Annotated in this window: 52 protein-coding genes and 1 tRNA gene (2 of these 53 cut by a window edge); 26 read left to right on the top strand and 27 right to left on the bottom strand. The window is 65.4% G+C overall.

Annotation, left to right across the window (positions count from 1 at the left end; all coding sequences use genetic code 11):
* A protein-coding gene (locus BMI85_RS05850; protein ID WP_078541984.1) for a transcriptional regulator FnrL crosses the window boundary here: on the top strand, positions 1-710 show its 3' portion. Its footprint begins 37 nt before the window's first position; the window shows 710 of its 747 coding nt (coding positions 38-747); the start codon falls outside the window, past its left edge; it ends in the stop codon at positions 708-710.
* A 12-nt stretch (positions 711-722) separates the two neighbouring features.
* Here BMI85_RS05850 and BMI85_RS05845 read toward each other — a convergent pair whose 3' ends face one another.
* The gene (locus tag BMI85_RS05845) at positions 723-1,133 is read right to left on the bottom strand and encodes a hypothetical protein (RefSeq protein ID WP_078600125.1); all 411 of its coding nucleotides are present in this window, start codon (positions 1,131-1,133) and stop codon (positions 723-725) included.
* A gap of 236 nt (positions 1,134-1,369) precedes the next feature.
* Here BMI85_RS05845 and BMI85_RS05840 point away from each other — a divergent pair, with 236 nt between their 5' ends.
* Positions 1,370-1,663 (top strand): hypothetical protein, encoded by a 294-nt coding sequence (locus BMI85_RS05840; protein ID WP_210402314.1) that lies wholly within the window; start codon positions 1,370-1,372, stop codon positions 1,661-1,663.
* A 48-nt stretch (positions 1,664-1,711) separates the two neighbouring features.
* Here the strand turns inward: BMI85_RS05840 and BMI85_RS05835 are convergent, their stop codons facing one another.
* Positions 1,712-2,551 carry a universal stress protein gene (locus BMI85_RS05835; protein ID WP_078520407.1) on the bottom strand — a complete coding sequence of 280 codons (840 nt, stop codon included), beginning with the start codon at positions 2,549-2,551 and terminating at the stop codon, positions 1,712-1,714.
* Between the two features lie 263 nt (positions 2,552-2,814).
* Here BMI85_RS05835 and ccoN point away from each other — a divergent pair, with 263 nt between their 5' ends.
* The 4 genes from ccoN to ccoP are packed head-to-tail and all read left to right on the top strand — an operon-like array spanning position 2,815 to position 6,290.
* Positions 2,815-4,419 (top strand): cytochrome-c oxidase, cbb3-type subunit I, encoded by a 1,605-nt coding sequence (ccoN, locus tag BMI85_RS05830; RefSeq protein ID WP_078520406.1) that lies wholly within the window; start codon positions 2,815-2,817, stop codon positions 4,417-4,419.
* A 12-nt stretch (positions 4,420-4,431) separates the two neighbouring features.
* Positions 4,432-5,160: a cytochrome-c oxidase, cbb3-type subunit II gene (gene ccoO / locus BMI85_RS05825; protein WP_078548271.1), complete on the top strand. Its 729-nt coding sequence runs from the start codon at positions 4,432-4,434 to the stop codon at positions 5,158-5,160.
* A gap of 13 nt (positions 5,161-5,173) precedes the next feature.
* The gene (locus BMI85_RS05820) at positions 5,174-5,374 is read left to right on the top strand and encodes a cbb3-type cytochrome c oxidase subunit 3 (RefSeq protein WP_078520404.1); all 201 of its coding nucleotides are present in this window, start codon (positions 5,174-5,176) and stop codon (positions 5,372-5,374) included.
* Positions 5,375-5,405: 31 nt separating this feature from the next.
* The gene (ccoP, locus tag BMI85_RS05815; RefSeq protein WP_078520403.1) at positions 5,406-6,290 is read left to right on the top strand and encodes a cytochrome-c oxidase, cbb3-type subunit III; all 885 of its coding nucleotides are present in this window, start codon (positions 5,406-5,408) and stop codon (positions 6,288-6,290) included.
* Positions 6,291-6,429: 139 nt separating this feature from the next.
* Here ccoP and BMI85_RS21355 read toward each other — a convergent pair whose 3' ends face one another.
* Positions 6,430-6,588, bottom strand: coding sequence for a hypothetical protein (locus BMI85_RS21355; RefSeq protein WP_168174742.1), 159 nt, complete (start codon positions 6,586-6,588; stop codon positions 6,430-6,432).
* Positions 6,585-6,749 carry a hypothetical protein gene (locus BMI85_RS21350; RefSeq protein WP_168173860.1) on the bottom strand — a complete coding sequence of 55 codons (165 nt, stop codon included), beginning with the start codon at positions 6,747-6,749 and terminating at the stop codon, positions 6,585-6,587. The genes BMI85_RS21355 and BMI85_RS21350 overlap by 4 nt, the downstream gene beginning before the upstream one ends.
* 100 nt (positions 6,750-6,849) lie before the next feature.
* Between BMI85_RS21350 and BMI85_RS05810 the strand changes: the two genes are divergently transcribed.
* From BMI85_RS05810 to ccoS, 5 genes are all read left to right on the top strand, one after another.
* Positions 6,850-7,734, top strand: a complete 885-nt coding sequence (locus BMI85_RS05810; RefSeq protein ID WP_078600121.1) for a LysR family transcriptional regulator — start codon at positions 6,850-6,852, stop codon at positions 7,732-7,734.
* A 124-nt stretch (positions 7,735-7,858) separates the two neighbouring features.
* The gene (gene ccoG, locus BMI85_RS05805) at positions 7,859-9,307 is read left to right on the top strand and encodes a cytochrome c oxidase accessory protein CcoG (protein WP_078520401.1); all 1,449 of its coding nucleotides are present in this window, start codon (positions 7,859-7,861) and stop codon (positions 9,305-9,307) included.
* The gene (locus tag BMI85_RS05800; protein ID WP_306461387.1) at positions 9,304-9,768 is read left to right on the top strand and encodes a FixH family protein; all 465 of its coding nucleotides are present in this window, start codon (positions 9,304-9,306) and stop codon (positions 9,766-9,768) included. The genes ccoG and BMI85_RS05800 overlap by 4 nt, the downstream gene beginning before the upstream one ends.
* A gap of 4 nt (positions 9,769-9,772) precedes the next feature.
* Positions 9,773-11,998 carry a cation-translocating P-type ATPase gene (locus BMI85_RS05795; RefSeq protein ID WP_078600119.1) on the top strand — a complete coding sequence of 742 codons (2,226 nt, stop codon included), beginning with the start codon at positions 9,773-9,775 and terminating at the stop codon, positions 11,996-11,998.
* 12 nt (positions 11,999-12,010) lie between these two features.
* Positions 12,011-12,172, top strand: a complete 162-nt coding sequence (ccoS, locus tag BMI85_RS05790) for a cbb3-type cytochrome oxidase assembly protein CcoS (RefSeq protein ID WP_078600117.1) — start codon at positions 12,011-12,013, stop codon at positions 12,170-12,172.
* 191 nt (positions 12,173-12,363) lie between these two features.
* Here the strand turns inward: ccoS and BMI85_RS05785 are convergent, their stop codons facing one another.
* Positions 12,364-14,181: a D-alanyl-D-alanine carboxypeptidase family protein gene (locus BMI85_RS05785; RefSeq protein WP_348638970.1), complete on the bottom strand. Its 1,818-nt coding sequence runs from the start codon at positions 14,179-14,181 to the stop codon at positions 12,364-12,366.
* A gap of 256 nt (positions 14,182-14,437) precedes the next feature.
* On the bottom strand, positions 14,438-15,136 hold the full coding sequence (locus tag BMI85_RS05780; protein WP_078600115.1) for an HAD family hydrolase: 699 nt from the start codon (positions 15,134-15,136) through the stop codon (positions 14,438-14,440).
* A 120-nt stretch (positions 15,137-15,256) separates the two neighbouring features.
* On the opposite strand from BMI85_RS05780, the gene clpS reads away from it, so the two are divergent.
* The 3 genes from clpS (at position 15,257) to BMI85_RS05765 (ending at position 17,592) form a co-directional block, all read left to right on the top strand.
* Complete coding sequence (gene clpS, locus BMI85_RS05775; protein WP_143595035.1) at positions 15,257-15,583, top strand: ATP-dependent Clp protease adapter ClpS; 327 nt, start codon at positions 15,257-15,259, stop codon at positions 15,581-15,583.
* A 79-nt stretch (positions 15,584-15,662) separates the two neighbouring features.
* Entirely contained in the window at positions 15,663-16,742 is a 1,080-nt protein-coding gene (locus BMI85_RS05770; RefSeq protein ID WP_078600113.1) for a class I SAM-dependent methyltransferase, read from the top strand.
* Positions 16,743-16,782: 40 nt separating this feature from the next.
* Positions 16,783-17,592, top strand: coding sequence for an SDR family oxidoreductase (locus BMI85_RS05765; protein WP_078600111.1), 810 nt, complete (start codon positions 16,783-16,785; stop codon positions 17,590-17,592).
* A gap of 3 nt (positions 17,593-17,595) precedes the next feature.
* Here the strand turns inward: BMI85_RS05765 and BMI85_RS05760 are convergent, their stop codons facing one another.
* Positions 17,596-18,801 (bottom strand): hypothetical protein, encoded by a 1,206-nt coding sequence (locus BMI85_RS05760; protein ID WP_078600109.1) that lies wholly within the window; start codon positions 18,799-18,801, stop codon positions 17,596-17,598.
* Between the two features lie 180 nt (positions 18,802-18,981).
* On the opposite strand from BMI85_RS05760, the gene BMI85_RS05755 reads away from it, so the two are divergent.
* Positions 18,982-19,542, top strand: coding sequence for a hypothetical protein (locus BMI85_RS05755; RefSeq protein ID WP_078600107.1), 561 nt, complete (start codon positions 18,982-18,984; stop codon positions 19,540-19,542).
* 4 nt (positions 19,543-19,546) lie between these two features.
* Here BMI85_RS05755 and hemC read toward each other — a convergent pair whose 3' ends face one another.
* The gene (hemC, locus tag BMI85_RS05750; protein WP_078600105.1) at positions 19,547-20,500 is read right to left on the bottom strand and encodes a hydroxymethylbilane synthase; all 954 of its coding nucleotides are present in this window, start codon (positions 20,498-20,500) and stop codon (positions 19,547-19,549) included.
* Positions 20,501-20,599: 99 nt separating this feature from the next.
* Here hemC and hemE point away from each other — a divergent pair, with 99 nt between their 5' ends.
* A complete protein-coding gene (gene hemE / locus BMI85_RS05745; RefSeq protein WP_078600103.1) occupies positions 20,600-21,631 on the top strand; it encodes a uroporphyrinogen decarboxylase in 1,032 nt (343 codons plus the stop codon).
* Positions 21,632-21,776: 145 nt separating this feature from the next.
* Here hemE and hemF read toward each other — a convergent pair whose 3' ends face one another.
* Positions 21,777-22,676 (bottom strand): oxygen-dependent coproporphyrinogen oxidase, encoded by a 900-nt coding sequence (gene hemF, locus BMI85_RS05740; RefSeq protein ID WP_078600101.1) that lies wholly within the window; start codon positions 22,674-22,676, stop codon positions 21,777-21,779.
* Between the two features lie 117 nt (positions 22,677-22,793).
* Between hemF and BMI85_RS05735 the strand changes: the two genes are divergently transcribed.
* Complete coding sequence (locus BMI85_RS05735) at positions 22,794-23,201, top strand: hypothetical protein (RefSeq protein ID WP_078600099.1); 408 nt, start codon at positions 22,794-22,796, stop codon at positions 23,199-23,201.
* A gap of 4 nt (positions 23,202-23,205) precedes the next feature.
* On the opposite strand, the gene BMI85_RS05730 is transcribed toward BMI85_RS05735, so the two are convergent.
* The gene (locus BMI85_RS05730; RefSeq protein ID WP_246832495.1) at positions 23,206-23,868 is read right to left on the bottom strand and encodes an arylesterase; all 663 of its coding nucleotides are present in this window, start codon (positions 23,866-23,868) and stop codon (positions 23,206-23,208) included.
* A 40-nt stretch (positions 23,869-23,908) separates the two neighbouring features.
* Between BMI85_RS05730 and BMI85_RS05725 the strand changes: the two genes are divergently transcribed.
* Positions 23,909-24,607 carry an ABC transporter ATP-binding protein gene (locus BMI85_RS05725; RefSeq protein ID WP_078600095.1) on the top strand — a complete coding sequence of 233 codons (699 nt, stop codon included), beginning with the start codon at positions 23,909-23,911 and terminating at the stop codon, positions 24,605-24,607.
* A complete protein-coding gene (locus BMI85_RS05720; protein ID WP_078600093.1) occupies positions 24,604-27,111 on the top strand; it encodes an FtsX-like permease family protein in 2,508 nt (835 codons plus the stop codon). Before BMI85_RS05725 ends, BMI85_RS05720 begins: the two co-directional genes overlap by 4 nt.
* A gap of 136 nt (positions 27,112-27,247) precedes the next feature.
* On the opposite strand, the gene BMI85_RS05715 is transcribed toward BMI85_RS05720, so the two are convergent.
* A complete protein-coding gene (locus BMI85_RS05715; RefSeq protein WP_078600091.1) occupies positions 27,248-27,709 on the bottom strand; it encodes a lytic transglycosylase domain-containing protein in 462 nt (153 codons plus the stop codon).
* 102 nt (positions 27,710-27,811) lie between these two features.
* On the bottom strand, positions 27,812-30,040 hold the full coding sequence (locus BMI85_RS05710; protein ID WP_078600089.1) for a heavy metal translocating P-type ATPase: 2,229 nt from the start codon (positions 30,038-30,040) through the stop codon (positions 27,812-27,814).
* A 126-nt stretch (positions 30,041-30,166) separates the two neighbouring features.
* Between BMI85_RS05710 and BMI85_RS05705 the strand changes: the two genes are divergently transcribed.
* The 3 genes from BMI85_RS05705 (at position 30,167) to mnmH (ending at position 32,153) form a co-directional block, all read left to right on the top strand.
* The gene (locus BMI85_RS05705) at positions 30,167-30,373 is read left to right on the top strand and encodes a DUF2892 domain-containing protein (protein WP_078520385.1); all 207 of its coding nucleotides are present in this window, start codon (positions 30,167-30,169) and stop codon (positions 30,371-30,373) included.
* Between the two features lie 146 nt (positions 30,374-30,519).
* The gene (locus BMI85_RS05700; RefSeq protein ID WP_078600087.1) at positions 30,520-31,104 is read left to right on the top strand and encodes a L,D-transpeptidase; all 585 of its coding nucleotides are present in this window, start codon (positions 30,520-30,522) and stop codon (positions 31,102-31,104) included.
* Positions 31,104-32,153 (top strand): tRNA 2-selenouridine(34) synthase MnmH, encoded by a 1,050-nt coding sequence (gene mnmH, locus BMI85_RS05695; protein ID WP_078600085.1) that lies wholly within the window; start codon positions 31,104-31,106, stop codon positions 32,151-32,153. Before BMI85_RS05700 ends, mnmH begins: the two co-directional genes overlap by 1 nt.
* A 174-nt stretch (positions 32,154-32,327) precedes the next feature.
* On the opposite strand, the gene selD is transcribed toward mnmH, so the two are convergent.
* Positions 32,328-34,493 carry a selenide, water dikinase SelD gene (gene selD / locus BMI85_RS05690; protein ID WP_078600083.1) on the bottom strand — a complete coding sequence of 722 codons (2,166 nt, stop codon included), beginning with the start codon at positions 34,491-34,493 and terminating at the stop codon, positions 32,328-32,330.
* A gap of 138 nt (positions 34,494-34,631) precedes the next feature.
* Between selD and BMI85_RS05685 the strand changes: the two genes are divergently transcribed.
* Positions 34,632-34,708: transfer RNA gene (locus BMI85_RS05685), tRNA-Met, on the top strand.
* 77 nt (positions 34,709-34,785) lie between these two features.
* On the opposite strand, the gene BMI85_RS05680 is transcribed toward BMI85_RS05685, so the two are convergent.
* The 12 genes from BMI85_RS05680 to BMI85_RS05625 form a co-directional block, all read right to left on the bottom strand.
* Positions 34,786-36,966 carry an OmpA family protein gene (locus BMI85_RS05680; protein WP_078600081.1) on the bottom strand — a complete coding sequence of 727 codons (2,181 nt, stop codon included), beginning with the start codon at positions 36,964-36,966 and terminating at the stop codon, positions 34,786-34,788.
* Positions 36,967-37,127: 161 nt separating this feature from the next.
* Complete coding sequence (locus BMI85_RS05675) at positions 37,128-38,414, bottom strand: FAD/NAD(P)-binding oxidoreductase (RefSeq protein ID WP_078600079.1); 1,287 nt, start codon at positions 38,412-38,414, stop codon at positions 37,128-37,130.
* 216 nt (positions 38,415-38,630) lie between these two features.
* Entirely contained in the window at positions 38,631-39,716 is a 1,086-nt protein-coding gene (locus tag BMI85_RS05670; protein WP_078600077.1) for a BMP family ABC transporter substrate-binding protein, read from the bottom strand.
* Between the two features lie 55 nt (positions 39,717-39,771).
* Positions 39,772-40,704: an ABC transporter permease gene (locus BMI85_RS05665; protein ID WP_078520378.1), complete on the bottom strand. Its 933-nt coding sequence runs from the start codon at positions 40,702-40,704 to the stop codon at positions 39,772-39,774.
* The gene (locus BMI85_RS05660) at positions 40,701-41,036 is read right to left on the bottom strand and encodes a hypothetical protein (protein ID WP_078600075.1); all 336 of its coding nucleotides are present in this window, start codon (positions 41,034-41,036) and stop codon (positions 40,701-40,703) included. Before BMI85_RS05660 ends, BMI85_RS05665 begins: the two co-directional genes overlap by 4 nt.
* Complete coding sequence (locus BMI85_RS05655; RefSeq protein WP_078520376.1) at positions 41,033-42,112, bottom strand: ABC transporter permease; 1,080 nt, start codon at positions 42,110-42,112, stop codon at positions 41,033-41,035. The genes BMI85_RS05660 and BMI85_RS05655 overlap by 4 nt, the downstream gene beginning before the upstream one ends.
* A complete protein-coding gene (locus BMI85_RS05650) occupies positions 42,109-43,623 on the bottom strand; it encodes an ABC transporter ATP-binding protein (protein ID WP_078541953.1) in 1,515 nt (504 codons plus the stop codon). Before BMI85_RS05650 ends, BMI85_RS05655 begins: the two co-directional genes overlap by 4 nt.
* The gene (gene xdhC, locus BMI85_RS05645; RefSeq protein ID WP_078600073.1) at positions 43,620-44,555 is read right to left on the bottom strand and encodes a xanthine dehydrogenase accessory protein XdhC; all 936 of its coding nucleotides are present in this window, start codon (positions 44,553-44,555) and stop codon (positions 43,620-43,622) included. Before xdhC ends, BMI85_RS05650 begins: the two co-directional genes overlap by 4 nt.
* Positions 44,552-46,831: a xanthine dehydrogenase molybdopterin binding subunit gene (gene xdhB / locus BMI85_RS05640; protein WP_078600071.1), complete on the bottom strand. Its 2,280-nt coding sequence runs from the start codon at positions 46,829-46,831 to the stop codon at positions 44,552-44,554. Before xdhB ends, xdhC begins: the two co-directional genes overlap by 4 nt.
* Entirely contained in the window at positions 46,828-48,198 is a 1,371-nt protein-coding gene (xdhA, locus tag BMI85_RS05635) for a xanthine dehydrogenase small subunit (RefSeq protein WP_078600069.1), read from the bottom strand. The genes xdhB and xdhA overlap by 4 nt, the downstream gene beginning before the upstream one ends.
* A 156-nt stretch (positions 48,199-48,354) precedes the next feature.
* The gene (locus BMI85_RS05630; protein ID WP_078600067.1) at positions 48,355-48,822 is read right to left on the bottom strand and encodes an SRPBCC family protein; all 468 of its coding nucleotides are present in this window, start codon (positions 48,820-48,822) and stop codon (positions 48,355-48,357) included.
* The gene (locus BMI85_RS05625; protein WP_078600065.1) at positions 48,819-49,175 is read right to left on the bottom strand and encodes a metalloregulator ArsR/SmtB family transcription factor; all 357 of its coding nucleotides are present in this window, start codon (positions 49,173-49,175) and stop codon (positions 48,819-48,821) included. The genes BMI85_RS05630 and BMI85_RS05625 overlap by 4 nt, the downstream gene beginning before the upstream one ends.
* A 102-nt stretch (positions 49,176-49,277) precedes the next feature.
* Here BMI85_RS05625 and dnaE point away from each other — a divergent pair, with 102 nt between their 5' ends.
* Positions 49,278-52,778, top strand: coding sequence for a DNA polymerase III subunit alpha (gene dnaE, locus BMI85_RS05620; protein ID WP_078600063.1), 3,501 nt, complete (start codon positions 49,278-49,280; stop codon positions 52,776-52,778).
* 3 nt (positions 52,779-52,781) lie between these two features.
* Here the strand turns inward: dnaE and BMI85_RS05615 are convergent, their stop codons facing one another.
* Both BMI85_RS05615 and BMI85_RS05610 read right to left on the bottom strand, forming a co-directional pair.
* Entirely contained in the window at positions 52,782-53,207 is a 426-nt protein-coding gene (locus BMI85_RS05615; protein ID WP_078600061.1) for a hypothetical protein, read from the bottom strand.
* Complete coding sequence (locus tag BMI85_RS05610; RefSeq protein WP_078548211.1) at positions 53,207-53,413, bottom strand: SlyX family protein; 207 nt, start codon at positions 53,411-53,413, stop codon at positions 53,207-53,209. The genes BMI85_RS05615 and BMI85_RS05610 overlap by 1 nt, the downstream gene beginning before the upstream one ends.
* Before the next feature lie 75 nt (positions 53,414-53,488).
* Here BMI85_RS05610 and hisS point away from each other — a divergent pair, with 75 nt between their 5' ends.
* The gene (gene hisS / locus BMI85_RS05605; RefSeq protein WP_078600059.1) at positions 53,489-54,991 is read left to right on the top strand and encodes a histidine--tRNA ligase; all 1,503 of its coding nucleotides are present in this window, start codon (positions 53,489-53,491) and stop codon (positions 54,989-54,991) included.
* Positions 54,991-55,321, top strand: the 5' portion of a protein-coding gene (locus BMI85_RS05600; protein WP_078600057.1) for an ATP phosphoribosyltransferase regulatory subunit. It continues 740 nt past the right edge of the window; the window shows 331 of its 1,071 coding nt (coding positions 1-331); its start codon is at positions 54,991-54,993; the stop codon falls past the right edge of the window. The genes hisS and BMI85_RS05600 overlap by 1 nt, the downstream gene beginning before the upstream one ends.

Here is a 55,321-nt window from a genome sequence, read left to right as displayed (position 1 = left end):
GCGGAGACTGCCCGATCCAACATCGCGCCGTGTGCGCACGATGCGATGCGGACGAGCTCGAACAGCTTGAGAAGATCAAATATTACCGGAGTTTCGAGGCAGGCCAGACGATTATCTGGGCCGGCGACCAGATGGATTTCGTGGCTTCGGTCGTCTCGGGCATCGCTACCCTGACGCAGACGCTCGAGGACGGGCGCACCCAGATGGTTGGCCTTTTGCTGCCTTCGGATTTCGTGGGCCGTCCAGGGCGCAACCGCGCCGCCTATAACGTGACCGCGACCACCGACATTCTGATGTGCTGTTTCCGCCGCAAGCCCTTCGAGGAGATGATGGAGCGCACGCCCCATATCGCGCAGCGCCTGTTGCAGATGACGCTCGACGAACTGGACGCGGCGCGCGAATGGATGCTGCTTCTGGGCCGCAAGACCGCGCGCGAGAAGATCGCCTCGCTGCTGTCGATCGTGGCGCGGCGCGATGCGTCGATCAACATGAGCCCCAGCGCCCGGCAGATGGTGTTCGATCTGCCGCTGACGCGCGAGGCGATGGCCGATTACCTCGGGCTGACGCTCGAGACGGTGAGCCGCCAGATGTCCGCGCTGAAACGCGACGGGGTGATCGAGCTTCAGGGCAAGCGCCATGTCACCGTGCCGGATATGGACCGGCTGCTGCTGGAAGCTGGCGATGACAGCGACGGCGGTTTCCTCATCTGAGCATTCGTCCGGTCAGGGGGACACGCACTGCCGATAGGTGAGGGGTTTCATCGAGTCCCGCGTGATATCCTGACGCGAGAGGTAGATGCCCGTGCTCGACAGGGTCAGCACGATGTCGCGCTGCCATTTTTGTCCTTCGCCAGTGAAATTCCACCGCGCCCGCACCACGCGATCGGTCGCGCTGTCGATCTCAGTGAGCTTGGCTTGCGACTCGTAGAATTGCAGGCTGTCCGGCTTCACCACCATCAGCCCCTTGTTGTCATCGCGTGAGCTGTCGCAATCGGCCTTCGTCAGCCCCCAGCGCCCGACCATGCCCTCCGGCAGCGTCTTGGGCATCGCCCCGTCTTGTTTCGGCGTCATCTCCTGACAGGCGGCGAGTAGGGCGAGGCTGGCGAGAAGGGCGGGCAGGATATGGCGGGTCATTGGGGGCTCCGGTCTTTATTTTACCAGCCAACCCGTTAGCGCGACCGGAGTTCCGCGCAGGGCTGGGATGTCGCGACAAGGTCGCGAATTCGTGCGGGTTCTGCCCCGGTTTCGGCACTGTCGTTAGGTAAACAAGGGGTGGCAGCATCGAGGAAGGTCTTATGCGTATCCTGTTTACTTGTTTCTTCCTCGTTGCCGCTCCAGGCCTGAGTGTGGCGCAGCCATTGTCGCAGAGTATGGCGCAATGCTCGGGCCTGTTTCACGGCGTCGGCACGATGATGTCCGACCCCGCGCGGGCGGAAAAGCTCGACCGGGCGGGGATGATCTGGCGAGGCGCAGCGATCAAGCAGGCCGAGGCTGAAGGGCGCACGGATGCCGCCAGCTGGGTCGCGGTTCATCAGCGTGAAAGCTTTGACGACTGGCGTGGGCGCGGCAAGATGGCGGCCTTCTCGCAGGACTTCCGCGACTGGGCCAGCTATTGCCGCAAGCTCGGTAAGGCGAAGGGCATAAAGACCGACCTCGGATCATGAAAACGGCGCCCCGAGAGGCGCCGTCATCCGTTCAGAAAGGTGGCGCGCTCAGTGCGCCATGATCACCGGAACCTCTGCCATCTCGAGCATGTGGCGCGTCGCCCCGCCCAGGATCGCTTCGCGGAAGCGCGAATGGCCGTAAGCCCCCATCACGATCGCATCGGCCTCGCTGTCGCTGACATGACGGTTGAGCACGTCCGACACGCGCGGCATGGTCTTGGCCAGCACCGACACCTCGGCATGGACGCCGTGACGCGCCAGCATCTGGCTGAGTTGGCCGCCGGGGTCGGAGCGCTCGGGCCCATGCGCGGGCGGGTCGATCACGGTGATATCGACCAGATCGGCCGATTTCAGGACGGGCAGGGCGGCGCGGACGGCGCGCATCGCCTCATGCGATTGATTCCACGCGATAACGACGCGCTTGGCGGGCATGTCGCCGTTATACCCGTCGGGCACGATCGCGACCGGAACCTGACCCTCGAAGAGCGCGGCTTCGACCGCGGCCTCGATTTCCGGCCCGCGGCCCTCGCCATAGGGGCGGCCCATCACGACCAGATCGGCGAAGCGGGCGCGCTGCCCGACAACGGTCGGCATCGCGCCGATTTGCGAGACGACCGCATCGACGCCCCAGCGGATATCTTCGGCTTCGAGCCGCGCGCGCACAGCGGTCTCGGCATTGCGCGCATCGTCCTGCGCGCGGTCCATCGTTTCCTGCTGCACGAAGGCGGTCGCGCCCGCGTAGTAATATCCAGTCTGCGTGCGGTCCACGCCGAGGCAGAGCACGTCGAGATGGGCGTCGCGCCGCCGGGCGACGGCCACGGCGGTATCGATTTGCGTCGCGGCCGCCTTGGGATCCGTGACGATCGTGAGAAGTGTCTTGTAAGCCATGGGTCCTGTCCTTGCGCCAAAAGCGAATAAGCATGTGAGACCAGAGCCTAACCCGAAGAGATCGGCCGCACTTTGACGCGGATCAAGGGAGGTGCCCGTCATATCACATAACTGCGACCGAATGGCGCACTGTGATCGCGAGCATTTGATGCAGATCAAGGCATCGTGCATACCCTCGGACCACAAGGACTCCAGTCAAGCCCAGGAGGATTCTCGGTTTACGAGGGTGCCGCAGGGGCAGACCAGACGAAGGGACGCACAAAATGTGGGATTATATCAAGCTGATCGCGCTTGGCCTTGTGGCGGTTCTGGCCGCCATTGCGGCCGGCTACGCGCGCGATCTTGCCTATCAGGTGAATGCAGTCGAGGTCATGCTGGCCGCGGCCATCGCATTCATCTGGGTGCTTCGCACCATGGGGAGCCGCCAGCCGGTGGCTCAGAACGAGTATTTCGACGGCGTGGTTCGCGCCGGGGTGATCGCGACGACCTTCTGGGGTGTCGTGGGCTTCCTGGTCGCCGTCATTATCGCCTTCCAGCTGGCCTATCCGGCGCTCAATTTCGAATGGGCTCAGGGCTATCTGAACTTTGGCAAACTGCGCCCGCTGCATACGTCGGCGGTGATTTTCGCTTTCGGTGGCAACGCGCTGATCGCATCGTCGTTCTACGTGGTGCAGCGCACCTCGGCAGCGCGGCTGTTCGGTGGCAACGGCCTCGGCTGGTTCGTGTTCTGGGGCTATAACCTGTTCATCGTGCTCGCTGCGACCGGCTACATCCTCGGCGCAACGCAGTCGAAGGAATATGCCGAGCCGGAATGGTATGTCGACATCTGGCTGACGATCGTCTGGGTCGCTTATCTGCTGGCCTTCCTCGGCACGATCTTCAAGCGCAAGGAACCCCATATCTACGTCGCCAACTGGTTCTACCTGTCCTTCATCGTGACCATCGCGATGCTGCACATCGTGAACAACCTGTCGATCCCGGTCTCGTTCTTCGGTTCGAAGTCGGTTCAGGTCTTCTCGGGCGTGCAGGACGCAATGACGCAGTGGTGGTACGGCCACAACGCGGTGGGCTTCTTCCTGACCGCAGGCTTCCTGGGCATGATGTATTACTTCGTGCCGAAGCAGGCTGAACGTCCGGTCTACTCCTACAAGCTGTCGATCGTGCACTTCTGGGCGCTGATCTTCCTGTATATCTGGGCCGGTCCGCACCACCTGCACTACACGGCGCTGCCCGACTGGGCCTCGACGCTGGGCATGACCTTCTCGGTGATCCTGTGGATGCCCTCCTGGGGTGGCATGATCAACGGTCTGATGACGCTCTCGGGCGCATGGGACAAGCTGCGCACCGATCCGATCATCCGCATGATGGTGGTGTCGGTCGGCTTCTACGGCATGTCGACCTTCGAAGGCCCGATGATGTCGATCAAGGCGGTGAACTCGCTCTCGCACTACACCGACTGGACGATCGGTCACGTGCACTCGGGTGCGCTCGGCTGGAACGGCATGATCACCTTCGGCATGCTCTACTTCCTCGTGCCGCGTCTGTGGGCGCGTGAAGGGCTCTACTCGCTGAAACTGGTCAGCTGGCACTTCTGGCTCTCCACCATCGGGATCGTGCTCTATGCCGCTTCGATGTGGGTCGCCGGGATCATGCAGGGCCTGATGTGGCGCGAAGTGGACAGCCAAGGCTTCCTCGTGAACGCCTTTGCCGACACCGTGGCCGCCATGCATCCGATGTTCGTGGTCCGTGGTCTGGGCGGTGTGCTCTACCTCACGGGTGGCATCATCATGGCCTACAATCTGTGGATGACCGTCGCTCGTCAGCCGCGCGTGGAATCGCGTTCGGTTGCCGCCGTGCCGGCTGAATAAGGAGAGGAACAGATGGGACTTCTCGACAAGCACAGTGTTCTTGAAAAGAACGCCACGCTCCTGCTGATCTTCGCCTTCCTGGTCGTCACGATCGGCGGCATCGTGGAGATCGCACCGCTCTTCTACCTCGAAAACACCATCGAGGACGTCGAAGGGGTGCGGCCCTACACGCCGCTGGAGCTCACCGGGCGCGATATCTACATCCGCGAGGGCTGCTATGTCTGCCACTCGCAGATGATCCGCCCGATGCGCGACGAAGTGGAGCGTTACGGCCATTACTCGCTGGCAGCGGAGTCGCAATACGACCACCCGTTCCAGTGGGGCTCGAAGCGGACGGGGCCCGACCTCGCCCGCGTCGGCGGCCGCTACTCGGACGCCTGGCATGTGGATCACTTGACCAATCCGCAGTCGGTCGTGCCGGAATCGGTGATGCCGAAATACGGCTTCCTGCTCAATCGCATGGTCGATCCCGCGCATATCGACGAGCGGCTCTCGACCGATGCGATGGTGGGCGTGCCCTACACTTCGGACATGATCGAGAACGCCAAGGCGGACTTTGCCGCTCAGGCCGATCCGAACAGCGACTATGACGGGCTGATGGAGCGTTATCCCAACGCGACGAACGTCCGTAATTTCGACGGTCGCCCGGGCATTTCCGAGATGGACGCACTCGTCGCCTATCTGCAGGTGCTCGGCACCATGGTCGATTTCTCGACCTTCGAACCCGTGGCCAGCCGGTAAGGGGAGCTGATCAATGGACTACCACATCTTCAGGGAATTCGCGGACAGCTGGTTTCTGATCTTCATGTTCGTCTTCTTCCTGGCCGTCGTGGCCTGGGTCTTCCGGCCCGGTTCGCGCAAGACCTACGAAGATACGTCCGAGATCCCGTTCCGGCACGAAGACAAACCCGCCAATGCCTCGGAGGCCGGCGAGAGCCGGTCCTCCAAGGACTGACGGCGCCACGTTGTAAGGAGGCGTGGAGAACATGAGCAAGAGACCAAGCAAGCACAAGCACGAGGTCGAGACCACGGGTCACCAGTGGGACGGCATCGAGGAATACAACAATCCGCTGCCCAAATGGTGGCTGTGGACCTTCTATGCCTGCGTCATCTGGGGGATCGGTTACTCGATCGCGATGCCGGCATGGCCGATCTTCAAATCCGGCGCGACGCCGGGGATCATGCACTCGTCGACCCGCGCGAATGTGCAGGCCGATATCGACAAGTTCGCTGCGGCGAATAAGCCGATCCAGGAGAAGCTCGTCTCGGTCGATCTCGACCAAATCTCGAGCGATCCCGAGCTGAACAACTACACCCAGAACGCCGGTGCGGCCGTGTTCCGGACCTGGTGCGCGCAGTGCCACGGTGCGGGTGCGGGCGGCAACTCGAAGCTGGGCTATCCGAACCTTCTCGACAGCGCATGGCTGTGGGGCGGCACGATGGAGGACATCCATTTCACCGTCACGCACGGCATCCGCAACGAGACGGACCCGGATGGCGAGGCACGTTACTCGCAAATGCCCGCTTTCGGCACGGACGAGCTTCTCGAGCCCGCGCAGATCGATCAGGTCGTGCAATACGTCCGCAAGATCTCGGGTCAGGACCATGACGAAGCAATGGCCACGGAAGGCGAGACCGTCTTCATGGACAACTGCTCGGCCTGCCATGCCGAAGATGGCACCGGCGACCAGATGCAGGGTGCGCCCAACCTGACCGACGCCGTCTGGCTTTACGGTGGGGATGTGGACACGCTGACCTACACGGTCACCAACGCCCGCTTTGGCGTTATGCCGAACTGGAACGAGCGTCTGTCGGAAGCGGATATCCGCGCCGTGGCGGCTTACGTTCACAGCTTGGGCGGCGGCCAGTAACGGTCGAAAATACAGAGATCCCGCGGGGCTTTGGTCTGGCGGGTCGCACCGGCACCCCGTCCTGTTCGCGCGTTTCCTGGGGGTGCCGGTGCCCAATTTCAGAGGGCCCCCGTCGCGGGGCCCTCTCGTTTGTCGAGGGTTACCTGTCGTCTATCTTGGGGTCATCCTTGGGCAAAACAAGCTCCGCGCTTGTCTTTGCACGCCGATGTGAACGCCGATGCGAGCGGGCCGCCGGCAGGCCGGGGCGTTGATCGAGGCCCGTGGCGATGGTGAAGCTCTGCGCCCAGATCCCGATCATTTCCACATCTCCCGCAAACGTTGGCGCAGCGAGGGACGCGGTGCGCGATGGCGCTTGCGCGAGTCTATCGGGTCCGTCAGGTGCGGCCAGTTGCTTTGCGGCGGGTGAAGGTTCATGCGGGCGAACAGCATCAGCGTGTCGGGCGTAACTCTATCTTTCATGTCTGATCTCCTGAAGGCGGGCCAACTCTGGTCAGGATGCGTTATTTGCGCGAAGATGCGACTCAGGAAACTTTCCAACATGTAAGTTGAAGTTACAGATATGGACTGGCGAACCCTTCCCTCCCTGACCGCGCTGCGGGCGTTTTCGGCTTTCGCAGAGTGCGGATCGGTGGCCGAGGCGGGACGTGCGCTCAACGTGTCGCATGCGGCCGTCAGTCAGCAATTGCGGGGGCTCGAAGAGCGGCTCGGTGTGACGCTTGTCGACCGGTCGGGCCCGCGGCCTGCGCTGACGCCCGACGGTCGCCGCCTTGCGCAAGCGCTGCGCGACGGGTTCGGCACGATTGCCGAAGCGGTCGCTTCGCTGAGCGACACCGCCGACTCCCGCCCGCTGCAAATCTCCACCACGCCAAGCTTCGCCTCGGCGTGGCTGTTGCCCCGGCTGCCGGACTTTCGCGAAGCCCATCCCGAGATCGGTCTGACCATCGACCCTTCGGCGACCGTCTCCACGCTTGCGCCGGGCGGGGTCGAGATGGCGCTGCGCTACGGATCGGGGGACTGGCCCGGTCTCGAGTCGCGGCTTCTGGTGCGCTCGCCCATCGTCGTGGTCGCGGCGCCTGCACTGGTGGGGGAGGGGCGGTATGACTGCCCGGCGGATTTGCGTGGCCTGCCGTGGCTGCAAGAGCTCGGCACCTCCGAGTCGACCGACTGGTTCGCGCGCCATGGCGTCACGCAGGATCAGGCCAGAAGCCTGACCGTGATGCCGGGGAACCTTTTGCTCGAAGCGGCGCGCGGCGGGCAGGGGGTGGCGGTGACCGCTTTGGTCTGGGTTGCAGGCGATATTGCGGCCGGACGGTTGCGGCTTCTGTTTGAAGATAGCGAGGAAAAAGGCTATTACACGGTTACGCGACCGGGCGTGAGGCGGCCGGCGCTACGCCAGTTCATGTCTTGGCTCTTCAAGCAAGCGGCGCATGCCGGTGACCAGTAAAAATACCAACCAGTGAAGATTTCCTGTATGGCAGACCTGTCTTTTTGACGCAGGTCAAAGCCTTCACGACTGTGTCATACCAGAAGAGCCTGTGACGCAGAGAAATATATGAACGGAGAGAGTCGTGAGCTCCACCGAACCAGTCGATCCCCCGCCGCTTTACGCCGCCCGCGAGCCGATCTTTCCGCGCCGCGTGCACGGCCAGTTCCGCAACCTGAAATGGGTGCTCATGGCGGTGATGCTTGGCATCTATTACATCACGCCGTGGATTCGCTGGGATCGTGGCCCGGAACTGCCCGATCAGGCGGTGCTTCTGGACCTCGCGAACCGCCGGTTCTTCTTCTTCATGATCGAAATCTGGCCGCATGAATTCTACTTCGTCGCGGGTCTTCTGATCATGGCGGGCCTTGGCCTGTTCCTGTTCACCTCGGCGCTGGGGCGCGTCTGGTGCGGCTATGCCTGCCCGCAGACCGTCTGGACCGACCTGTTCATCCTTGTGGAGCGTTGGGTCGAGGGCGACCGCAACGCGCGTATTCGTCTGCTGCGTCAGAAATGGAACGCCGAGAAATTCCGCAAGCGCATCACGAAATGGGTGCTCTGGCTGCTGATCGGCGTCGCCACCGGCGGGGCCTGGGTGTTCTACTTCACCGATGCGCCGACGCTGCTGACCGATCTGTTCCACGGCACCGCCTCGCCGATCGCCTATACGACGATCGCGGTGGCGACGCTCACGACCTTCGCCTTCGGCGGCTTCGCCCGCGAACAGATCTGCATCTACGCCTGCCCGTGGCCGCGCATTCAGGCGGCGATGATGGACGAAGACACGATCACCATCGCCTATCGCGAATGGCGCGGCGAGCCGCGCGGCAAGCTCAAGAAGGGCCAACACGATCCGACGCAGGGCGACTGCATCGACTGCATGGCCTGCTTCAACGTCTGCCCGATGGGGATCGATATCCGCGACGGCCAGCAGCTCGAATGCATCACCTGCGGCCTGTGCATCGACGCCTGCAACGAGATGATGGACAAGATCGGCAAGCCGCGTGGCCTGATCGGCTACATGGCGTTGAAGGACGAGGCGAACGAGCGCTCGGGCAATCCGGTCATCAATGTCTGGAAGCACATCATGCGCCCGCGCACGATCCTCTACTTCTCGATGTGGTCGCTGATCGGCATCGGTCTGGTGGTCGCGCTCTTCATGCGCTCGCCCATCGACTTCAACGTGACGCCGAACCGCGATCCGCTCTTCGTGGTGGAGCCCTCGGGCGCGATCCGCAACATCTACACGCTGCGGCTGCGCAACAAGGCGGGCGAGGCGACCGAGTTCAAGGTCTCCGTCAAAGCCCCCGATCCGGCCGATCAAAGCACGCTGAGCGTGTTGCTCGAAGGTCAGGACGGGAGCACCGTGACGGTGCCCGCAGATGAAACCATGACCCAAAGGGTCTATATTGTCGCCGAACCCGGTTCGTCCATCGCCACCAGCGAGCGCACCGAACTGACGATGTGGATCGAGGATATGACCAATACTGATCGCGTGTCGGAGACGACCGTATTCAACGGAAGGGTACAATGACCGAGATGGCGAAACCGCTGACCGGAAGAAAAGTGCTGATGATCGCGGTGGCCTCCTTCGGGGTGATCATCGCGGTCAACCTCGTCATGGCGTGGCAGGCCGTCAGCACCTTCCCCGGCCTCGAGGTCGACAATTCCTATGTCGCCTCGCAGACCTTCAACGAAGAGAAACTGGCGCAGGATGCGCTCGGCTGGACCGTGTCGCCGGAGTATTCCGACGGCAAGCTGAGCTTCGTGATCCGCGACGAGGACGGGCTGCCCGCGAGGGTGGCCGAGTTCAAGGCGCTTGTCGGGCGCACCACCCATGTCCGCGATGACATGACGCCCGATTTCGACTATGTCGGCGGCATCTTCACCACGAAGCTCGATCTTGCGCCGGGCGTCTGGCTGGTGCATCTCGACGCGAAAGCCGCCGACGGCACGGAGTTCCGCCAGCGGATTGACCTGTTCGTGAAAGGCTGAGCCGATGTCGGTGTCGCCCGCTTCTCCATCGCATAGCGAACCGTTCGAGGACGAGCATGTCTCCGCCTCGGCCTGTCCCGCCTGCATCGCGGCCCCCTCGGCCGAGCAGATAGCGAAGTCGGGTGATATCAAGGGCGCGCGGATCATGCTGTCGCTGCCCACGGCGCATTGTGCGGTCTGCATCACCGATGTCGAACGCGAGCTGATGAAGCAGCCGGGCGTGAAATCCGCCCGGGTGAACCTGACGCTGAAACGCGCCTCGGTCGATGCGGCGGGCGATGTCGAACCGGCGGGGCTGATCGCGGCGCTCGACAAGATCGGCTACGAGGCGCACGAGCTCGATCCCGGCATGCTGTCCGCGACCGAGGCCGACAAGTGCGGGCGGGACCTCTTGATGCGCATGGGCGTCGCGGGCTTCGCGATGATGAACATCATGATGCTCTCGATCGCGGTCTGGTCGGGGGCTGAGGACTCGACGCGCGACCTCTTCCACTGGATTTCGGCGGCGATCGCGCTGCCCACCACGATCTTCGCGGGCCAGCCCTTCTTCGCCAATGCCTGGGCGAGCTTGCGCGGCGGGCGTCTCGGGATGGATGTGCCGATCTCGCTCGCGATCCTGCTCGCGCTCGGGATTTCGCTGTTCGAGACGATGCATTCCGGCGCGCATGCCTATTTCGAAGCGGCGACGATGCTCACCTTCTTCCTGCTGGTGGGCCGCTATCTCGACTATCGCACCCGCGCCGTGGCGCGCTCGGCCGCCGAGGAACTGGCCGCGCTGGAAGTGCCCCGTGCGACAGTGTTGCGCGACGGCGAGGAAGTCACCGTGCCCGTGGGCGAACTTGTGCCCGGCGATCTGATCCGGGTGCGCCCGGGGGGCCGTATCCCCGCCGATGGCGAAGTGACCGAAGGCCAATCCGAGAGCGACCGCTCGCTGCTGACCGGCGAAAGCCTGCCCGTGCAGGTGCTGCCCGGCATGACGCTCTCCGCCGGTGAGGTGAACCTGACCGGGCCGCTGACCCTGCGCGTGACGGCTGCGGGTCGCGACAGCTCGCTGCATCGGATGGCCGATCTCGTCGCGATGGCCGAAAGCGCGAAGACCAAATACACCTCGCTCGCCGAACGGGCCGCGCGGGCCTATGCGCCGATCGTGCATATCCTGTCCTTCAGTGCGTTCTGCGCCTGGGCCTGGATCACGGGCGGCGATTTCCGTCTGGCGGTGAATATCGCCGCCGCCGTGCTGATCATCACCTGCCCCTGTGCGCTGGGGCTTGCGGTGCCTGCGGTGGTGACCGCCGCATCGGGCAAGCTGTTCCGCAAGGGGCTCCTGATCAAGGATGGCACCGCGCTGGAGCGTATGGCCGAGATCGACACGGTCGTCTTTGACAAGACTGGCACGCTGACCATGGGCGCGCCGCGCCCGCAGAACCTCTCCGACCTCTCGCCCGAGGCGCTGTCCGTCGCGATGGCGCTGGCCGAAGGCTCGAGCCACCCGCTCGCACGCGCGCTGCACGAGGCGGCGGCAGGGCAGGGTGGCGTCCCCGCCACGCTGAGCGATCTGCGCGAAGTTCCGGGTTACGGCGTCGAAGGTGTCTGGCAGGGACAGCGCGTGCGGCTCGGTCGTGCGAACTGGATCGGCGCTGCCGAGGGCGCGACGACCGCAACCCATCTCAAGATCGGCGAGGCAGCCCCGATCTCGATCCGTTTTGCCGACACGCTGCGCACCGGGGCCGAAGAGGCCGTTGCCGGTCTGAAAGCGCAGGGCAAGCAGGTCTGGCTGGTGTCGGGCGATGTCGAAGGTGCGGTGAGCGATCTCGCCGCACGCCTCGGGATCGACACCTACCGCGCCGGTGCCTTGCCCGCGGAAAAAGCGCAGCTCGTGAGCGATCTCACCCAACAGGGCCACCGCGTGCTCATGGTGGGCGACGGTCTCAACGACACCGCCGCGCTGGCGGCCGCCCATGTCTCGGTCTCACCCGCCTCCGCACTGGATGCGGCGCGCACGGCGTCGGATATCGTGCTTCTGGGTAAGGATCTCGCGCCGGTCTCCGATGCCGCTTCGATCTCGGTGCGCGCGCGCCGCCGGATCAAGCAGAACTTCGGCATCTCCATCGTCTACAATATCATCGCCGTGCCGCTCGCGCTGACCGGGCTTGCGACGCCGCTGATGGCGGCGCTCGCGATGTCGGCAAGCTCGATCACGGTCTCGCTCAACTCGCTGCGCCTGCGCTGAAAGGAGCCCCTCATGGAGGTTCTTCTCTATTCGATTCCGATTTCCCTGCTGCTCGGTGGGATTGGCCTCGGGGCGTTTTTCTGGTCGCTGAAGAACAGTCAGTATGACGACCCGAAAGGCGATGCCGAGCGCATCCTGTCCGACGAGTTCGACGATCACCCGAAGCAGGACTGAGCGCGCGACGCGAGGGCAGGACCGGACGGGCCAAGCCATGCAGAACCGCGCTCGCTTCGTCTTGGCACAAATATCCCCGCCGGAGGCTCCTTTCGGTGCGATCCGCGCGGCGGGTGCCATAAGGTCCGGAAAAAGGAAAAGCCGCGCTGACCAAGCGCGGCTTTTCATATTTTGCCCCTAAGGGAAGACTCTCAGGGGCCGACCACTTTGCAGTCCATAGCGCGAGACTCGAGCCTTGCACAGGCCAGTTGTGCCATGTCTTGGGTCATTCCTACGAAATTCGCCTCATAACCGGTCTTTCGGGTGGCCACTTTGCGCAAAGCTTCGCCCAAAGTGTCGCTTTCCATCAGCGCCGTGGTCAGCATGTGGCGCTCTGCAGCGAATCGCGAACCGAACAGCCCGAGGCTGACACCCCAGTTTCGCCCACCCGAGCTGGAGACACGGGCGACCACGCGCGGTTTCTGTTCGGGAGCCGGGGCAGGGGGGGTGAGAGCGGCGAGGATGATCTCGCTTTTGCGCTTCTCGGGGGCTGCGGCCATCTGCGCGGTCTCGGGCTGCGGGTCCGTCGACTGCACGAAGCTGGACGGAGCCTTGGCGCTATCGGACTTGCCGTTTTGATCCAGATCGAGCGTATGCGCCTCGGCCAGTTCCATCGTCTCCGGCTGCGGCTGGGTAGACTGGACGAATTTCGGGCCGTCCGACGCGCCGGGCTCGTAGGAGGCAAGCTGCACGTCGCTCGGCTCTTCGCTGCCATCCGCGCTGGCCTTGCCGGCGGCGACGGCGGCGTCATGCGCCTGCGCCTGTGCCAGCGGGGTGGCCTTGGTCACCTCGGCAGGTAGCGCCTTCGTCGCGTCCGCGACCTGAATCTCGCGCGGGTTGCGCTGCGGGCGGGGGCTTGCGGTGATCTCCGCGCCGATCCCGAGCGTGCCGGCATCGGCCACGACGACATCTTGCGTGTCCGCAGTAGCGTCCTGCGCGCCTTCGGCCACGTCCTCGGGGATGTCGGTGCTCTCATCCACCTGATCGGCCTGCACCGCGGCGGCGAGCGCCATCGAGATCGCATCGCTATCCGCAGTCGGCGCGGTCGGGCGGATATCGGGGCGCGGGCTTTTCTTCGGCGCGAGGTTCGCCATCAGCATCGGCGATTGCGCGGGCTCGATATATTGCGGGATCCGGGGGCGGTTCGTCGGCGCGTTATTCGGCGCGCGCTTGAAGCCCAGATCCAGCAGATCGGCCATTTTCGCGTTGCGCTGCGCGGTGGAGGTGCCGCCGAAGACGGTCGCGATGATGCGCTTGTTGCCGCGCTGTGCGGAGGCGGTCAGGTTGAAGCCCGAGGCCGAGGTATAGCCGGTCTTGATGCCATCCGCGCCCTTGTAGGCCGCGAGGAATTTGCGGTTCGTCGAATAGACGGTGCGCACTTTCGCATCCGCCGAGCGGCGCGAGAAGATGTTGTAATATTGCGGGTAGTCGAAGAACAGGTGACGGCCCATGATCGTCATGTCATGCGCCGAGGACAGGTGGCCCTTGCGGGTCAGGCCGTTGGCATTGACGAAATGGGTGTTCTTCATGCCCAGCTGCCGGGCGGTGCGGTTCATCCGCGCGGCGAAACCTTCTTCCGAGCCGCCGATGTAATCGCCAAGCGCCGCAGCGGCGTCATTGGCGGATTTGATCGCGGCGGCGCGGATCAGGTAGCGCACCGCGATCTTCTGACCGGGACGCAGACCGAGACGCGAGGGCGGCTGGCTGGCGGCGTGCTTCGTCACGGTGACGATGGAATCGAGGCTGAACTCGCCATGCTCGATCGCCTGGAAGGTGATGTAGAGCGTCATCATCTTCGTCAGCGACGCCGGATGCAGCGGCGTGTCAGCGTTCTTGGAGTAGAGAACTTCGCCCGATCGCATGTCCATGACCATCGCCGCGTAGGGCGCGGCCTGCGCAGCGATCGGCGCAATGAGTGTCAGAAGGATTACGAATAGCCCATCACGGACCCAGCGCATCAGCGTGGTCACGGCTTCACCTATTTCACTGCCTCAATTTGACCCCTTTGCGATACCGATCTTGAGCCGGTTTCCGGGGTTTATATTAGCGGGAAGCGTAGCACGGGTCTCTCAGGCTGAAAACTCCCTATTTTCAAGCGCTTTCACTGCGACATTCATGCAATACCGCAAGATGTGGTGGGCTGCTCGCGGCAGTCTGTCTATAGGTGGTGTATTTCGGACACAGGTGCGTGAGGTCAGCGGAGCATGACGCCACGCAATGCAGGGCTCAATCGGTGATTTTCGCGATCAGGTCGGGCAATGCACCGAGGTCGGGCAATTCGGCGAAGCGCGGATGCTCCATCGGGGGCTCGGCATGCTCGAAAGCCCATGTCAATTCATGGGGCACATGCACGCCCCAGCCGCCCGCCTCGATCATCGGGATCACGTCGGATTTAAGCGAATTGCCCGCCATCAGGCCATGCTCCGCCCCTTCGGCATGGCGCGCGAAAATCTCGGTGTAGACCGGGGCCTTCTTGTCCGAGACGATCTCGACCGCGTCGAACAACTCGCCCAAGCCTGACTGCGCCAGCTTGCGCTCCTGATCGATCAGGTCGCCCTTCGTCACCAGAAGGATGCGGTAGTCGTCCGACAGCGCCTCGATCGTTTCGCGCGCATGGGGCAGCAGCTCGATCGGGTGCGACAGCATCTCGCGCCCCGCGGCGAGAATCTCCGACAGGATCGTCGCGGGCACGCGGCCTTCGCTGACTTCGATTGCCGTTTCGATCATCGACAGGGTGAAGCCTTTGATGCCAAAGCCGTAATGCGCGATGTTGCGACGTTCCGCCGCGATCAGCCGCTCTGCCAGATGATCGGGCTCGGCGTGGTCGCGCAGCAATTCGGTAAAGTGGTCATGCGTGAGTTGAAAGAAACGCTCGTTATGCCAGAGCGTATCATCCGCATCGAAGCCAATCGCCGTGAGCCGCATGGTCCCGCCTTTCTCGTCACAGGTGTCGAAGGACTTTTCATATGTCACGAAGACCCTATATTCCGCCAGAGCCCCTCAACGAATCCTGATGCCGGAGCGCCCTTGACCGAGCCTCTTTACATGATGTCCGACGACGACCAGGACGACGGCGATAATGACGCGTCCCTCGCGACCAAGACACGGCCGAAGACGCAGCGCCCGCCGATGTACAAGGTCATGTTGTTGAACGACGATTACACGCCGATGGAATTCGTCGTCCATATCCTCGAGCGGTTCTTCGGTCTGAACCACGCTCAGGCGTTCGAGATCATGCTGACCGTGCACAAGAAGGGCCTTGCGGTGGTCGGGGTGTTCTCTTTCGAGGTGGCCGAGACGAAGGTGGCGCAGGTGATGGATTTCGCGCGCCGCCACCAGCACCCGCTGCAATGCACGATGGAGAAGGACTAAAGGCCGCCCAAGCGGTTCCTTGCAAATTCAGTCGCGCCCGCCTATTCGGCGGGCTCGTTTCTTTCAGAGGGTTCCCTGCATGAGCCATCCGCGACTTTCGCTCGCTCTCGAGATGCCCGAGGCGCTTCCGCCCGAGGGAGACATCGCGCTGTTCGCGCCCGTGGGCACGCTGGACCTCGGCGGTCTGCCGGTCGATCGCCTCGTCGCGATCCAGCCCGAGAAGCCCGATCATGACGTGCTCGCGCAGCGCGGCGTTCGCGTTTCGCCGAGTGCCGAGGGCAGCTATGCCGCCGCGATCATCTTCGCGCCCCGTGCCAAAGCCGAAGCCCGCGCGCTGATCGCCGAAGCCTGCCAGCGCGTGGCGCCGGGCGGGCCGATCTATGTCGACGGCGTAAAGACCGAAGGGATCGACTCGCTGCTCAAGGAGTTGCGGGGACGGGTGGAGCTGTCCGCGCCGATCGCAAAGGCCCATGGCAAGATCGCATGGTTCTTCGCAGCCCCCGACCTGCTGACCGACTGGGCGGCGCAGGACATTCACCCGGTCGAAGGTTTCGTGACCCGTCCGGGCGTGTTCTCCGCGGATGCGGTGGATGAGGGCTCGGCGCTTCTGGCCGAATGCCTGCCCGATAGCCTGCCGTCGAAAGTCGCCGATCTCGGCGCGGGCTGGGGCTGGCTCTCGGCTCAGATCCTCGCCAAGAAAGGCGTTGAACGGCTCGATCTGGTGGAATCGGATGCGGTCGCGCTGGACTGCGCGAAGCGCAACATTTCCGATCCGCGGGCGCAGTTCCTCTGGGCCGATGCCACGCGCCATGTGCCGGAAGAGCGCTATACCGCCGTCGTGATGAACCCGCCCTTCCACGGGGCCGCGCGCGGGGCCGATCCGGCGCTGGGGCTGGCCTTCATTCAGGCCGCACGCGGGATGCTGTCGCTGTCGGGCACGCTTTGGATGGTGGCGAACCGCCATCTGCCCTATGCCGACGCGCTCGCCGCCGCGTTCCACGAGATTGAAGAGATCACGCCGCCCAGCGGCCCTTCGACCCGTTTCCGTATCATCCGCGCTGCCAAGCCGATCCCCGCCGGGAAGACCCCGGGGAAATCGGCGGGCACGCGCGCCACAGCCGAGCCGAAACGCCGCCTTGCCCCTCGCAAGCGGCGCTAAGCTCGCCTAACCTGCCTCAACATCCACGAGGAGACGCCCAATGTCCCTTTCTGTTTCCGGCAAGACCGTCATCGTCACGGGCGCAGCCCACGGTATCGGTCAGGCCATCGCGCGCCATTTCGTCGATCGCGGCGCGCAGGTGATGTTTGCCGATATCGATGAAGAAAAGCTTGCCGCCGAACTGGGCGACACGGCCAAGACCGAAGGGCCGGTGCGCTATTTCTCGGGCGATCTGTGCGAGAAGCTGGCGGTGAAGAACCTGCTCTCGGCCGCGGTGGACGCGTTCGACCGGATCGACATTCTGGTGAACTGTGCGCGCACCTTCGCGCCCTGCGACCCGCTCGATCCGTCCGTCGAGGTGCTCGATTCGATGCTGTCGCAGAACATGAAATCGGCGCTTCGCGTCAGCCAAATGACCGCCAAGCGGATGATCAAGCAGGCCGAGGATGAGGGTCGGACCGAGGGCGAGATCGGTTCGATCATCAATGTCTCGACGCTGGCCTCGAACCGTACCCAGCCCGAGCTGATGGCCTATTCGATCGCCTGCGCCGCGCAGGATCAGGCGATCCGCTCGCTCGCCGTGGCGCTCGCGCCGAAGCGGATCCGGGTGAACGGGGTCAGCTTCGCCTCGGTCATGAGCCGCTCGCTGCAAGATGCGCTGAAGGAAAACGACGACTGGCGAGAGGCGATCTGCGAAGGCACGCCGCTGGGCCGGATCGCGCCGCCGTCGGAGCTGGCAGAGACGGTGCAGTATCTGGCGTCTTCGGGGGCGAGCTTCGTCACCGGGCAGATCATCAATGTCGATGGCGGGCGCAGCCTTCTCGACCGCGTGCAGGTCCCGGCCTTCTAAGGCTCAGGACCGCGCCGCGCGCCGGTCCATCGCCCAGAGCGCGCCCGCGCCGGCCACGCCCAGAAGCGCGCCAGCGGCTGCGGCCAGCTCATAGCCCGCAAGCGCCGTGCCAATGGCGAAGATCGCGGCGGAGAACCCGTCGCCTGCCAGTTTTTGCAACGCCATGAGCGACGCTCCCGCGCCGGGCCGGTTCGACAGCAGATCCTGCAGGTAGGCCATCGGCTGGGTCAAAACGACCGCCCCGCCGATCGCGCCGGGCAGGGCGAGAAACCAGACGTAAGGCGTCGGCGCCAGCAGCGGCAGCAGCCCCAGATGGGTCGCGTAAAGCGCAGCCCCGATCCAGATCATCGTCGTGCGCTCGATCCGGCCCAGAACCAGCGGCAGGGCCAGCATGAAGGGCACTTCCAGCCCCGCCATGAGGCCCGCGTATAGCGCGGTATCGGCGGCCCCGCGACCGGGCGTCGCCTCGAACACGAGCCCCATCACGACGAGATAGAGCATGATCGACCCGTTGATCGTCCCAAGCGCCACGACGCGGGCGAGGATCGGCAGATTCGCCATCTCGTGCAGGGATTGCCGGAAAGTCAGCCCCGATTTCGGGTCGGGCCAGCGCGTCGCCCCGTCGCGCGGCCAGAACAGGAAGGTCAGCGCGAGGATCGTGGCCCCGAGCGTCAGCGTCACCGGGTAGATCGAGGTCATCGCAGCGCCTCGGTCGAAGACCACCGACCAGATCGGCAGCACCACCACCCAAGGCAGCGCGAAGAGCGCGCGCAGCGTCGAGAGGATCGCGGGGCGGTCCTCAGCGGGGTGGGTCGAGGCCGCCAGCCGCGACAGTGCGAAGAGCTGGCCGAAGATCGATGCCGAGAGCGGCAGGATCAGCGCGTTGGCGATCACGAAGACCACCCAGTTGTCGCCCGCCAGCACCAGCCCCGAGCCCACGATCAGCATCGCCGAGGTGCCAAGTGCGATGGCCCGGCGGTTCGCGCGCTGATCGGCGAGGATGCCAAGCCCGACCGAGGCGGAGACCGACAGCACCGATGCCACCATCAGAACGCCCGAATACGCACGGTCCGAGAGGCCGAACACCTTGATCGCCAGCGCCGAGACATAGGGCCCCATCGTCGCCGCATGGGCGCCGAACAGCACCAGCAAAATGGCGGCGAGACGCAGAGCAGGATCGGAGAGGACAAGGCGGATCGGACGTAGCATGTCGCCGCTTTGCGCCTTCGGGCGTCCAAGTTCAAGAGGCAGCCGCGAAGCCTTACTCGTGGAGCTACAAAGGCTTAGCGAAATGCTCGGCGAAAAACCGCCACAGGCAGGGAACGGCGGCGCTGGAACGCTAGTTCAAAAGGCAGGGCGGGAGAGGTTGTACATGTAAAAGGAAGCATCATGCTCTCGCGTCATATCGCACTGAAGTTCGACAATGTGATCCGCAATATCCTGCTGCGCGCCGAGGTTCCGCCCGCGCAGGTGACGACCCCGCGTCTGGGCCGTCTGGAAGATGCCGAAACCGCTCTGGAACAGGAGTGCGCCCGGGTGGTGCTGGCGATGCCGCAAGAGGAGCGCGGGGTTCTGAGCCTCACCTACGGCCTCAGCGGTCACGCCCCGATCCCGCCGCACCGTGCCGCCGACGTGCTCGGTTGGACGCTGATCCAGACGATGACGATAGGGGAAGGCGCGATCCTGCGGTTGCGCAACGCCAAATCCGCGCGTGCCGCGTTCGAGCCGCTTCTGGAGGCCTTGCATCCGCGCCTGCTCGCGGCGGCGGACGAGATCTACGAGATGCGTCTGGCCGATGTGCCGCGCAAGCGCCGCGACAAGGTGCTCAAGACCCTCTGGTGCGATATCAGCCCGCTGGAACGCCTTGCCCTGCGCGGCTTCGGCGACGGCGAGGTCCCCGAGATGGAGCGGGCGCTGGAGCGTCGCGCCGCCGGTCAGCTTCTGTGCTGAGTGCTCAGCGCCAGTCGAAGAACCCTTCGCCCGCCTGAGACAGCAGATCGCGCGCGAGGTGCTCGCCCATCGCGGCGCCCTCGTCGATATTGCCCCAGCGCTCGCCCGCGAGCGCCTCGGAGCCGTCGGGACGCAGGATCTGGCCGCGCAGCCAGAGCCGGCCGCCCTCGATCAGCGCGAGCCCCGCAATCGGCGTTTCGCAAGAGCCGTCCAGCGTCGCGAGGAAGGCACGTTCCGCCAACAGGCGCTGCTCGGTGACCAGATCATGGATCGGCGCGAGGAGCGCCTCGGCGCGGGCATCGGCCATCCGGCGTTCGATCCCGATCGCGCCTTGCGCGACGGCCGGCAGCATCTCCTCGGGGGCGATGGGCCCGCGCGCCGAGTCCTCCATCCCCAGACGACGCAGCCCCGCATAGGCGAGGAAGCTCGCCGCCGCGACGCCGTCCGCCAGCTTCTTCAGCCGGGTCTGCACATTGCCGCGGAACTCGACAAGTTTCAGATCGGGGCGCACATGGGCAAGCTGCGCCCGGCGGCGCAGGCTCGACGTGCCGACCGTCGCCCCTTCGGGCAGGGCCATGATCGAGTCGTATTCGAGGCTGACGAAGGCATCGCGCACGTCTTCGCGCGGCAGGTAGCAATCGAGCACCAGCCCCTCGGGCTGCTCGGTCGGCATGTCCTTCATCGAATGCACGGCGATATCGATGCGGCCATCGACCATGGCCTCTTCGATTTCCTTCGTGAACAGGCCCTTGTTGCCGATCTCCTTGAGCGGCTTGTCCGCCGCGATCATCGCCCGGTCGTCGCCCGTGGTCTTGATCACCACGACTTCGAAAGCGTCTTCGGGCAGACCATGCGCGGCCATCAGCCGGTCTCGGGTCTCATAGGCCTGCGCCAGCGCCAGCGGCGAGCCGCGGGTGCCGATCTTGAGCGGGGATTTCGCATCGGGCATCTGTGTCATGGCCTTGGAATATCCGCGACAGATGGACCTTGCAAGAAGCCCTGCGCTTGACATGACGCCACAGGTCGCGTCGAAGGGGTGCAAAGAGGAGGCGCGAGAATGACCGACAAGACGATCCTGCGAGCTTTGAAAGGCGAAGTGCTGCCGACCCCTCCGGTCTGGATGATGCGGCAGGCGGGGCGCTACCTGCCGGAATATCGCGCGACGCGGGCGAAGGCGGGCGACTTCCTGTCGCTGTGCTACAATCCCGAACTGGCCGCCGAAGTGACGCTGCAACCGATCCGCCGCTACGGCTTCGACGCGGCGATCCTGTTTGCCGACATTCTGCTGCTGCCGCAGGCTCTGGGCGCCGATCTGTGGTTCGTCACCGGCGAGGGTCCGCGCCTCTCGACCATCACCGGGGCGGAAGGCTTCGCCAAGCTCAAGACCAAAGACGACATCCACGAGACGCTCAACCCGGTCTACGAGACCGTCTCGATCCTCTCGGAAGAACTGCCGAAAGAGACCACGCTGATCGGTTTCGCCGGCGCGCCGTGGACCGTCGCGACCTACATGATCGCGGGTCGCGGCACCAAGGATCAGGGCCCGGCCCATGCGCTGAAGGCAGAAGATCGCGAAACTTTCGTGAAGATCATCGACCTGCTGACCGTCTCGACCATCGAATACCTGTCGAAACAGGTCGAGGCCGGGGCCGAGGTCGTGAAGATCTTCGACAGCTGGGCGGGCTCGCTCAAGGGGCAGGATTTCGAGGATTTCGCGGTTGAGCCGACGCGCAAGATCATCTCCGAGATGAAAGCGCGCTTCCCGGGCCTGCCGGTCATCGCCTTCCCGCGTGAAGCGGGCGAGGGTTATATCGGCTTCCACCAGAAGACCGGCGCCGATTGCGTCGCGCTCGACAATTCGATCACGCCGGAATGGGGCGCCGAGCATGTGCAGGTGTCTGGCTGCGTGCAGGGCAACCTCGCATCCTCGCATATGGTCACCGGCGGTCAGGCGCTGATCGACGAGACGCGCCATGTCGTCAAAGCGTTCAGCAAGGGCCCGCATATCTTCAACCTCGGCCACGGGATCACTCCCGATGCCGATCCGGAGAATGTGGCGCTGATGGTCGAAACGATCCGCAACGGCTGACGCGCGGTTTCGACCGAGCGCGCGCGTCCGAGCGGTCGGGCGCGCATCCCTCTCTTCGTCTTGGCAAAAATATCCCGGGGTGAATGCGCGCAAGCGCAGAGGGGCAGCGCCCCTCCAACCTTGGCCCTATGCGCGCCTTATCCCCTCAATACCACTTCGCGACGGGCGGCAGGCTCATCAGAACCGCATCCGCATTATGCCCGGTCTCGAGCCCGAATTTCGTGCCCCGGTCATAGACGAGGTTGTACTCCGCATAGAGCCCGCGATGGCGCAGCTGGGTCTCGCGGTCCTCCTCGGACCAATCCTGCACCCGACGCTTCTCGATCAGTGGCTGGAAGGCGGGCAGGAAGCCCGCGCCCACCGATTGGGTGAAGGCGAAATCATCCTCCCACTCGCCGGTGTTCAGATCGTCGTAGAAAATCCCGCCGACGCCACGCGCACGTCCGCGATGGGGGATGAAGAAATACTCGTCCGCCCAGGCTTTGAAATGGTCGTAATAGGTCTTGTCATGGGCGTCGCAGGCGGCCTGCATCTCGGCGTGGAAATGCGCGGTGTCCTCGTCATACTCAAGACACGGATTGAGGTCCGCGCCACCGCCGAACCACCACGCGCCGGGCGTCCAGAACATGCGGGTGTTCATGTGTACGGCAGGGCAATGCGGGTTCTGCATATGGGCGACGAGGCTGATCCCCGCAGCCCAGAACCGCGGGTCTTCTTCCATCCCCGGTACGCCGCGTGCGGCCATCGCCTTTTGCGCGCGGGGCGCCAGTTCGCCCCAGACGGTGGAGATGTTCACGCCGACCTTCTCGAAGACGCGGCCGCCGCGCATCACGCTCATCTTGCCGCCGCCATGGTCCTCGCCGTTCGGCCCCTTGCGCTCGGTGGGCGTCACCTCGAAATGGCCCGGCGCCTGATCGGAAAGCGGGCCTTGCGCATGGCTGTCTTCCAACCCCTCGAACGCCGTGACGATCCGGTCGCGCAGGTCGGAAAACCACTGGCTCGCGCGGGCCTTGCGGGCGTCGAAATCCTCAACCGTGTCAGTCATGCGTAGGGCCTCCCAAATCTTTAGCGTGATCCTTATCAGGCGCCGAGGGATGCGGGAAGGGCGCGATTGATCGCGGTCGGAAGCGGGCGTAGGCTCGACTCATCAAGGAGATAGTCCATGCGCCACGCCCTCATGCTGATCCCGCTCGTCCTGCTCGCCGCCTGTGGCACCCCGCAGGAACGCTGCATCCGTCAATCCACGGCCGAATTGCGGCGCGTCACCGATCTGGTGAGCGAGGTGCAGGGCAATCTCGCGCGGGGCTATGCGTGGCAGAGCTACGAGACCACGTCGAGCCGATGGGAAATCTGCGGCTATGACACGATCACCAAGGGCGACAAGGTGATCCAGAAGCCGCGCATGTGCCTCGAGGATTACACGGTGACGCGGCAGCGCCCGATCCCGATCGATCCGGCCGCCGAGAAACGCAAGCTGGAAGCGCTGCTGAAGCGGCAGGCGGAGTTGTCGAAAGCCGCCGAGGCGCAGATCGCGGCCTGCAAAGCGGCCTATCCCGAAGAGGAGAGCTGAGCGCTCAGCTCCCCTGTTTCACCTTTGCGAGCAGCTCCAGCGCCTTCGGCCCCAGAGCAGAGACCACCTTCTTCACCCCTTCGGGCGAGGGGTGGATATTGTCGGGCTGCATCAGGTCGGTCTTGGCGCGCTCCTCGATCGGGGTCTCCGTGATCGGAGCGAGCAGGTTGGGCACCAGAACGGCATCGTATTTCTCCGCCAGATCGGGATAGATCGCGTCGAAATCCTGCTGATATTTCGGCCCGAAATTCCCCGGCGCGGGCAGCCCCGCCAGCAGCGCCGGAATACCCTTCGCCTGCAGTTTCGCCAGAATGCCATCGAGGTTCGCCCGTGCCTGTTCGGGCGGCAGCCCGCGCAGCAGGTCATTGCCGCCCAAGGCCACGATCACCGCGTTGGGCTGTGGCGTCAGCAGCCAGTCGATCCGCGACAGCCCGCCTGCGGTCGTGTCGCCCGAGACGCCGCCATTAATCACCTTCACATCCTGCCCATGACCCTGCAGCCAGCCCTGCAGCTGCGGCACCAGCCCGTCCGCCGGATTATCGAGCCCATAGCCTTGAGTCAGCGAGTCCCCCAATGCGAGGATCGACACCTCCGCCATCGCGGGCCCGGCCCCCAGCGCCAGCCCTGCGGCGACAAAACCCGCAGCGATCCGCTTGCGTATCCCCATCCGCGGCCCATATCCCTTTGAAGCAAAAGAAAGACGGCGCATGAGTGACACGATCCTTGAGTTGAAAGACGCGCGGCTTGCGCTCGATGGCAATACCGGGCCGGTCGAGATCCTCAACGGGATCGACCTGAGCATCGCGAAAGGGGAAAGCGTCGGGCTCACGGGGCCGTCTGGATCGGGCAAATCGTCGCTCCTCATGCTGATGGGCGGGCTCGAACGCGCCACCTCCGGGTCTGTCACCGCTTTGGGCCATGACCTCTCGAAGCTGTCCGAGGATGCGCTGGCGCGGTTTCGTCGGGGTAATATGGGGGTGGTTTTCCAAAGCTTCCACCTCATCCCGACGATGACGGCGCTGGAAAACGTCGCGATGCCGCTTGAGATCGCGGGGGTGGAGCGCCCGTTCGAGCGCGCCGCAGCCGAATTGGACGCCGTCGGGCTGGCGCATCGGCTCGAGCATTATCCCAGCCAGATGTCGGGCGGCGAGCAGCAGCGCGTGGCCCTCGCCCGCGCGGTCGCGCCCCGGCCTGCGATCCTGCTGGCGGATGAACCCACCGGCAATCTCGACAGCGCCACGGGCGAGACGATCATCGAACTGCTCTTCGGCCTGCAGGAAAAACACGGCGCGACGCTGGTGCTGGTGACCCACGCGCCCGAACTGGCCGCGCGCTGCGACCGGATCGTGGAGCTGCGCGACGGCGAAGTCGTGGGGGATCACATTGCAACGGGCACTCCCGCATGAGCCTCGCGCTCTCCATCGCCCGCCGCGAGCTGCGCGGCGGCATTCGCGGCTTCTGGGTGATGCTGCTCTGCCTGATGCTGGGCGTGGCGGCAATCGCTTCGGTCGGTCTGGTGCGCTCGGCCATCGAGCGCGCGCTGTCGGATCAGGGCGCGGTGCTGCTGGGCGGCGACGCGCAATACGAATTCACCTATCGCCGCGCCAAACCCGAGGAGCTGCAATGGATCACCGACCGCGCCACCGCGGTCTCCGAGGTGATCGATTTTCGCTCGATGCTGTCGACCGGCACCGATCCCGCCGACCGCGCGCTGACGCAGGTGAAGGCGGTGGACGGGGCCTATCCGCTGACCGGAAAGCTGCAGCTTGATCCGCCCGTTGCGCCGGACGCTTTGACGGGGCAGGGCGGCGTGCCGGGGATTTTCCTCGATCCGATCCTCGCCGACCGTCTGGGCCTGAGCCCCGGTGACAAGGTGCAGCTAGGCGGGCAGGACTTCGTGATGATGGCGCGGATCGTGCGCGAGCCGGATTCGACCGGCACGGGGATGGGGCTTGGTCCGCATTCCATCGTCTCGCTGTCGGCCATCGAGAAGACGCCGCTTCTCTCGCCGGGTTCGCTCTTCGAGACCGAATACCGCGCGACGCTACCGCCCGATACCGACCTCTCCACCCTGAAACAGCAGGCAGAGACCCGGTTCGACGGTGCAGGCATGCGCTGGTCCGACCGCCGCCGCGCCGCGCCGGGGGCGGAGCGTTTCGTGCAACGGCTGGGCTCTTTCCTCGTGCTGGTCGGGCTGGCAGGGCTGGCCGTGGGCGGCGTCGGCATCTCCGCCACCGTCGCCGCATGGATCGAACGCAAGGCCCCCACCATTGCCACCCTGCGCGCGCTTGGTGCGACCGGCAGTACGATCCGCGCGGCGTTCCTGATCCAACTTGCCGCTCTCGGCCTTGCGGGCATTCTCGCCGGGCTCGTCCTTGGCGCCGGTCTCGTCCTCGGCGCATCCGGGCTGATCGAACGGTCGCTGCCGCTGCCGGTCGAGATCGGCCTCGATCCCGGCCCGCTGGGCGAGGCCGCGCTCTACGGCGCACTGGTCGCGATGCTGTTTGCCCTCTGGCCGCTCTCGCGCATGTCGAAGATGCGCGCGGCGACGCTTTACCGCGACACCGGCGCAGGCCGCCGCCTGCCGGGCTGGCCCACGCTTGTGCTGACGGCGGCGCTTCTGACGATCATCGTCACCGTGTCGGCGTGGTTCTCGAGCCTCTGGACGCTGACGCTGGCGAGCCTCGGCGGCATCGCCGTGGCGCTTTTGATCCTGACGCTTGCCGCGAGCCTGATCCGCTGGCTGGCGCGCCGCGCGCAGCATAGCGCCCGGGGCCGCCCCGTGCTGCGAGCAGCCCTCGCCGCGATTGGCGGGCCGCGTTCCGAAGCGCGCTCGGTCATCCTCTCGCTGGGCCTCGGCCTCTCGGTTCTGGCGGCCGTGGGGCAGGTCGATAGCGGCTTACGCGGGGCCATCGACCGCGATTTGCCGAAGGTCGCACCCGCCTATTTCGTGATCGACATCCAGCCCGACCAGATCCAGCCCTTCACCGATCTGCTGGTGGATATGCCCGAGGTCACCAAGGTCGAAAGCGTGCCGATGCTGCGCGGCGTGATCACCAAGATCAACGGCGAGGACGCGCGCAAGACGCATGGCGAGCATTGGGTGCTGCGCGGCGATCGCGGCGTGACCTATGCCGAGACCCCGCGCGAGAAGATCACCGCGGGCGAGTGGTGGCCGAAGGATTATAGCGGCCCGCCGCTGGCCAGCTTCTCGGCCAAGGAGGCGCAGGAGATCGGCCTGAAGCTCGGCGATACGATCACGGTGAACATCCTCGGGCGCGACATCACCGCGAAGGTGACCTCGTTCCGCGACGTGGATTTCTCGACCGGCGGGATCGGTTTCGTTCTCACGCTCGATCCGGCGGCTTTGCGCGGCGCGCCCCATACATGGCTCGCCACGATCTACGCGCCGCCAAGCGCCGAGGCGCAGGTGATGCGCGATCTCGCGGAGCGTTTCCCCAATATCACTGCGATCCGCGTGCGCGACGCCCTGCAGCGCGTGACCGATGCGCTCTCGGCCATCGCACGGGCGACCTCGCTGGCCGCGGGCGTGACGCTGCTCACCGGCTTCGTCGTGCTGATCGGCGCGGCGGCGGCGGGCGAGCGCGAGCGGGCCTGGGAGGCGGCGATGCTCAAGACGCTCGGCGCCACGCGCGGGGCGATCCTTGCGAGCTTCGCGCTGCGTTCGGCGCTGATGGGCGCGGCGGCGGGGCTGGTCGCGATCCTCTTCGGCGGGCTCGCGGGCTGGGCCGTGGTCGATCTGGTGATGGGGGCGGAGTTCCATTTCGCGCCGATCCCCGCGCTTCTGATCGTCGCGGGCGGCGTGATCGCGACGCTGCTGGCAGGTCTCGTCTTCGCGCTGCGCCCGCTTGCGGCCCGGCCTGCGGGTGTGTTGCGCGCGCCTGAGTGAGGGCGGCATTGCCTGCAAAGGTTGGTCGCCTCCGGCGAGGATATTTCGGCCAAGAGGAAGGGAAGGCGCTTTGCTTCGCCTTGGCGTAAATATCCCCCGCGGAGCGTCCTTCGTTCGAAGAGGCGCAGGTCGCGGGTCAGCGCAACCCGGTTTCGCGGAGCAATCCGCGCCGTTTCGCCTCGTAATAATAGCCGCGCGAATACCATTTCACGGCGCGATCTTCCGAGCCATCCGAGACCAGCCATGCGCCGCGCAGGTATTTCACCGCGTATTTCAGGTTCGTGTCGGGATCGAGCAGGTCATGTGGCTTGCCGCGAAAGCCCATGCCGCGGGCGGTTTGCGGCAGGATCTGCATCAGCCCGTAATAGGGGCCGTTGCGGGCATCGGCGCGGTAGCGGCTCTCGCGCTGGACCACGCGGTGGGTGAGGCTGCGCGGCACCCCGTAATGGTCGGAATAGCGGTTGATCAGGGCGCGGATTTCCGGCGTCTCGTTGCGATGGAGCGGCAGCGCATAGGCCGGTTTCGGCATCGGCCGCGGCGAGCCGCCACAGGCCGCGAGGGCGCCGAGCGAGAGCAGGAAGAGGCGACGAGTCAGCATGCGGGCGCTCCGAAGGTGGGTCGTCGCAGCTAAACGTGCTCCTTGCCGCTTGGGAAGGGCGGAGTTCCAGCCTCGGCGCGCTCTCGCCGATCCGCGCCCGGATCAGCGCAGGGCGCGGCGCAGGCGCAGCGCGTTGGTGACCACGAAGACCGAGGAGAACGCCATCGCGCCCGCCGCCAGCATCGGTGACAGACCGGGCCCGCCGAAGGGCACGAGGATGCCCATCGCGACCGGGATCAGCGCGACGTTATAGGCAAAGGCCCAGAACAGGTTTTGCCGGATGTTGCGCATCACCGCGCGCGACAGTTCCAGCGCCATCGCGACGCCGTTGGGATCGCCGCGCATCAGCACGACCTCGGCGGCCTCGATGGCGACATCGGTGCCGGTGCCGATTGCGAGCCCCACATCGGCGGCCGCCAGCGCAGGCGCGTCATTGATGCCGTCGCCCACGAAGGCGACCGGGCCGATCTGGCGCAGGCTTTCGACCGCGTCGCGTTTGCCGTCGGGCAATACTTCGGCCTCGATCCGGTCGATGCCGAGATCGTGGCCGACCGCTTCCGCAGTGGCGCGGGTGTCGCCGGTGACCATCGCCACCTGTTTGCCCGCCTTGTGCAGAGCGTCGACCGCTTCGCGCGCCTCTGCCTTGATCGGATCCGACAGCGCCATAAGGGCGACGGGCCGGTCGTCGAGCGACATCCAGACCGGAGTGCGGCCTTTTGCGGCCAGCGCCTTCGCGCGCTCGGCGAAGGGGGCGATATCCGCGCCTGCCTCTTCCATCGCACCGGCATTGCCGATCCAGAGCTTCGCGCCTTCGGCCTGCGCGCGCAGCCCCTTGCCGGACAGCGCCTTGACGCGTTTGACCGGCGCATGGGCGATGCCGCGCGTCTCGGCCTCGGCGAGGATCGCGCGGGCCAGCGGATGTTCCGAGCGCGCTTCGGCGCCTGCGGCCAGCGCGAGGATTTCCGCCTCGGGCAGATCGGCGAGCGGCTCGAGATCGGTCAGGGCGGGGTGGCCTTCGGTCAGCGTGCCGGTCTTGTCGAAGCCCACGACTGCGACTTCCGAGAGCCGTTGCAGCGCGTCGCCACGGCGGAACAGCAGGCCCAGTTCGGCGCCGCGCCCGGTGCCCACGAGGATTGAAACGGGCGTCGCCAGACCCATCGCGCAGGGGCAGGCGATGATCATCACCGAGATCGCCGCGACGAAGGCATGCGAAAAGCCCATGCTCGCGATCATCCAGATCGCGAAGGTCAGGAGCGACAGCGCCATGACTACGGGCACGAAGACGCGGGTGACCTTGTCGACCAGGGCCTGCACCGGAAGTTTCGCGCCCTGCGCGGCTTCGACCATCGCGATGATCCGCGACAGGACGGTGTCGCCGCCGGTCGCGGTGACGCGGTAGCTGAGTGCGGATTCGCCATTCACGGTGCCGCCGGTGATCGGATCGCCTTCGGATTTCGCGACAGGCACTGGCTCGCCGGTCAGCATGCTCTCGTCGATATGGCCGGCGCCCTCGGCGATCACCCCATCGAGGGCTACGCGCTCGCCGGGGGCGAGCAGAAGGATGTCGCCGGGCACGAGTTCCTCGATCGGACGTTCCTCGACACCATTTTCGGTCTGCACGCGCGCGGTCTTGGGCTGCAACCCGATCAGCCGCGAGATCGCCTCGCCTGCGCGGCCCTTGGCGCGCGCCTCCAGCCAGCGGCCCAGCAGGATCAGCGTGACGATGGTCGCCGCCGCCTCGAAATAGACGCCGCGCGCGCTCTCGGGCAGAAGCCCGGGCGCAAGCGTGACGAGGGCGGAATAGACGAACGCGGCGAGCGAGCCCATCGCGACGAGCGAATTCATCTCGGGCGAGCCGCGCAGCAGGGCAGGCACCCCGATGCGCAGAAAGACGCGGCCGGGGAAGGCCAGCACCAGCGCGGTGAGGATCATCTGCACCCACCAGCTTGCTTCGATCCCGATCGTATTGGCGATCAGGTGATGCATGCCGGGGATCATATGCGCGCCCATCGCGAGCACGAAGACCGGTGCGGTCAGCGCGAGCGCGGTCAGGAACTGGCGCTTGAGCTGGCGCGCCTCCTGCATCTGGCGCTCGGCGGCGCTGGGACCGCTGGCCATCTCCTCTTTCAGACGGCCCGGATAGCCCGCCTGGTCGAGCGCCGTTTTGAGGCTTTCGAGATCGGCAGGCCCGTCGAACTCGACATGCGCACTGCGCGCCATCAGGTTGGCCGAGGCGTTCTGCACGCCGGGTTGTGCCAAAAGTGCGCGTTCGACCCGTCCGGTGCAGGCCCCGCAATGCATGGCGTCGATGATAAAAGTGGCTTCGCTCATAGGGCGTTATCTGATCCTGCACGGGGCTGCGGTCAAGCGTCGCGCGACATATGCAAGCAATTGAATTTGTCGTGAGGAACTGTTATATCTTCTGACAACGTAACCTTTTTCGTGGAGTGCCCTCGAATGAACCTCGACCGTGCGATTTTTGCCTTTGCTGGCGTGATGATCCTGATCTCGCTGCTGCTGGCCGTTTATGTCTCGATGTACTGGCTGTGGTTCACCGCCTTCATCGGCGCGAACCTGCTGCAATCGGCGTTCACCGGCTTCTGCCCGGCTGCGATGATCTTCGGCAAGTTCGGCATCAAATCGGGCTGCGCTTTCGGTAAGTAATCGACAAAGCGGCAACGATTGGCGCTGGCCTTTTTCTGACCCGAGACCAAATTCTTGAGAGGGTGGGGCGGCTTTGCTAGCCTCACCCTTGGTTTGTGTCGAACGCTTTGCCGGGAGACGCCGCAGGATTTTGCAGGAGTTTGATAATGGATCGCCGCGCTTTTCTTCTCTCGCTGGCCGCCTTGCCCTTCGCAAGCCTGCCCGCCTTTGCCGCAACCGAACCCGCGCAAAGCGTCGAGACCGGGCCGGCCAAGCGCTGGCCGATCGGGTCGCAATATTATCCGACGAAAGTGGCGGTGAAACCGGATCTGCCGGTGGGCTCGATCATCATCGTCTCGGATAAGTTCTTCCTCTATCACATCACCGCGCCGGGCGTGGCGATGCGTTACGGCGTGGCCGTGGGCAAGGACGAGTTGAAGTTCCGCGGCACCGCGACGGTGGCGCGCAAGGTCAAATGGCCGAGCTGGACGCCCACCCGCGAGATGATCGAACGCAATCCGGCCTACAAGAAATACGAGGACGGGATGGAGGGCGGGCCGCAGAACCCGCTCGGCGCGCGGGCGATGTATCTGTATCAGAACGGGCGTGACACGGCGATCCGCATCCACGGCACGACCGAGCCGGGTTCGATCGGGCACGCGGTTTCGAACGGCTGTATCCGGATGGTGAACGATCATGTCATCGATCTGTTCAACAGCGTTCCCGTCGGCACGCAGGTCACTGTCTACTGATGAAACTTACCTCGATTGCCGAGGTCGCCGCGCTCGATTTCGACACGATCATCGACGTGCGCTCACCTTCGGAATTCGCCGAGGATCATATCCCCGGCGCCATCAATCTGCCCGTGCTCGACGATGAGGAGCGCGCCCGCGTCGGCACGATCTACAAGCAGGTCGCGCCATTCGATGCGCGCAAGATCGGCGCGGCGCTGGTGGCGCAGAATGCAGCCAAACATCTGCAGGGTCCGTTGGCCGACAAGGAAGGCGGCTGGCGGCCGCTGGTCTATTGCTGGCGCGGCGGGCAGCGTTCGGGGTCGTTCGCGACGATCCTCAAGCAGGTCGGCTGGCGCGTGGAGCTTGTCGAGGGCGGCTACAAGGCCTTCCGGTCGCTCGTGGTGGAGGCCGGGCTTGCCGAGATGCCCTGTCCCGTTGTCGTTCTCGACGGCAATACCGGCACCGCGAAGACCGATATCCTGAAAGCCGCGCGGGCGCAGGGGGCGCAGGTCATCGATCTGGAAGGGCTCGCCAATCATCGTGGCTCGCTCTTCGGGGCGATGGAGGGTGGCCAGTCGAGCCAGAAGGATTTCGAGTCGCGGCTGATCATGGAGATCGCGGCGCTCGATCCGGCGCGGCCGGTGCTGCTGGAGGCGGAAAGCTCCAAGATCGGCGATCTGCAACTGCCCGCGGGGATCTGGGCCGCGATCAAGGACGCGCCGCGCCTGCGAGTGCGTGCGCCGCTGTCGGAGCGGGCGCAGTATCTGGCGCGGGCCTATGCGGATATCACGGCGGATGCCGATCGGCTGCTGGCGGTGCTCGATCAGCTGCGGCCCTTCCAACCTGCCGAGCGGATCGCAGCGTGGCAGGCGCAGGCCACGGCGGGGGAATATGCGGCGCTGGCGGGCGAGCTGATGCGCGACCATTACGATCCACGATACGAGAAGCACCGCGCGCGCCATGTGGAACATGAGCGGGTGATCGAGGCGGAAAGCCTCGCGCCGGAGGCGATCGAGGGGCTGGCTGCGCAGGTGGTGAAAGAGGCGCAGGAGATGGCGGAGCGCTAAGTACGTGAGCCCTCCGCGCGGGCGACCAGTCCCGGGCCGCGCCCGACCCTCCCCCCCGGGAGGGCGCATCGGCGATGTCATCGCGAGTTGGAATGTCTTCCGGACTTGCGAGATAACGCGCCAAGCCACCGACCGGTCAAAGCGCCCACCCAAGGGTCGGGCGCGACCCTTTTCTCACCGCACCCGCAGGAACGCCGGACCCTCCGCAATCACGCCGATCTGCGCGGCGCGGTAGCCTGCCGCTTCCAGCTTTGCCAGAACCTCCGCAGCCTGCGCCGCGGGCACGCTGGCCAGCAACCCGCCCGAGGTCTGCGGATCGTGCAGCAGCTCCGTGCGTGGCCCCGGCGGCGCGGTCATCCGGCCTGCGCAATTGGCTATGTTTTGCGGCAAGAGCGTCGAGTGCTCGCCTGCCTCGGCCAAAGCCTCGGCCCCGTCGAGCAACGGGATCGCGGCAAGGTCGAGCTCTACCGCGACCCCTGATGCCTCGCACAGCCCCAGCAAATGCCCCGCGAGGCCAAAACCCGTCACATCCGTCATGGCAGAGGCCACGGGCGCGAGGATCGCGGAGGCCTCGGCAGAGCTGCGACCCATGCTCTCCAGCGCGCCTGCGACCACCTCGCCCGGCGCGTGTTTCGCCATCTCGGCGGCGAGGATCACGCCCGTTCCAAGCGGCTTCGTCAGGATCAGCACCTCGCCGGGTTTCGCGCCGTCTTGACCCAAAGGCCGCTCGGCCAGCCCGGTCACGGTGAAGCCCAGTGTCAGCTCCGCGCCCATCGAGGTATGGCCGCCGACGAGATCGCAGCCCGCGTCGCGGAAAGCCTCGGACGCCGCGCTAAGCATTTCGCGCAGAGCCCGTGCGCCCAATTCCTCGGATTGGCGGGGCAGGGTGACCTGCGCCAAGGCCGCCTGCGGGGCCGCGCCCATCGCCCAGGCGTCGCTCATCGCATGCAGCGCCACGATCCGGCCCAGCAGCCACGGGTCTTCGGTGAAGGCGCGGACGTGATCTGTGGTGAAGACTTGCGTCTGCGCGCCGCAAGACAGTACGGCGGCGTCGTCGCCCGGACCGCTCAGCACATCGGCGCGCGCGGGAGCAGGCAGATCGGACAGCGCCTCGCGCAGCGCCTGACCGCCCAGCTTCGCGCCGCAGCCGCCGCACATCGGCTTGCTGCCCAGCACCTCCGCGATCCCCTGCGCGTGCTCGCGGGGCAGGGGCGGCGTCGGCATCGCGGGCAGATCGTGGACCTTCGCCATGAACTTGCGGTCGATATGGTCCTTCCAGCGCCAGAGCCATGCACCGTTCAGCGGCAGGCCCCATTTGTCGGCCACCGCCTGTTTGCCGCCCGTGGAGATCAGCTTCAGATAATCGCGTTGCGGCTGATAGGTCTTCATCACCCCGCCTGACGCCGCCGCACGCAGGTTGGCGAAGAGCGGCTTCGCTTCGCGCACCGCATAGACGCCCGCCTTGGGGCGCGGCGCGTGGCTGAGATGGGCTACGTCGCCTGCGGCGAAGATCGCGGGGTCAGAGCTTTGCAGCGTCGGGCCGACCGTGACGAAGCCGTCGGTCAGATCGAGCCCGGTCTCGGGCAGCCAGTCAGCGGGTTTCGTGGCGCCTGTGCCGATGATGAAATCGGCCTCCGCCGTGCGGCCGCCTTCCAGCAGGAGCTGCCCTTTTCCCGCGCCGATCAGCGCCGCGTCGGTCTCGATGGTCACGCCAAGCCGCGCGCAGTGCGCCAGCATCGCGTTCCGAGCGCCGGTGCCAAGCGCGCGCAGCGCCTCGGGGGCTGCCTCATAGACCGTGACCTGCGCCTGCGGCAGACGGTGCGCGCAGGCCATCGCGAGCTCCACCCCCGCCACGCCGCCGCCGACCACGGCGACCTTCGGCGACTCGGGCGGATTGGCGGCGAAAGCGTCCCAGGCATCGGCGAAAGCGTCGAGCGGTTTCGCAGGCACCACATGGTCGAGGAAGCCCGGCAGTTGCGGCATCTCCGCCGTGATCCCGATATCGATCGAGGCCACGTCATAGGCGATCGGCGCACGCCCCGGCACTTCGATCAGCCGCCGCGCCCGGTCGATCCCCGTGGCGCGCCCCAGAACCAGCCGCGCGCCCGCATGCCGTGCGAGCTTCACCAGATCGAGCTGCAACTCGTCGCGGGTATAATGCCCCGCCACATGGCCCGGCAGCATCCCCGAATAGGCCGCGGAGGGCGTCGGATTGATCACGGTCAGCCGCACACCCGGCAGCGGGTTCATCCCCCACATCCGCAGCACCAGCGCATGGGTATGACCGCCCCCGATCAGAACGATATCGCGTGTCAGGGGCAGGGCAGGGGCGGCGTGCATGGTCTCTCCTTTTCCCCTCATGCCTAGCCTTTGCGCGCGGCTTCGCCAATTCCCAATATGCCGCAGCGAAATGGGGGGCAATTTTCCCGCAAAACGTCCTTGACTGGACGATCCGCTTTGCCTAGTTAGCCCCCCAGTGGCTAGGTAGCTCAGCTGGTTAGAGCACACGACTCATAATCGTGGGGTCGGGGGTTCAAGTCCCCCCCTCGCCACCACTCCTCCCCCCTCTTTCGGGAGAGATGCGAAAAGGGCGCCCCGCAGGGCGCCCTTTGCTTTTGTCTCAGGCTCAACCTCAGTTCGAGGCGGTGCGCAGAAGATCGGTGATCCGGCGCACTGCGGCACGGCGGTTGGCTTCCGAGGCGCCTTCGGTCTGCACCTTCAGGTCCTGTTCGCCATAGCCTTGCACCACGAGGTTCTCGGCGGGCACGTCGAAATACTCGCTCAGAGCCAGCGCAACCGATTCCGCGCGACGGTCCGAGAGCGCGAGGTTGTAGGCGGCGCTGCCGACCGCGTCGGTATGGCCTTCCACGAGGAACAGCTCGCGCGGGTTCTCGTCGATGCGCTGCTGGATCGCCTGACCCAAAGCCGAAAGGGCCTGCGCCTGATCGGGCTGGATCGCGGAGGAACCGGTCTCGAAGTTGATGTTCTCGACCGAGATCGCCGGGGCGAGATCGCGAACCGGGGTGATGTTGCGCACCTGCGAGAGTGTGAAGGTACGGTCGATGCCGCTCTGACGGGTCAGCGCATCGCGCAGAGCCTGCTCGTTGCTGGACGAAACCGTCGCGACGGGCTTGGGCTTGGGAAGCGCCGAGACGTCGACCGGGTCGGCGCCGCGCGCGTCGTCGACCAGCAGGTACTGCGTGCCGTCAGGCTGGACCAGCGTCCGCTTCAGGATCTGGCGCTGGGCGTCATAGACGGTGACGATCTGGCTGCCATCGGGCTTGGTCACGATCGTGCGCGACGAGCCGTCCGCGTAGTCCTGCGTGCGAATCTTCGAGCCGGGCTGACGCAGCAGCGCGTTGTCGTCCTTCACCAGTTGGTAGGAGCCGTCGGGCTGTTGCACCACGACGCGGTCGCCCGAGTTCACGGCCACTTTCGAGCCGTTGTTCAGGATCGCCCCCACGGCGAGCGCCCCAAGACCGGAGAGCGCGGCGGTTTCCAGCGTGCTCAGACGGTCTTTCTTTTTCTTCTTCGACGAGTCGGTCTGCGCGGTTGCCTGCGCCTGAGCGTCGGGCTTGGCGTCGACCGAGGTCGCGAAGTCTTCGGATGCGCTGCGCGCGGTGTCTTCGGTCACCGTCTCTTCGGTGGCATTGGCGGTATCGGCGCTGTCGGTCGGCGCGTTGAGCGCCTCGTTCTGCACGGCTTCCCCTTCGATCGCGGCTTTCGTATCGGTCAGCGCGTTCTCCAGCAGCTTCGTCGCCTTGGTGGCCGCCGTGTCTTGGCTTGCCTGCTGATCGGTTTCGGCATTTGCGGTCGTGTCCGCGCTGGCCGAGCCGTCCGCGGTCGCGTCGGCATTGGCGGCCTCTTCCGGCTGGATCACCTTCGGTTCGACTTCAGCGCCGGACCCGCCATTGCCTTCCTGCACGACCTGCGTGTCGGAGGTGGTGTCCGTCGAGGCCTCGCCTGCAGGTTTTGCCTCGGGCTCTGCAGTCGCGGTGCTGTCCGCCTGGGCCTCCGAGTTCTGCATCGCGTTTTCGGTGGTGTCGGTCACCGGGGCAGGGGCGTCCTGCGAGGTGGTGTCGGGGCTGAGCGTGCTCGTCGCTTCGGCATCCGTCTGGCCGTCGGCCGCGGTGGTGGCATCGGTCGAGCCATCAGCGGTCGCGGTGGTCGAGCCATCGGTTTCAGCCGTAGCGGAGCCATCGGTTTCTGCGGTGGTCTCTGCGGTGGTATCCGCCGAGGTCGAGCCATCGGTGTTTGCGGTAGCCGAACCGTCGGTCTCTGCCGGTGCCGCAGCATCGGGCTGCGGGTCGGTGGCAGCGGCTGCGTCGGTCTCGGCAGAGGCATCGGCATTCGCATCGGTATTGGCATCCGTCGTCGCAGCGGCGGCCGCGTCGGCGTTGGTATCGGTGTTCGTGGTCTCGGATTGAGTGGTCACATCCGCGCCGCCTTCGACTGCGGCTTTCGCGCTGGCGTCGGGGGTGTCACCGGTCGCAGCCGGGTCCTGATCGGCGGGCGGGGATGCGCCTTCGATCGCGGCTTTTGCGGCCTGATCGGCTTCGCTGTCGCTCATTGGCGCGTCGGCATTCGCCGGATCGGTGCCTGCCGCAGCTTCGGCGGAGCCATCGGCATTTGCCGCGTCGGCCTCGCAATCGGCTTTCGCCTTATCCATCGGGGTGCCATCGGCGACCGCCTTCGCGATGCATTCAGCGGCGGCGGTATTGCTATCCTGGGCAAGCGCACTGAACGGCAGGATCGCCGGGCTCAGCGCGGCAAGGCCGGCAACGAGCGCAGTGGTCGTCTTCAACGTCTTCATGTCGTCTCCCTTTCATGCGGCATCTGGCCGCGTATCGGGGGTCCAAACGTTTCACGAGGCTGTGTGTTCCGGCGTCCACTTGGCCATCGGCGTGAATCAGCACGGGGCGGACCCGCAGGCCCGCCCCGTGATTTGGGAAGAAAAATCTGTACCGGTGCGGCTTAGTGGGTCTTCTTGACCGCTTTCAGCTTGTCGATCCCGAGCATCTTCATCGCGGTCTTCTCGTAGAACGGTTCCGAGGTGCCCTTGCGCAGTTTGCGCATGAAATACTTCTCGAAACCGATCTTGGCGAGGTGGACCCATTTCCCTTGGCTCGACCAGTTGACGTTGCGCGGCGGAAGCTGCGGCTGGGCCACGAAGGCGATGCCGCTGTCGCCGAAATCGGCCAGACAGATCGCGTTCCAGGTGCCGGTCTCGTCGGGCTCCTGACCGCGCACGATATTGCCGAGGTTATGCGCGGTGGCGGTGACCATCGACTCGATCATGAAGCCGGTCTTCGGCACGCCGCAGGGCACCGGGGTAGGGCCCATCGGCGGGATCGCGATGCCGACGCCGATCCCGAAGACGTTTTGGTATTTCGGGTTGCGCTGGTGCTTGTCGACGATGACGAAGCCGCGCGGGTTCACGAGACCTTCGAGCCCCATCACCGCCGGGATGCCACGGAAGGGCGGCAGCATCATTGCGTATTTGAACGGCATCTCATGGGTCGCCTTGATCGAACCGTCATCGGCGATCTCTTCGACATGCATCACGCCGTCTTCGACCTTCTTCACGCGGCTCGAGGTCATCCACTTCATGTGCTTGTCGCGCATCGCGCCTTCGAGAAGACCCTTGGTGTCGCCGACGCCGTCGAGACCGAGATGGCCGACATAAGGCTCGGAGGTGACGAAGGTCATCGGCACTTGATCGCGGATCTTCGCCCGGCGCAGCGCGGTGTCGAGGATGAAGGCGAATTCATAGGCTGGGCCGAAGCAGGATGCACCCTGCACCGCGCCCACGATGATCGGGCCGGGGTCTTCGCAGAAGCGCTTGAAGGCGGTGCCGGCATCCTCGGCGTGATCGACGTGGCAGACCGAGTGGGTGAAGCCGTCGGGTCCGAGCCCTTCGATCTCGTCGAAGGCCAGTTCCGGCCCGGTGGCGAGCACGATGTAATCGTAGGAAACCTCGCGGCCATCCTCCAGCTCGACCTTGTTGTCATCGGGGTGCAGGCGCTTTGCCGCGACCGGGATGAACTTGATGTTCTTCTTCTTCATCGTCGGTTCGAGATCGACGGTGATGTCCTTGCGGTCGCGCCAGCCGACGGCGACCCAAGGGTTGGAGGGCACGAAGTGGTACTTCGGGTCCTTGGTAATGACGGTGATTTCGTCTTCCTTGCGGACTTGGTCACGCAATTCATAAGCCATGATGGCGCCGCCAAGACCTGCGCCCAGCACCACGATATGTGCCATTTTGTTCCCTCCCTTTACCCGGTCATCAACTTGTCACGTCTAACTCGATAGATGCAATTGTTTGAATGTGTCAAGAAGACCCGCCTTTCAAATCCTGCGACGAATCAGCCTTTGGAACAAGTCTGACGCTAACGTGAAGTGAAAAGACACTTGCGAAACAACGAAAAAGGGCCGGCGCGCGGCCGACCCTTTCCCATTCGCATCAGTAGGACTGACTTACTTCGGCGGTTCTGCCGTGATCCCCTCGACGTAGAAGGTCATCGAGTGAAGCTGATCGTCGGTCGCCATTTCGCCATCGGCGAGGAAGGCCGTGCCGTCCTGCTTGTTCAGCGGACCGGTGAAGGGATGGACCTTGCCCGAGCCGATATCTTCCTTGAGCTGCAGCGCCTCTTTCTTGACGTCGTCCGGCACGGCCGAGGAGATCTCGCCGATCTCCACCATGCCGCTGTCGATGCCGCCCCAGGTGGCTTCCGACTTCCAGGCGCCGTCCATGACCGCACCGACGCGCTCGATGTAATAGGGCGCCCAGTTGTCGATGGTCGACGCGACGCGCGGCATCGGCGCGAAGGAAGACATGTCGGACGCCTGACCGAAGGTGATGACGTTGCCGGCTTCCTGCGCCTTGGCTTGCGGCGCGGTCGAGTCGGTGTGCTGCAGCAGCACGTCCACACCATCGGCGATCAGGGCTGCGGCCGCGTCGGCCTCTTTCGCCGGATCGAACCAAGTGTAAGCCCAGACCACTTTCATTTCGACGTCGGGGTTCACCTTCTTCGCTGCCAGATAGGCGGCGTTGATGCCCTGATAGACCTCGGGGATCGGGAAGGAACCGATATAGCCGATCTTGTTGGTCTTGGTCATGCGACCGCCGATCGTGCCCTGAATGGCGCGACCCTGATAGAACTTGGCGTCGTAGGTGGCGACGTTGTCCGCGAGCTTGTAGCCGGTGGCGTGCTCGAATTTCACGTCGGGGAATTTTTTGGCGACGTTCATCACCGCGTCCATGTAGCCGAAGGAGGTCGCGAAGATCAGCTTGTTGCCGTCCAGCGCCAGCTGGGTCAGCGCGCGCTCTGCATCGGGGCCTTCCGGCACGTTCTCGATGAACGAGGTCTTCACCTTGTCGCCGTATTTCTCTTCGATCGCCTGACGACCTTGGTCGTGCTGGTAGGACCAGCCCATGTCGCCGACGGGGCCGACATAGATGAAGCCGATTTTCAGCGGCTCGTCAGCGGCGAAAGCCGGGACGCCGACGCCCGCGACGACGGCCGTGGCGGCGGTGGTTTTCAAAAAGGATCTGCGGTTCATCGCGTTACTCCAAGTTGGGTGGCGGGCCTCTTGATGGGGCCCTTCGAGAGATGCCTCAGCTCGAGGCGTGGAAAGATTTGCCGAGGCTGGCAGGGGCGGCCTGCACGCCGTGGCGGTGAATGGCGGATAAGATGACCAGCACCACGATGGTGATGACGTAAGGGGCCATCGAGAGGATATGCACCGGGATCGCGTAGCCTGCGGCCTGCAATTGCAGCTGCAGAGCGGTGATGCCGCCGAAGAGGTAAGCGCCCAGCAGCACGCGCCACGGGCGCCAGCTTGCGAAGACGACGATGGCGAGTGCGATCCAGCCTGCGCCTGCGGTCATGCCTTCGGTCCATTGCGGCACGCGCACGAGGCTGAGATAGGCGCCGCCCAGACCGGCCAGCGCCCCGCCGAAGGCCAGTGCGGCAAAGCGCACGGCGACGACGCGGTATCCCAGCGCATGGGCGGCGTCATGGCTCTCGCCCACCGCGCGCAGGATCAGCCCGGCGCGGGTGGAGCGCAGCACATACCAGACCACCGCGACGAGGATCAGCGAGAGATAGACGATCCAGTCATGCGAGAACAGGATGCGGCCCAGAACCGGAATATCCGAGAGCGGTCCGAAATCGATCTTGGCGGTCGGCGGCGGGCGCACGCCCTCGTAGCCCTTGCCGATCAGCGCGCTCAGGCCCAGCCCGAACAGCGTCAGCGCAAGGCCCGTCGCGACCTGGTTCGACAGGAGCTTCTGCGTCAGGAAGGCAAAAAGCGTCGCCAGCAAGGCACCGGCGATCGCACCCATCAGGAAGCCCAGAACCGGGCTGCCGGTGGCGACGGCGGCGGCGAAGCCTGCAACCGCACCCATGATCATCATCCCCTCGACGCCGAGGTTGAGCACGCCCGATTTCTCGGCGACCAGCTCGCCGGTCGCGGCCAGCAGCACCGGGGTCGATGCGCCCATCAGCGTCGCCGTCAGGGTGATGATATCGATGCCGCCCACGATCATAGTGCGCCTCCATGTCCCCAGAACAGAACCGGCCCCCAGGCCAGATAGCCGCCGACGAGGCCGACGACGAGCCCGGCCACAGAGGCGTAACGCTCGCGTCCATGCAGGGTGGGGCGGCGGGGCTCTTCGCTGTCGGGGCGCGCACCGATGCGGTAGATCACCGCCCGCGAGGCCCCCAGCGCCAGCTCGAACACCACCATCATCACCACGCCGATCACGACGAAGGCCCAGAACGCCTGCGCCACCGCAAGCAGGTAGTAAAGGCCAAGCCCCATGACGGTGCCGCCAAGGAAGACGATCAACAGGCGCAGCGAGGGGAGTTTGCGCGTCATGCCGCGACCCTCCCGAAGCGAATGCGGAAGTTGGTCAGCACGTCGAAGGCCAGCAGGAAGAACAGGAGCATCCCCTGGAAGACCTGGATCGCCGCCGAGGGCAGGCCGAGCATCAACTGCGCCATGTCGCCGCCGATATAGGTGAGCGCCATCAGGAGCCCCGCCAGCAGAATGCCGATCGGGTGCAGGCGGCCAAGGAAAGCCACGATGATCGCGGTGAAGCCGTAGCCCACGTTGAAACTGTCGGTGATCTGGCCCGAGGGGCCGGAGACCTCGAACATGCCCGCAAGCCCTGCGAACGCGCCGCCCATGCCAAGCCCGAGCATCACCAGCCGTGCCGGTATCACGCCTGCGAAACGCGCAGCCCGCGGCGCCTCGCCCGCGACACGGATGCGGAAGCCCGTGATATGGCGGTGCATCAGCCCATAGGTGAAGATCACCGCGATCAGCGCCGCGACGACGCCCCAATGCATCCCCGTGCCTTCGATCAGCTCGTGATTGAAGGCCGAGGGGTAGTCTTGCAGGTTGCGCGAGCCGGGGAAGCCGAAGCCCTCAGGGTTCTTGAGCGGGCCGAAAGCCATATAGGCCAGCAGGTTCTCGGCCACGTAGACCAGCATCAGCGAGACGAGAATTTCCGAGGTGCCGAACAGAACCTTCAGCACGGCCGGGATCATCGCCCAGAGGAAGCCGCCAAGTGCGCCCAGCACGATCATCGCCGGGAACAGCCAGTGGCTTTCTGCCGGGTACATCTTCAGCGCCAGCCATGCCGAAAACAGCGCGCCCATGATGTATTGCCCTTCGGCCCCGATATTCCAGATGCCTGCGCGAAAGCCCACGGCGAGCCCGCAGGCGATCAGGATCAGCGGCCCGGCCTTCACCAGAAGCTGTCCGCGGAAATAGCTGGCATTGCCGCCGAAGAGCGGGTCCCAGAAGATCACGCGGATCGCCTCGACCGGGTGCTTGCCCAGTATCGCGAACAGGATGCCGCCCGCGATCATGGTGGCGATCACGGCGAGGAGCGGGGTCGCGTAGGACCAGAATTGCGACGGGGTGGGGCGCCGGACGAGGGTGATCATACCGCGGCCTCCTGCATCCCGTGCGCTCCGCCCAGCATCATGCCGATCTCTTCGATCGTCAGTCCTTGGGTCGGGCGCGAGGCGCTCAGTCGGCCTTCGTTCAGCGCCGAGAAGCGGTCGGAGATTTCCATAAGCTCATCAAGGTCCTGGCTGATCGCAATCACCGCAGCGCCTTTCGCCGCGAGGTCTAGCAGCGCCTGCCGGATCGACGCGGCAGCGGCGGCATCCACGCCCCATGTCGGCTGATTCACCACCAGCACGGCGGGGTTTTGCAGCACCTCGCGGCCGATTACGTATTTCTGCAGGTTCCCGCCCGAGAGCGCGCGGGCCGCGACATGCGAACCCGGTGTGCGCACGTCGAAGGCTTGGATGATCTCGTCGGCGAAGGTCTTCGCCGCGCCCTGATCGACAAATCCGTTGCGGGTCAGCGGTTTGCGCATCGTGCCTGTGAGGATCGCGTTCTCGGTCAGGCTCATCGCGGGGACGGCGGCATGGCCCAGCCGTTCCTCGGGCGCGGCCAGCAGCCCCTTCGCGCGACGGCCGTTCGGCCCGAGCCCGGAGATATCCTCGCCCATCAGGCTGACCGTGCCGGGGGCGGAGGGGCGTTCGCCCGACAGGGTCGCCAGCAGTTCTTCCTGCCCGTTGCCCGCGACGCCGCCGATGCCCAGCACTTCGCCCGCGCGCAGCTCCAGGCTCAGATCCTTCAGCGAGGGGCCGAACTGCGACAGCGGTGCGAGCGACAGGCCCGAGACTTTCAGCACGACGTCGCCCAGCTTGCGCTCGGCCCGGTCGGTCACTTTCAGCTCCGCGCCGACCATCAGCTCGGCCAGCTCGCGCGCGGTCTTCTCGCGCGGATTGCAGCTCGCCACCACCTTGCCCGCGCGCAGGATCGTCGCGCCTTCGCAAAGCGTGCGGATCTCTTCGAGCTTGTGGCTGATATAGAGGATCGCAGTGCCCTCAGCCGACAGCTTGCGCAGGGTGTGAAACAGAATCTCCACCTCCTGCGGCGTCAGCACCGAGGTCGGCTCGTCCATGATCAGAAGCTTGGGGTCCTGCAGCAAGCAGCGCACGATCTCGACGCGCTGACGCTCGCCCGCGGAGAGGTCGCCCACCAGTCGCGCGGGGTCCAGCGGCAGGCCATAAGCGGTGGAAATCTCGCGGATACGCTTGGCAAGCTGGCGCATCGGCGGCGGGTTTTCCATGCCGAGCGCCACGTTCTCGGCAACGTTAAGTGCCTCGAAAAGCGAGAAATGCTGGAACACCATCGCGACGCCAGCGGCGCGCGCGGCGCGCGGATCGGCGGGCGCGAAGGACTGGCCCGCAAAGTGCATCGTGCCGGAATCGGGCTTCACCAGCCCGTAGATCATCTTCACCAGCGTCGATTTGCCGGCGCCGTTTTCGCCCAGCAGGGCGTGGACCTCGCCCGGACGCACCGAGAAGCCGACGCCGTCATTGGCCACGACACCAGGATAGGCTTTCGTCAGCCCGTCGATCTTGAGCAGCTCCGTCACCCGGCGCGTTTCCCTTTCCCCGTCGCCGCTTGCGCGGCGTTCAGCTCTTTCACTAGCCCGGTCGCTACCCCAAGGGCAATGGCTTGAGGATGCTTCCCCAAGGTCGGATCGCCTATCGGGCAGGCAATGCGCGAAATTTGTGCATCCGAATGCCCGAGCGCGGCGAGGCGCTTGCGGAAGCGGACCCATTTGCTGTCCGACCCGATCAGGCCGAGCCCGCCGAAGCCATGGGCGAGCAGCCGGTGACAAAGCTCCAGATCGAGAGAATGTGAATAGGTCAGCACGAAGTGGCGGGCATCGGTGCGCGCGAGGGAGATCAGATCGGCCGGGTTCTCGGCGATCAGTGGCGTGACGCCTTCGGGGATCATGTCGGGAAACCGCTCCGCCCCGCTATCGGTCCAGGACAGGACAAGGCCGGGCAGGGGGGACAGCGCCCCGATCAGCGCGCGCCCGACATGGCCTGCGCCCCAGACCCAGACGGGCGTAGCGGGCGGCGCGACCCGCTCGATCAGCCAGTTCTCGACCAGCAGCGGCGGCGTCTCGCCGCGATCGCGGGCGCGGGCCAGCGCGCGCGTGACGGCGAGCGGCTCGGGTGTGCCCGGCGTCAGTGGACGGGCGTGCCAGTCGCCCGTGATCTGCGAAACGGTGGTCCGGTCCATTCGCTCATATCCCAACACCACGGCCCCGCCGCAGCATTGGTTCATCGCGGGGCCCAGCGGGATTTTCTCGATCCCTGTCAGCCCGCGCCGCGCCTTCGTAATGGCGGAGAATTCCAGCGCCCCACCGCCGATCGTGCCTTCGACATGATCCGCCCAGACAAGCATCTCCGCCCCGTCTTCGCGCGGGGTGGAGCCTTGGGCGCGCGCGACCACGACGCGGGTGAAGGGGCCGCGGTCTGCCGCGCGGGCGAGGGCTGCGGGATCGAGGCTCATGCGTCCCCCCTTGCCCGATGGACGGCAGCCAGAACCGCCTCGGGCGTGGCAGGCGCTTGCAGATCGGGCCAGTTCGGGCCGCAGGATTTGCACGCGTCCTGCAGCGCGAGGAAGGCCGAGATCGCCAGCATGAAGGGCGGCTCGCCCACCGCCTTGGAGCGATAGATCGTGTCCTCGCGGTTCGGCTCGTCCCAGAGCGCCACGTTGAACACACGCGGGCGATCCGAGCAGGCGGGGATCTTGTAGGTCGAAGGCGCATGGGTGCGCAGACGCCCCTTGTCGTCCCAGACCAGCTCCTCGGTGGTCAGCCACCCCGCGCCCTGCACGTAGCCGCCTTCGATCTGGCCGATGTCGATGGCCGGGTTCAGCGAGGCGCCCGCATCATGCAGGATGTCGGTGCGCAGGATGCGGTTCTCGCCGGTCAGCGTGTCGATCACCACCTCGGTCACCGCCGCGCCATAAGCGAAGTAGAAGAACGGGCGACCCTGACCCTTGATCCGGTCCCAGCTGATCTTCGGCGTGGCGTAGAACCCGGTCGAGGAAAGCGATACCCGCGCCTCGTAGGCCAGCTTCACCAGTTTCGCGAAGGGCAGGGCGTGATCGCCCACGCGCACCTCGCCATCGGCAAACGTCACGTCTTCCACCGCAGCGCCCGCGCTTTCGGCCATGAAACCCGCCAGCCGCGCCTTGATCGTCTCGCACGCGGCCTTCACCGCCATGCCGTTCAGATCGGCCCCGGAGGAGGCCGCTGTCGCGGAGGTGTTGGGCACCTTGTCGGTGGCCGTCGCGGTGATGCGCACATCCTCATCCGTGACGCCGAAGACCGATGCCGCGACCTGACAAACCTTGCGATGCAGGCCCTGACCCATCTCGGTCCCGCCGTGGTTCAGCTGGATCGAGCCGTCGGCATAGACATGCACCAGCGCACCCGCCTGGTTCAGCTGGGTCAGCGTGAAGGAGATGCCGAACTTCACCGGCGTCAGCGAAATGCCGCGCTTCAGGGTGGTATTCGCAGCGTTCCACTCGGCCACGCGGGCCTTGCGGGCCGCGAACTCGGCAGATTGCTCCAACCGCTCGGTGATCTCGGGCAGGATGAAATCGTCGACCGGCTGGCCGTAATGCGTGCTCTGCCCGCCCTCGGGGTCGTAGTAGTTGCGCTTGCGCAGATCGAGGGGATCGATCCCCATCACATGGGCGAGGTGATCGAGCGCGGCTTCCGTGCCGATCATGCCCTGCGGGCCGCCGAAGCCCCGGAAGGCCGTCGCGCTTTGGGTGTTGGTGCGCAGCCGGTGGCTCTCGATCTTCACATTTGGCAGGTAATAGGAACTGTCGGTATGCAGCATCGCGCGGTCGCAGACCGGCAGGCTCAGGTCCGGCGACCAGCCGCAGCGGGCGAGATGGGTGAACTCGGCCGCGACGATCTTGCCCTCGGCATCTGCGCCGAGCCGATACTTGATCCGGAAATCATGGCGCTTGCCGGTGATGACCATGTCGTCATCGCGGTCGTAGCGCATCTTGCAGGGCCGCCCGGTGGCTCGCGCGACCACCGCGCAGGCGATGGCAAGCGCATTGCCCTGGCTCTCCTTGCCGCCGAAGCCGCCGCCCATCCGGCGCATCTCCACCCGGACGTCATGCATCGCGCAGCCAAGCGCGTCGGCCACCTTGTGCTGGACCTCGGACGGGTGCTGCGAGGAGCAGCGGATCACCATCCCCTGATCGTCGGGCAGGGCGAGGGCGGCCTGACCTTCGAGGTAGAAGTGCTCCTGCCCGCCCATGTCGAAGCTGCCTTCGACGATATGCTCGGCCTGCGCGAAGCCTTTGCCGGTATCGCCGCGCGCCCAGGTGACCGGGCCGCCTTCGAAATGGCTGTTCGCGTCGAGCGCCTCATCGACCGTCAGGATCGCCGGGCGGGGCGTGTAGTCGACCTCCGCCAGCCGTGCGGCCTTGCGCGCGGCATGATGGCTGGTCGCTGCGACCACGAAGATCGGCTGGCCGACGAAATGCACGACGCCTTCGGCTAGAACCGGTTCGGGCTCGGGCGCGGGCGAGGCGTTGTTGGCGAACGGCATGTCCTCGGCGGTGAGCACCGCGACGACACCGGGCGCTGCGCGCACCGCGCTCAGATCGAGCGAGGCGATCTCGGCATGGGCCTCGGTCGAGAGGCCGAAGGCGAGGTGCAACGTGTTGCCGGGGCAGGGGATGTCATCGACGTAGCGCGCCGCGCCGGTGACGTGCAACTGCGCGGAATCGTGGGGTTTCTTGGTGCCGACGCTCATGGTTGCACCTCCAGAATGGAGAGGGCGCCTTGGGCATTGCGGACGTATCGGATCAGCATCGCCTTGGCCGCCTCCATCCGGTAGGCATCCGAGGCGCGCATGTCGGTGAGCGGCGTGAAGTCCTGCTCCAACGCGGGCAGGGCGGCCGTGATCGCCTCTTCGGTGAAGGGCTGACCTTCCAGCGCGGCCTCCAGTGCCGTGGCGCGTTTCGGGGTGCCCGCCATGCCGCCGAAGGCGATACGCGGAGCGCCGATCTTGTCGCCATTGCGCGGGATGTTCAGCGCGCCGCAGACGGCGGAGATGTCCTGATCGAAGCGTTTCGACAGTTTGTAACAGGCCAGATCGGGCGCGGATTTCGGGAAGCTGACGCTTTCCACAAACTCGCCGGGCGCGCGGTCCTGTTTGCCATAGTCGAGGAAGAAGCTCTCCAGCGGGATGGTGCGGCGCGCCTCTCCCTTGCGCAGCGTCAGCTCCGCGCCCATCGCGATCAGGACGGGTGGGCTGTCGCCGATGGGCGAGCCGTTCGCGATATTGCCGCCGATGGTCGCCGCCTGACGCACCTGTTCGGAGGCGAAACGGCGGAGCAATTCGGCAAAGCTCGGGAGCGTGTCGCGGATCGCTTCGCGCAACGCGGCCAAGGTGACGCCCGCGCCGACGATGTAGCGGTTGTCGGTTTCCTCGATGCTCTGCAAGTCCGTGCAGTTGTTGAGGAAGGCGACCTCTTTCAGCTCGCGCAGCTGTTTCGTGACCCAGAGCCCCACATCGGTCGCGCCCGCGATCAGCGTGGCGTTGGGATGGGTGAGATACCAGTCTGCCAGTGCATCCGCGCTGTCGGGCAGGAAGACGTGATCGGCCCTTGGCGCGACCTCTGCCAGATCGGGCAACGTGTCGTGCATCCACGCGGGCACGGGCGCGTCCTGCGCAGCCTCGGCGGCGCGGATGATCGGCGCGTAGCCGGTGCAGCGGCACAGATTGCCTGCCAGCAGATCGTCGTGATCGCGGCGCCCGTTCAGATGCCCCGCCGCCATCGAGGCGATGAAGCCGGGCGTGCAGAAGCCGCATTGCGAGCCGTGATGATCGACCATCGCCTGCTGGACCGGGTGCAATTCGCCTTTCGGCCCGGCGACGCCCTCGACGGTGCGCAGCGCGCGGCCGTGCAGATGGGGCATCATCATCAGGCAGGCATTGAGCGGTTTGGCGCCCTCCGCGTCGGTCACGATGACCGAGCAGGCCCCGCAATCGCCCTCGTTGCAGCCCTCCTTGGTGCCGGTCAGCCCCTCGGCGCGCAGCCAGTCGAGCACAGATTGCGTCGGATCGGTAAGTGCCACCGTCCGGGTTTCTCCATTGAGAAGAAACGTGATCTCCATACGAAAAATCCGCCGCCTTACCAGTCGTCCCTGCGGTCCCCCTCGATGCGGCGTAGAACGGGACCGGCCCAGCAAAGCCGATGCAGACAGGCTTTGGCAAGGGATTCGCGCCTGCGCGTTGCCCGAAACTTGATCCGGTGATCAAGAATTGGGCGTTCAGCCGCGCTCAATGGCTTCAGCGATCTCGGCCATCTGCCCCGCGACGGTGCCCCAACCTTCATGGAAGCCCATCTCCTCGTGGCGTTTGACGCTTTCCGCGCTGCCATGCCGGGCGATAACATTGTATTCGCAGCCCTCCTCGGTCTCGATGAAGTTCAGATCTGCGGTGAAGAAGGGTTGTGCCGCAGGACGGAAATCGGCGCTTAGGCAATCGGTGAAGACGAGCCGCTTTGCCGGTTCGACGATCAGGTAACAGCCCTCGGATTCGATCTCGCCGTATTCTTCGAAGACCATCTTCGTGTAGAACGCGCCGCCTGGGCGGACGTCGAGCTTGGCGTCGACCGTCTTGCCGGGTTTCGGAGCGAAGAACTGTTTCAGCAACTCTGGTTCGGTCCAGCAGCGATAGACCGTGGCGGGGCTGGCGGCCACGCGCCGGGTCAGAGTCAGGTCGAGTTCGGTTGTCATTGCGCATCTCCCTTCGTGTCATGCTCAAAGGCCTCTGCCAGCGTATCGAGCCGGTCGAGGCGGTCCTCCCATTGCCGGCGCAAGGTGGCCAGCCAGTCTTCGGCGGCGCGGACCGGCAGCGCCTCGATCCTCGCCATGCGCACGCGACCGCGCTTCTCGGTCACGATCAGCCCGCCGTCTTCCAGCACCCGGAGGTGGCGCAGGAAGCTGGGCAGCGCCATCTGGTGCGGCGCATGTAGGTCGGAGACCGAAGCGGGCCCCTGCGTCAGCCGCTCCAGCACCGCGCGGCGGGTCGGGTCGGCCATGGCGGCGAAATAGCGGTCGAGTGCCTGTGTGTCGAAATGCTTAGCCATGTGGCTAACTGTTTGCGTATTGCCGATTCGAGTCAATGGTTAGTCTGATCGCTAAGTTTTTCCCGCTTTCTGCAGCGCGCCCGACCCGCTAAATCTGGTGGCATGACCAGCCCCCGATTCATTCATCTGCGCGTCCATACCGAGTATTCCCTGCTCGAAGGCGCCGTTCCCGCCAAGAAACTCGTGAAGATGTGCGAGTCGGCGAAGATGCCCGCCGTCGCCGTGACCGACACGAACAACATGTTCGCGGCGCTCGAATTTTCCGTGACCGCGACGGGGGCGGGGCTGCAGCCGATCGTCGGCTGTCAGGTCTCGTTGGAGTTCGATCCGGCCAAGCCCGGCGAGCGTCCGCGCCTGCCCGCACCGATCGTTTTGCTGGCCCAGACCGAGCGCGGCTACGAGAACCTGATGAAGCTGAACTCGTGCCTCTATCTCGACAAGCACGGGGCGCTTATTCAGGTCACGCTGGAGGAGCTGGAGCGGTATTCCGAGGGGCTGATCTGTCTTTCGGGCGGCCCAGACGGCCCCGTCGGGCGGCTGATCCGGAATGGCGCGAAGGACCGCGCCAAGGCGCTGCTGCAACAGCTGGCCGGGATCTACCCGAACCGCCTCTATGTCGAATTGCAGCGTCACCCGGGCGAGGGCGGCACGCTGACCGAGGCGGAGATCGCGACCGAGCGGCCCTTCGTCGAATGGGCCTATGAGCTGGGTCTGCCGCTGGTCGCCACGAACGACGTCTATTTCCCGAAGCCCGCGATCTACGAGGCCCATGACGCGATGATCTGTATCGCGGAAGGCGCCTATGTCGATCAGATCGAGCCGCGCCGGCGTTTGACCCCACAGCACTATTTCAAATCCGAAGGCGAGATGGTCGCGCTCTTCGCCGATCTGCCCGAAGCTGTGGAGAACACCGTCGAGATCGCGAAACGCTGCGCTTTCTCGACCTATAAGCGCGCGCCGATCCTGCCGAAATTCGCAGATGACGAGGTGGAGGAACTGCGGCGTCAGGCCTGGGACGGGTTGCGCAACCGTCTTGACGTGATCCCGCATGCCGCTCCGGTCGAGGATTACGAGAAACGCCTGCAATTCGAGCTCGATATCATCGAACAGATGGGCTTCCCGGGCTACTTCCTGATCGTTGCCGACTTCATCAAATGGGCAAAGGATCACGACATTCCGGTCGGGCCGGGGCGGGGCTCGGGCGCGGGCTCGCTCGTGGCGTACGCGCTGACCATCACCGACCTCGATCCGCTGCGCTATTCGCTTCTGTTCGAACGCTTCCTCAACCCCGAACGTGTCTCGATGCCGGACTTCGACATCGACTTCTGCATGGATCGCCGCGAGGAGGTGATCCAATATGTTCAGAACAAATATGGGCGCGAGAAGGTGGGCCAGATCATCACCTTCGGTGCGCTTCTGTCCAAGGCCGCCGTGCGCGACGTGGGGCGCGTGCTTCAGATGTCCTACGGCCAGGTCGACAAGCTGTCGAAGCTGATTCCGGTCGAAGGGGTGAAGCCCGTCAGCATCGAGAAGGCGCTGGCCGACGAGCCGCGTCTGCGCGAAGCGGCCCGCAACGAAGAGGTCGTGGCCCGGCTTCTGGATTACGCGAAAGCCATCGAAGGGCTGCTGCGGAACGCCTCGACCCACGCGGCGGGCGTCGTGATCGGCGACCGTCCGATCGACGAGCTGGTGCCGCTCTATCAGGATCCGCGCTCGGACATGCCCGCGACCCAGTTCAACATGAAATGGGTCGAGCAGGCGGGTCTGGTGAAGTTCGACTTCCTCGGCCTGAAGACGCTGACGGTGATCCGCTCTGCGATGGAGCTGATCTTCAAATCGGGCCGTCCGCTGCATGTCGATGCCGCGGGCAACCAGCTCTACGAGCCTGCCGAGGGCGCGGAGAACCATATCAACGCGATCCCGCTGGATGACGAGAAGACCTACAAGCTTTACGCGGATGCGAAGACGGTCGCCGTGTTCCAGGTGGAATCGGAGGGCATGAAATCGGCCCTGCGCCAGATGAAGCCCACCTGTATCGAGGATATCGTCGCGCTCGTGGCGCTGTATCGTCCCGGCCCGATGGAGAATATCCCGACCTATTGCGAGGTGAAGAACGGGCTCAAGAAGATCACCTCGGTCCACCCGACCATCGACCATATCCTCGAAGAGACGCAGGGCATCATCGTCTATCAGGAGCAGGTGATGCAGATCGCGCAGGTCATGGGGGGTTACTCGCTTGGCGGCGCAGACCTTCTCCGCCGCGCGATGGGTAAGAAGATCAAGGAGGCGATGGACGCCGAGCGCCCGAAATTCGAGGCGGGTGCGGCCAAGAACGGGGTCGACAAGAAGAAGGCCTCCGAGGTGTTCGACCTTCTGGAGAAATTCGCCAATTACGGCTTCAACAAATCCCACGCCGCGGCCTACGCGGTGGTGTCCTATTACACCGGCTGGCTGAAGGCGAACCACGCGGTCGAGTTCATGGGCGGCGTGATGAATTGCGATATTCATCTGACCGACAAGCTCGCGATCTATGCCGACGAGGTGCAGAAGAAGCTCGGGATTGAGATCATCCCGCCTTGCGTGAACCGCTCGCTTTCGACCTACGACGTGGTCGATCAGAAGCTGGTCTATGCGCTGGGCGCGCTGAAGAACGTGGGCGTGGACGCGATGCAGATGATCGTGACCGCGCGCGGCGACGAGCCGTTCAAGGACCTGTTCGATTTCGCGCGGCGCGTGGACATGAAGCGCGTGGGCAAGCGCCCGCTGGAGATGCTGGCGCGGGCAGGGGCCTTCGATCTGCTGGACCCGAACCGCAAGCGCGTCTTCGAGTCGCTGGAATCGCTGATGGCGTGGTCGGGCGCGGTGATCGAGGCGCGCGAGTCGGCGCAGGTGTCGCTCTTCGGCGAGGCGGGCGACGATCTGCCGCCGCCGCGTCTGGCCGATACCGACGACTGGCTGCCCGGCGAGCGTCTGGCCGAAGAACACAAGGCCATCGGCTTCTACCTCTCGGGTCACCCGATCGAGGATTACCTGCCTGCGCTCAAGCGCAAGAAGGTGCTGAGCTGGGAAGAGGTGCAGCAAAAGGCCGTGGGCGGTCCTTTCGTGACCAAGATCGCAGGCGAGGTCGCCTCGGTGCGCGAGAAGAAATCCGCCAAGGGCAACCGCTTCGCCTTCGTGGCACTCTCGGATGCGTCCGGGCCCTACGAGGTCGCCTTCTGGTCGGAGGCGCTGGAAGCCTGCCGCGACGTGCTCGAGACCGGCAACCTTCTGGTGCTGACCGTGAAGGTCGAGGTCGACGGCGAGTCGGTGCGTATGGTCGCCACTTCGGCCCAGACTGTGGAGAAGGCGACGGCGGATGCGGGGTCATCCGGGCTTCTGGTGCATATCGACAACAATGACGCGGTCGCCTCGGTCGCGAGCCTCGTCGAGCGGGTCGCCCGCGAAGGGAAGGTCCATTCGCGCGGCCCGATCAGCTTCATGGTCTATGACAATGAGCGGGGCTGCCGCTACCAGATCACCGCGATGCCCGAGGCGCCGGTCAACGCACAGGTCAAAGGCGCGCTGCGCTCCTTGCGCGGGGTGAGCGAGGTCGAGGAGGTCTGAGCCTCACAGGCTGCGCGCCACCCATGCCAGCCGCAGCGCGATCGCGGCGGCAAGGGCGGTGGCGAACTCGCCCCAGCGCAGCAGCGCCAAGCCGCGCAGAAGGTCGCGCTCGTTGATCCCGTCGCGCACCGCACCGGAGATCATGCCCATCTCCAGCCACGCCGCCGCGCCCAGCACGGCGGTTGCCAGAAAACTCAACGAGATCAAAAGCATGGCCTGTCGATGGCTGCGCAGCCGCCAGATCAGCCCGCACATCAGCGGCACGGCGAAGAACACCTGCATCGCAAGGATGCCGCTGCCCTGCCACAGCTCGAACCGGTCGAGTGTCGAACGAAGGTCGATCCCCGGGGGCCAGATCAGCAAAGCGGTGTAGATGAGCGCTTGGGCGCTCACGAAAACCCCGTTCAGCCCCCAGAGCGCCGCATCCATTACCAGTGCGGCGGTTTCTGGTCGGCCAAGGGGATCGCGCTGCCGCTGTCATATTCGCGCTCGGCCTCGCGCTCCATCAGCAGCCCCAGATGGCGCTCCAGCCGTTCGATCTGACGGGCCTGCGCGGCCGCGACATCGGACAGCTCGTCCACCGTTTGCGTCAGATAGGCGATCTGTTCCTCCGCCCGTTCCAGCCGTTCCTGCATCTGCCGTTCCTATTGCTTGCCGGGGCCAGCCCCTTGGGCTACACCCTCGCGCGAGATAAGATCAGGTGCAAGCCGATGGCGAAACAGAAAAAGCAGCCCCGTCCCAAGGCCGAGGCCCCGAAGGGCTTCCGCGATTATTTCGGCACGGAGGTGACCGAGCGCGCCGATATGCTGGCAAAGATCGCAGAGGTCTATCGCACGCATGGCTTCGGGGCGCTGGAAACTTCGGCCATCGAGACGGTCGAGGCACTGGGCAAATACCTCCCCGATGTGGACCGCCCGAATGCGGGCGTCTTCGCGTGGCAGGAGGAAGATGACGGCAAGTGGCTGGCGCTGCGCTACGACATGACGGCGCCGCTGGCCCGGGTCGCGGCGCAATATCGCAACGATCTGCCGACGCCCTATCGTCGCTTCACGATGGGCCCCGTCTGGCGCAACGAAAAGCCCGGTCCGGGCCGGTTCCGCCAGTTCTATCAATGCGATGCTGATACCGTGGGCGCGCCCTCGGTGGCGGCTGACGCCGAGATTTGCGGGATGCTTTCGGACGCGTTGGAGGCGGTCGGCATTCCGCGCGGCGATTACGTCGTGCGGGTGAACAACCGCAAGGTTCTGAACGGCGTGATGGAAGTCGCGGGCGTTCTCGACCCGGCCGATCCTGCCAAGTTCGAGGAAGAGCGCGGCATCGTCCTGCGCGCCATCGATAAGTTCGACAAGTTCGGCGAGGAGGGCGTGCGCCTTCTGATGGGCGAGGGGCGTCTGGACGATTCCGGCGACTTCACCAAGGGCGCGGGGCTGTCCGAGGCACAGGCCGATACGGTCATGGGATTCATGGAGGCCAAGCGCGAAGACAACGCCGCCACCGTCGCGCGTTTGCGCGAGTTGGTCGAAGGCTCGGCGCTGGGTGCGGAAGGCGTGGACGAACTCGAGCAGATCGCCTCGCTTCTCGACGCGCAAGGCTACGGCCCCGACCGCATCGTGATCGACCCCTCGGTCGTGCGCGGCCTGGGCTATTACACCGGCCCGGTTTTCGAGGCCGAGCTGACCTTCGAGATCACCGACGAAAAGGGCCGCCCGCGTCAGTTCGGTTCGGTCGCAGGCGGCGGGCGCTATGACGATCTGGTCAAGCGCTTTACCGGTCAGGTCGTCCCGGCCACCGGCGTCTCGATCGGCGTCGACCGCCTGCTGGCCGCGCTGCGCGCGAAGGGCCGCATCGGCGGCTCCGCGCAGGGCCCGGTCGTCGTGACCGTGATGGATCGCGACCGGATGGCCGAATACATGGCGCTGGCTTCGACGCTGCGCGGGGCAGGGCTGCGCGCCGAGGTCTATCTGGGCAACCCGAAGAACTTCGGCAACCAGTTGAAATACGCCGATAAACGCGAAAGCCCGGTGGCGATCATCCAAGGCTCGGACGAGGCAGACCGCGGTGTCGTTCAGATCAAGGACCTGATCCTCGGCGCGAAGATCGCACAGGACGCGACGGTTGAAGAATGGAAATCCCAACCGGCGCAATTTGAGGTTCCGACCGGGGAAATGGTCGCAAAAGTGCAAGAAATCCTTGCACGCTACGAGGCCAAGTAATGGCGGACAAGGCGCAAGCGCGGACGCAGGCAAGCCGCCTGCTGGGGCAATTCCTCGCGGCAGGGGCAGTCGAGGTCACGCCTGACATCCTGCAACCCGCCGAGGCGCTTCTCGACCTTTACGGCGAGGATATCCGCGCCCGCGCCTATGTCACCGCCGACCCGCTGCGCGGCGAGATGATGCTGCGCCCGGACTTCACCGTGCCGGTCGTGCAGGAGCATATGGCCAATGGCGCCGAACCTGCGCGCTACGCCTATGCGGGCGAGGTATTCCGCCGTCAGGATCATCGCGGCCCCGCGCGTGCCAATGAGTATTTTCAGGCCGGGTTCG

It is taken from the genome of Thioclava sp. DLFJ4-1, assembly GCF_002020145.1.
GTDB classification, from domain to species: Bacteria; Pseudomonadota; Alphaproteobacteria; order Rhodobacterales; family Rhodobacteraceae; genus Thioclava; species Thioclava sediminum.
Note: the sequence above shows the minus strand (reverse complement) of the source record. Positions and strands in the feature narration are given on the sequence as shown.

What these genes read in the sequence shown, in the direction of transcription:
- BMI85_RS05720 (WP_078600093.1), top strand. Translation starts at nt 24,604, where the DNA reads ATGAGCCTCGCGCTCTCCATCGCCCGCCGCGAGCTGCGCGGCGGCATT.
- BMI85_RS05665 (WP_078520378.1), bottom strand. Translation starts at nt 40,704, where the DNA reads ATGATCGTGGGCGGCATCGATATCATCACCCTGACGGCGACGCTGATG.
- ccoN (WP_078520406.1), top strand. Translation starts at nt 2,815, where the DNA reads ATGTGGGATTATATCAAGCTGATCGCGCTTGGCCTTGTGGCGGTTCTG.
- BMI85_RS05660 (WP_078600075.1), bottom strand. Translation starts at nt 41,036, where the DNA reads ATGACGCGCAAACTCCCCTCGCTGCGCCTGTTGATCGTCTTCCTTGGC.
- ccoS (WP_078600117.1), top strand. Translation starts at nt 12,011, where the DNA reads ATGGAGGTTCTTCTCTATTCGATTCCGATTTCCCTGCTGCTCGGTGGG.
- hemC (WP_078600105.1), bottom strand. Translation starts at nt 20,500, where the DNA reads ATGACACAGATGCCCGATGCGAAATCCCCGCTCAAGATCGGCACCCGC.
- BMI85_RS05800 (WP_306461387.1), top strand. Translation starts at nt 9,304, where the DNA reads ATGACCGAGATGGCGAAACCGCTGACCGGAAGAAAAGTGCTGATGATC.
- BMI85_RS05845 (WP_078600125.1), bottom strand. Translation starts at nt 1,133, where the DNA reads ATGACCCGCCATATCCTGCCCGCCCTTCTCGCCAGCCTCGCCCTACTC.
- BMI85_RS05765 (WP_078600111.1), top strand. Translation starts at nt 16,783, where the DNA reads ATGTCCCTTTCTGTTTCCGGCAAGACCGTCATCGTCACGGGCGCAGCC.
- BMI85_RS05780 (WP_078600115.1), bottom strand. Translation starts at nt 15,136, where the DNA reads ATGCGGCTCACGGCGATTGGCTTCGATGCGGATGATACGCTCTGGCAT.
- BMI85_RS05655 (WP_078520376.1), bottom strand. Translation starts at nt 42,112, where the DNA reads ATGATCACCCTCGTCCGGCGCCCCACCCCGTCGCAATTCTGGTCCTAC.
- BMI85_RS05710 (WP_078600089.1), bottom strand. Translation starts at nt 30,040, where the DNA reads ATGAGCGAAGCCACTTTTATCATCGACGCCATGCATTGCGGGGCCTGC.
- hemE (WP_078600103.1), top strand. Translation starts at nt 20,600, where the DNA reads ATGACCGACAAGACGATCCTGCGAGCTTTGAAAGGCGAAGTGCTGCCG.
- BMI85_RS21355 (WP_168174742.1), bottom strand. Translation starts at nt 6,588, where the DNA reads ATGATCGGGATCTGGGCGCAGAGCTTCACCATCGCCACGGGCCTCGAT.
- BMI85_RS05670 (WP_078600077.1), bottom strand. Translation starts at nt 39,716, where the DNA reads ATGAACCGCAGATCCTTTTTGAAAACCACCGCCGCCACGGCCGTCGTC.
- ccoP (WP_078520403.1), top strand. Translation starts at nt 5,406, where the DNA reads ATGAGCAAGAGACCAAGCAAGCACAAGCACGAGGTCGAGACCACGGGT.
- BMI85_RS05820 (WP_078520404.1), top strand. Translation starts at nt 5,174, where the DNA reads ATGGACTACCACATCTTCAGGGAATTCGCGGACAGCTGGTTTCTGATC.
- selD (WP_078600083.1), bottom strand. Translation starts at nt 34,493, where the DNA reads ATGCACGCCGCCCCTGCCCTGCCCCTGACACGCGATATCGTTCTGATC.
- BMI85_RS05700 (WP_078600087.1), top strand. Translation starts at nt 30,520, where the DNA reads ATGGATCGCCGCGCTTTTCTTCTCTCGCTGGCCGCCTTGCCCTTCGCA.
- BMI85_RS05705 (WP_078520385.1), top strand. Translation starts at nt 30,167, where the DNA reads ATGAACCTCGACCGTGCGATTTTTGCCTTTGCTGGCGTGATGATCCTG.
- xdhB (WP_078600071.1), bottom strand. Translation starts at nt 46,831, where the DNA reads ATGAGCGTCGGCACCAAGAAACCCCACGATTCCGCGCAGTTGCACGTC.
- mnmH (WP_078600085.1), top strand. Translation starts at nt 31,104, where the DNA reads ATGAAACTTACCTCGATTGCCGAGGTCGCCGCGCTCGATTTCGACACG.
- BMI85_RS05795 (WP_078600119.1), top strand. Translation starts at nt 9,773, where the DNA reads ATGTCGGTGTCGCCCGCTTCTCCATCGCATAGCGAACCGTTCGAGGAC.
- ccoO (WP_078548271.1), top strand. Translation starts at nt 4,432, where the DNA reads ATGGGACTTCTCGACAAGCACAGTGTTCTTGAAAAGAACGCCACGCTC.
- BMI85_RS05770 (WP_078600113.1), top strand. Translation starts at nt 15,663, where the DNA reads ATGAGCCATCCGCGACTTTCGCTCGCTCTCGAGATGCCCGAGGCGCTT.
- BMI85_RS05610 (WP_078548211.1), bottom strand. Translation starts at nt 53,413, where the DNA reads ATGCAGGAACGGCTGGAACGGGCGGAGGAACAGATCGCCTATCTGACG.
- dnaE (WP_078600063.1), top strand. Translation starts at nt 49,278, where the DNA reads ATGACCAGCCCCCGATTCATTCATCTGCGCGTCCATACCGAGTATTCC.
- BMI85_RS05755 (WP_078600107.1), top strand. Translation starts at nt 18,982, where the DNA reads ATGCTCTCGCGTCATATCGCACTGAAGTTCGACAATGTGATCCGCAAT.
- BMI85_RS05810 (WP_078600121.1), top strand. Translation starts at nt 6,850, where the DNA reads ATGGACTGGCGAACCCTTCCCTCCCTGACCGCGCTGCGGGCGTTTTCG.
- BMI85_RS05840 (WP_210402314.1), top strand. Translation starts at nt 1,370, where the DNA reads ATGGCGCAATGCTCGGGCCTGTTTCACGGCGTCGGCACGATGATGTCC.
- BMI85_RS21350 (WP_168173860.1), bottom strand. Translation starts at nt 6,749, where the DNA reads ATGAAAGATAGAGTTACGCCCGACACGCTGATGCTGTTCGCCCGCATG.
- BMI85_RS05760 (WP_078600109.1), bottom strand. Translation starts at nt 18,801, where the DNA reads ATGCTACGTCCGATCCGCCTTGTCCTCTCCGATCCTGCTCTGCGTCTC.
- xdhA (WP_078600069.1), bottom strand. Translation starts at nt 48,198, where the DNA reads ATGGAGATCACGTTTCTTCTCAATGGAGAAACCCGGACGGTGGCACTT.
- BMI85_RS05735 (WP_078600099.1), top strand. Translation starts at nt 22,794, where the DNA reads ATGCGCCACGCCCTCATGCTGATCCCGCTCGTCCTGCTCGCCGCCTGT.
- xdhC (WP_078600073.1), bottom strand. Translation starts at nt 44,555, where the DNA reads ATGAGCCTCGATCCCGCAGCCCTCGCCCGCGCGGCAGACCGCGGCCCC.
- BMI85_RS05630 (WP_078600067.1), bottom strand. Translation starts at nt 48,822, where the DNA reads ATGACAACCGAACTCGACCTGACTCTGACCCGGCGCGTGGCCGCCAGC.
- hisS (WP_078600059.1), top strand. Translation starts at nt 53,489, where the DNA reads ATGGCGAAACAGAAAAAGCAGCCCCGTCCCAAGGCCGAGGCCCCGAAG.
- BMI85_RS05725 (WP_078600095.1), top strand. Translation starts at nt 23,909, where the DNA reads ATGAGTGACACGATCCTTGAGTTGAAAGACGCGCGGCTTGCGCTCGAT.
- BMI85_RS05730 (WP_246832495.1), bottom strand. Translation starts at nt 23,868, where the DNA reads ATGGGGATACGCAAGCGGATCGCTGCGGGTTTTGTCGCCGCAGGGCTG.
- hemF (WP_078600101.1), bottom strand. Translation starts at nt 22,676, where the DNA reads ATGACTGACACGGTTGAGGATTTCGACGCCCGCAAGGCCCGCGCGAGC.
- clpS (WP_143595035.1), top strand. Translation starts at nt 15,257, where the DNA reads ATGATGTCCGACGACGACCAGGACGACGGCGATAATGACGCGTCCCTC.
- BMI85_RS05835 (WP_078520407.1), bottom strand. Translation starts at nt 2,551, where the DNA reads ATGGCTTACAAGACACTTCTCACGATCGTCACGGATCCCAAGGCGGCC.
- BMI85_RS05680 (WP_078600081.1), bottom strand. Translation starts at nt 36,966, where the DNA reads ATGAAGACGTTGAAGACGACCACTGCGCTCGTTGCCGGCCTTGCCGCG.
- BMI85_RS05675 (WP_078600079.1), bottom strand. Translation starts at nt 38,414, where the DNA reads ATGGCACATATCGTGGTGCTGGGCGCAGGTCTTGGCGGCGCCATCATG.
- BMI85_RS05715 (WP_078600091.1), bottom strand. Translation starts at nt 27,709, where the DNA reads ATGCTGACTCGTCGCCTCTTCCTGCTCTCGCTCGGCGCCCTCGCGGCC.
- BMI85_RS05625 (WP_078600065.1), bottom strand. Translation starts at nt 49,175, where the DNA reads ATGGCTAAGCATTTCGACACACAGGCACTCGACCGCTATTTCGCCGCC.
- BMI85_RS05615 (WP_078600061.1), bottom strand. Translation starts at nt 53,207, where the DNA reads ATGGATGCGGCGCTCTGGGGGCTGAACGGGGTTTTCGTGAGCGCCCAA.